Below are 57,671 nucleotides of genomic sequence, written 5' to 3'. Positions count from 1 at the left end.
GGAACTAGGCTTTAGTGTTTATTTATAGCTACGTAAAGTGTATTTATATGCTTATTGGTAACTTAATAGTATATGTATATTTGTATTGATAAAACAGTATATTTATATGTAGACGCAGGTGTAATTATAAATAATCAAATGATTTATAATCAATGATTTAAATAAAAAACGGATTAATTGAGTCGAAGTCGAAAGATGTTCTTTAAGTATGTAAAAATTGTACAATATATATATAGCGTAGGCGAAATGGGTTGAAAATTCCCCCACGATCTTTGTCGATATATTCCTTGAATCAGGCACGAAAAGACTACCCTTTTTGCCTTGCAGGTCGATTTTTACGAGGGGCGAAGCTCCCACTAATTGCGTGCCAAACTAAATGTATAGAAGTAAAAGTCTCGTGATTACGGTAGTAAATAACACGAATACACTAAATGTATTTTGATTTGGCAATTGTTTATTGGCCTAATTGTATGCCAACCCTGTTTGTATGGTCGTATAAATTCGCATCGAATTGAGCCCGTAACCCCTTGATAGGTATGCCTTAAAACGACTGAAGTGTTACGATTAATGATAGGATTTTATGCTGAACGCCGACCGGGATACGTGCACAACAGAGTTTACCATTCGTCGCATTTTCGAATGAGTTTGCTACGTCGATGGGAGGTAGTTTTCAGGAAGGTAAGTTTACGCTGATAGTCAGTTAATCTACTGCGGAAAGCTAGTCTTTTCTTAGGCGCTTATACACCCGAATGGCCACCATCAAAACGACAAGTAAAGCCAACAGTCCAAGCATACCCCAGAGCATATTCAGGGCATCTTTAAGGACGACCAGAAACACAATAGCGAACAAAAATAACGTGGCTACTTCGTTCCAGATACGGAGCTGGGTAGACGTATAACGAAACTCTCCCCGTTGCTCCTGCCGAAAAATGGCATGACACAAACCATGATATACGTATAAGCCTAAGACGAGTATCAGTTTGTAAATCAACCAGGTGGGCGTTGCTCCGTAGTTATACCAGGTATTTAGCCCCAGCAATAGCGTCATTACTGCCGAGGGCCAGGTAATGCCAAACCAGAGTCGGCGTTGCATGAGCAATAATTGTTTCTGCAGAACGCTGCGTCCCGGCTCCTCCTGCGATTCGGCTTCGGTGGCGTAGATGAATAGCCTGGGTATGTAAAACAAGCCCGCAAACCAGGTCACGACAAAAATAATGTGGAGGGCTTTACTGTAGAAAAACGTCATGATTCAGCGCAGAGAGGATATTGACGGGTAAAGATACAACCCAGAGCGTATCCTGATAAAAATCAGTTGACCATCCTATCATTATCAATTTCTGCCCGAGGGCACTCCGGTATCTTTATCGCTGAATTTGAAGGCAAACTGCCTGTATTTCTCCCCTCGCTTTTTTATGAGTACACCCATCCATAGCTTTCATATTCCGGTCATGGGCCTGGCTTATACCATCGATTCTCCGCTCAAAGTGGCGCGTTTTGGTATCAATTCCGTGCTGTCTATTGTGGAAGATCGGCTGATTGAGTCCATGCGGAATTACTATTATCAGCAGGTCAATGAACCCTACGTGCCGATAACGGCTAACGAAAAAGACTATCGCGCCCGGCGGATTACAGACTACCTCGACCTGATGAATCGAACGATTCAGGCGCAGATGGAAACGCTGAAAAATGCTGCTTTTGAAGCCGGTTCTGAGTTGGTTAAGTATTTTGAGATGCTACCCGACGATAGCACCTTGAAAGCTATTTATCAAAAGATGGTACAGTCGGACAATGCGTTGGAAAAGGCTAGTCTGCAACAAAGCCTGAGAAGCCATATTCAGCCTGGGAGTATTGATGTCAACATCATGACAAAAGTTGACAAAAACAACCTTGACCGGAATGGGCTGATACGTGAGAATGGCTCCGATGCCCTAACCGCCTTGCAGGGATACGCCAGGAGCACCCTTACAAACTCCTCGATTATTTTCTCGGCAGGACTAAATCCACGGCTGTTCAACTACCTGGAAAACTGTCCTGAATTCGACGCCAAAGGGTTGGGTGAGTTTGACAAGAAGATTGTGATTAAAGTGAGCGATTACCGCTCTGCGCTGATTCAGGGGAAATATCTGGCCAAGAAAGGCGTTTGGGTCAGTGAGTTTCGGGTCGAATCGGGACTCAATTGCGGTGGACACGCCTTTGCCACCGACGGGTATTTGATGGGGCCGATTCTGGAAGAGTTCAAACAGAAGAAAGCGGAATTGGTCGATTCACTTTTTGGTCTTTATATCAATGCGTTACAACAGAAAGGAAAGCAAGTTTTTGCCGAGCCGCACCCGATTAAACTGACGGTTCAGGGTGGTATTGGTACGCATGAGGAAGACCAGTTTCTGCATCAGTACTATGGAGCCGAAAGCACTGGCTGGGGTACCCCTTTTCTGCTGGTTCCCGAAGCGACAACGGTAGATGATGACACATTGGCGAAACTTCAAAAAGCAGGGCAGAACGACGTTGTTCTAAGTAAAGCTTCTCCGCTGGGCGTTCGTTTTTATTACCTGAAAGGAACCAGTTCAGAACTGGAAAGACTCCGCCGGATTAATCGAGGAATACCTGGAAGCCCCTGTACCGAAAAGCATTTGGTCACCAATACCGAATTTACTAAAGAGCCGATCTGTACGGCTTCACAGCAATACCAGAAGTTAAAGCTGGCGCAGCTCCAATTGCTCAATCTCTCCGTCGAGGAGTACACAAAACAGGTTGCTGAACTGCAAGGGAAAGAGTGTTTGTGCATTGGATTGAGTAACGCCATTTCGCATGTGTACAACGTGCCTTTCCTGAAAAAGCTTCATGCCGTAACCATCTGCCCCGGTCCAAACATTGCTTACTTTTCCAAGATCGTTTCTCTTCAGGAAATGACCGATCACATCTACGGTCGCGCCAATCTGCTCAGTGGGCCAATACGTCCACACATGTTCCTAAATGAACTTACACAGTACCTGAATTATCTGGAAGAACAACTGGCTGAGGCTGACCCTGCTGATGCCAAACGCCAGACCTATTTACGGAATTTCGGCCGGAATTTAGAGGAAGGAATCAACTATTACCGCCAATTAACACCGAGTCTGTTTAGCACACCTGCTGCAGAAAACGCGTTTTTAGTGGGTCTGGATCAGGCTCATGAACGTCTTCAACTAGTAGTGCAAGAGCCTTTGGCGGTGTAGGGGAGTTCGATTTTTATGAAAAACTTGGCTTTTTTTGTCATTCCGACGTCAGGAGGAATCTCAACGTTGCGTATTAGTCAAACTCGAGATTCCTCCTGACGTCGGAATGACAAAAAAAGGCATGGAACCTAACCATTCTGGCTCTCGAAAATCTGCTTAATGCGGTTAATCTCGTTTGTATAGATTGTCTTCTTACGGGTACCGAAATAGAGTGTATTTTCCATGACCTTCTTGCCTTCCCAAACCAGCTTCACTTTGCCTTGCTCAAGCTCATTCCGGCATAGAAAATCAGGAATGACCGAGAATCCTATTCCGTCGCTCAGGCAACGCACGATGGAGCAAATGTTCGGTACGATGTAGTTGGGCTTGAAGTCGGGGTGAGTGTTGAAATTCAGGTACCAGAATTTCTTCAAGTGCTCCATATCGGCGGCTGTACTGTACCAAATTTGCTGCTTTAACCACGCTTCAGCGTCGCTGCTTTTTCCTTCTGTCACAAGGTTGTTGAAGACATTGCTATCCGATTTAGCCCCACCAATAAGCACAATTCGCTCTTTCGAAAATGGCTGATACTCCAGGTTCGTCTGGGTGCCTTTTTGTGGGGTAATGATTAAGTCCAGAAGCCCCTTATCAAGATCCTGTTGCATTTGAACATACTCGCCAAACTTGATAATGACGTTGAACGGGAGTGTACTCATGTGTGGCTCCAGCGTAAACTGAAAGGTCTCAAAACACATCCCGATGCTGATGGTTGCCTTGTCGGTTTTCGAACTTTTGTTGAACTGCTGTTCGGCGGCTTCGAGTTTGCTGATTGGCTCCAGGATGTAATTGTACATCAACTTGCCCCGTTCGGTAGGTACCATTTTCCGGGCGGCCCGATCGAATAATTTATAACCCGTGTGCGCTTCCAGTGAATTCAGATGGAGACTAACGCCAGGCTGAGAAATGTATAACGTCTGAGCCGCTGCCGTTAGCGAGCCGGTTTCGTAGATGGCTTTAAACGTTCGAAACCATTCCAGATTAACAATCATAATCTATCAGTTTTATGATGCAAATCTACTAGTTAACTTATTTTTATGATAATATAGGCTGCGCTAATTTTGCATAACAATAAAAGACGAGATAGAACGCGGATTTTTATGATTAGCAAGATGATCTATGATTTATATAATTTCTGTTTATCTCTGATGGTCAGATTTAAATCATAAACCAATCATATTGGCCCTGAAAATCAGCGTTCTATTTAAATCGAACACATCCATGAAGAATATATTTGTTATCAACGGCGGGCAGAAATTCGCTCATTCGGGCGGTGCTTTTAATGAAACACTGACTAACTGGACACTTGATTTTTTACGGCAACACCCCGATGAGTTTGCCGTACAGGTAACCCACGTTAACGACGACTATGATCCAGCCGACGAAGTAGAAAAATACAAATGGGCCGATGTGATCATTTACCACACGCCTATCTGGTGGTTTCAATTACCACACCGATTGAAGGAATACATTGATCGGGTCTTCACCGCTGGCCATCAGCAGGGTATGTATACCAGCGATGGCCGTTCGCGGAAAAATCCAGCTATCAACTACGGCACAGGCGGCTCGTTGCACGGTCGACACTATATGCTGACGACAAGCTGGAATGCACCCGAAGAAGCCTTTACCTTACCAGGTGAGTTTTTCGGTCAAAAAAGCGTCGATGAAGGCGTGATGTTTGGATTTCACCGGATGATGGCCTTCACGGGCGTGCAGCCCCTGGAAAGCATTCACTTTCACGATGTCGAAAAGAACGTTAACATTAGCCGCGACAAAGATTTGTACAGGGCGCACTTGGAGAAAGTGTTTTTGGGTCAGGCTGTTGCGGATGTTCTCGTGGGGTCAGATTCTCAAATCTGACCCTAATGAGGTTTCTCAAAACCGAATTGTATGAACGAACCGTTCGGTTTTGAGAAACCTCACTAAGGCAGGTTTAAGAACCTGCCTTCACAGACACTCACTACTTTCGATCCTTACTTCAAATACCGTTCAGCAGGCGTTAACACCGCGTTCCTCGGAGAATCGACTCCCCGATAACTGTCAGGAGCGTTCGGATCACCGCTGGTGTATTTCGGTAGTTTGGGGTAGGGGAAGACGGGGCGTTGGAATCGGACGGCATTGGTGGAAACGCCACCTGTATAAGCTGTAGCAATTAGTTTATCGGGAGCAACACCCTGTTCGACCCAGTTGATGAGTGCCGTTAACATATCGTGGTTGCGATCCTGCGGAACGGTGAGTGCCAGATTTTGGCCGCAGTCGTTTAAGCCTGGCCCTCCGCTACAATGCGCCATGCCCGGTATCAGGTAGAACCGGAAGAAATCACCTGTTGGCTTCAGACCACCCTGCGCTTTGATAACCCGCTCGTAATAGCTGACAGCATCCTGATAGGGAACAAGCGGATCGGAGGTTCCGGAGTACATCAGAATTTTTCCGCCCTTCTTTTTCAGGGGAGCGAGATCGGGATTATTGGCGTTGAGGATCGGCGCTAATAAGGAATCCATCTTATCCTGATCACGATCAAAGTCGAACGTGGTGTAATCGAAATCGTTGCCGAACGCCCATTTGTATTGGTAGAATAAAGCGGGTGGGGACTGTTTCGGGTTTTGTTGATACTCGATGCCCGCACCTGAATTCTCGCTTCCGAGCGGAATGGGCGTGTAAATGCGTTCGCCGGTTCGGGGATTGACGGGGCCAGCGTATATTTTTTTTAGGGCGGCCAATTGAGGACCGGTGAGGCAGGTGCCATCATCAGTGCCGTCTGGACATTTGGGCAATGTTTCTGGGTCAAATTTACAGGCACTTGCGTCGGTCAGGAAGTTATCGTTCGGTGCACCACCATCTTTACCCGCGCAAGCTTTGACCACGGCGTTGGTTATGAATGCGATCTTCTCCTTCGGGAGAAATGCGCTGCCCGGTATCTGGTTGGTAACCTTGTAATTCCAGACAAAACCCGTGTGTAAATGGGTGCGGTTGTTCGCCGGAGCACCCGCCAGAATCCCATTGTAATCGTCGGGGTAACGTTGGGCTTCCATCAATGCCTGCTGACCACCCGTCGAACAGCCCGCGAAGTAGGCGTGGTGAAATGGTTTCTGGTAATAGGCTTGCGTGATGGCTTTCGCGGTTACCGTCATTTCATGGGTAGCCCGATGGCCGAAATCCACCCAGCGTTCGGGATGGCCGACAGCTTCGTTGGCGTTGGGTGAGGTTCCCATGTCGGTATTCGTCGTGGCAAATCCCCGCTTTAGTCCATTGACCAAAGCACCATACGAAACGCTTCCTGCACCTCCGCCCGTACCCGTTCCCAGAAAACGGCCATTCCAGTTCGTTTCGGGTAGCCAAACTTCTATGCGAATCATGGACTCAGGCGTGGGTTTCAATGTAGCTGCGACCCGACAAAAAGCGGGTAAGTCGGCTATAGGCTGACTACTTCCAGGTGGCGTAAATGATCCCGCAGGCACACAGTCGGCCAGTGTGATGGTTGCTTCCGGAAATGTTTTTTGGGCGAGTTGTCGACAAGGGCAATCGGAAGAGGGAGCGTTATTTTGGGCATTTAAAATGGTGACCGCCAACATGAAGAACAGCGTAAGGGTGGAAGTGTAGTTTTTATGAATCATGTTGAGTATTCGTGTTGATTTCTTTATTCTCACCGGGTTGAAATCCGGTGCAAAACATAGGATAAATGAACTGCACTGGGTTTTAACCCGGTGAGAATGAAAAAACTGATTACCTATTTCACCATTTTCTCATAGCGCTATAGCGCTCCTGCAGTTCATTCTTTAGGACTTTCCCGGCTACATTCTTCGGAAATTCATCAAGTAACATCATGGCTGAAATCTTCTGATAACGGGCTTCAATGTGTTGATTCGTCCAGTCTTTAAGCTCCCTAATAGAAACTTCTGCAACCAATCGGACGGCGGCAACGGGAGTTTCGCCCCAGTCGGGGTGAGGTACGCCAAATACGGCTACTTCGGCTACTGACGGATGGCGAATGATAATCTCTTCAATGTCTTTGGGGTACACATTCACACCACCCGAAATAATCAGGTCTTTCTTCCGGCCTGCCAGAAACAGATAGCCATCATTGTCAATGTAACCCAGGTCGCCGGTGTAAAGCCAGCCATTCCGAAGCGCATCGGCGGTTAACGCTGGTTTTTTGTAGTAACCCGAGGTTAGAAAAGGTGCCCGGCCAATGATTTCCCCGACTTCGCCCGTTGGTAGTTCCAGGCCCTCATCGTCGACAATTTTCATCTCCGAAAACCAGATCGGTCGCCCAACCGAACCCGTTTTCTCGGCCGAAACAGTCTTGTCCAAAACGGTCATGAAACCTTCTGTTAGGCCGTATAGCTCGTAGAACGTATTCGGAAATCGTCGGATCAACTCTTCTTTCTGCTCGCTCAGCAACGGCGCTCCCACCGACAAAATGTATTCGATGGCCGGCATTTTACTGATCGTAAATTCCGGGTAGCGCAAACAGGATGCAATTTGAGTTGGTACCAGAATCGTGTGCGTAACGCCCTCACTGGCCAGTGTTTGTAAGACGGGCTGTACCGAAAATTCTTTCATTAACACATAGGTGCAGCCGATGAACATGGCGGGCATAAACGTCAGCATGGCGCCGTTGAATACAATGGAGCCGGAGTGCATAATGACGCTTTCGGGCCGAATACGGTAGGCGTTGGCAAACAACGTTCCGTACATGGATCGGACGAAATGAGAATGCATGATGCCCTTGGGCAATCCAGTTGTGCCACTGCTGTACATAATGTTGTACAGATCGTCACCACTTAGGTCAAGCGTAGGCGGTTCCTCTGGCGAAGCGGCCTCCCCCAAAGCCGCATACGATTGCCAGTTGGATTGCTCGCCATCGGTTAACCAGTAGTTTGTAGCCGGAATAATCAGCTCATTGCGAACTTCATCCAGAAAAGAAGCATGGGCAGAGTCGGTCAGAACCAACCCCGAATCGGCATCATTGAGCAAGTTTATTAGACCTCGTCCACGCACCATCGGACTCATCGGTACCAGCACTGCGCCCAGCTTCGCTACCGCCCAAAACGCTTCGTACAACTCGCGGCTATTGGGCAGCACGGTGGCTACTTTGTCCCCTTTACCAATGCCAACTGCACGCAATGCATTGGCCATCCGGTTGACACTCCGGTTCAGTTCCGCAAACGTCAGGCGTGTATCGTCAAAGACGAACGCCAGATGGTTAGGCCGGAATTGAGCGTGCTGCGTCAGCCAGTGGTTGATGGTAAGGGGATACATATAGAACGCTGATTTTTATGATTACTATGGTTAAAAATGATCTTAATCCATCATATAGATCATAAAAATCAGCGTTCTATCGACTCAACTGGTTTCAACTTAGGCGCAAAGAAGTGGATACATAACCAGGCCAGTATATAGGCGCTGCCGCAGAGCAAAAACAGGTAGTTATAGCCGATGGTAATATCGCCCTGTGCTTTATACGTATCCAGCAACGCACCCACCACAATGGGGAAGGCGAGTCCACCCAGCGAACCAGCCATGCCACCTAGCCCAACAACCGAACTAACGGCATTCTTGGGAAACATATCCGACACGAGCGTAAACAGGTTGGCACTCCAGGCTTGGTGAGCAGCAACGGCCAGACTCAGCAACCCAACCACTTCCCAGATAGAGGTTGCGTAACGGGTCAGTACAATGGGCACAATGCAGAGCGCGTAGAGCAGCATGGCCGTTTTACGGGAGCGGTTGATCGTCCAGCCCCGGCGGATGAAATAACCGGATAAATACCCACCACCCACGCTACCCAGCGTAGCGGCTGTGTATACGAAAATGAGCGGTAAGCTGGGCTTTTTCAGGTCAAGATTAAATGAGGAGGCAAAATAAGAAGGTAGCCAGAACAGGAAAAACCACCAGACCGGGTCGGTGAATAGTTTGCCCAGCACGAAGGCCCAGGTTTGCCGATACTTAAGGAGATTCAGCCACGGAATCGATTCGCCGGTAGTGCTTTCGGCATCGCTGGTGATATAAACCAGTTCTTCTGAGGATAGCTTTTTATGCCGTTGCGGATTTTCGTAGCTCATCCACCAGAAAACAAGCCAGATGAACCCAACCAGTCCCGTCAGCACGAACGCCATTTGCCAGCCATAAGCCCCCAATACCCAGGGGACTAGAATAGGCGCAACCACTGCACCGATGTTTGTGCCGGAGTTAAAGATACCTGTTGCCAGTGCCCGTTCCTTTCGGGGAAACCACTCGGCTACGGTTTTAATGGCCGCCGGGAAGTTTCCGCCTTCGCCTAAACCCAGCAGAGCGCGGTAAACGCCAAAGCCGAACGTGCTGGTTGCCAACCCATGCATCATCGCGGCTATGCTCCACACCGAAACGGCAATCGCATAGCCCATTTTGGTGCCGATGGTATCGATCAATCGACCAAAGACAACATAGCTAAAGGCATAAGCGGCCTGAAACGCCATCACGATATGGCTGTAATCGGTTTCGGTCCAGTTGAAAACGGTTTCTAACGTGGGTTTGAGCAGGCTGATTACCTGTCGGTCCAGATAGTTTATAGTCGTAGCTACAAACAGAAGCACTACAATTCGCCAGCGGTAGGTGGTCATGATTAATAAGCGATGGTACGTTGAGTTTGGCTACTTTCCAGCGCTAGGTCGATGACACGGGCAAGTTGTTGAATATCGGCGGGGGTGATAGCGGGTTCGGCTCCGTTCACAATCGCATCGTAGAGGTTGTCGTAAAAAGGGGTGTAATTGCCGGGCTCACTTTCAATGACTTCGGCTTTCCCATCTCTGTAAAGCGTTCCCCAACGATCCTCTGGTTCAACCCCCCAATCGGGCCGATTTGGTAATTCGTTGAGCCGTTGGCGTTCCTCCTGCACATCTAAGCCGCCTTTGATAAACGAGCCTTTGGTGCCATGCAGACTAAATCGTAGCTGATTATGATACACCAGCAGATTGGATTCAAGCCGAACGATCTTATCGGGATAGCCCAGTTTTATGTCGAAATAGTCAGGCACATGGCTGTTCGGACGGAGGATTCGGATGCTAGCCTGTACGGTGTCGGGTTTGCCAAACAGGTTCAGCGCCTGATCGAGCAAGTGGGGCCCTAAGTTGTACAGATTGCCCCGCCCTGGACCGGCCTGTTCTTTCCAACTTTGGGAATTCGGTGGAACAGGCGAGTAGCGATCATACAGGCATTCATAATCAACGAGTTCCCCTAAGGCATCTTCGGCTAGTAAACGTTTGATCGTTAAAAAGTCAGAATCCCACCGCCGATTTTGGTAAGCGGTAGCGATTTTGCCCTTCTGTTTGGCTAACGCCAATAACTCAATGGCTTCGGCTTCCGAAAGCGCAAATGGTTTTTCAACCACGACGTTTTTGCCTTGTTCGAGTGCCTTTCGCGCATAGTCGACATGTGTTTCGTTGGGCGAACAAATGAAAACGAGATCGATAGCCGGATCGGCGAACAGCTCTTCCGGTGTAGCAACCCACTCAATCGACGGATCAAACTCACGAACCGCATCAGGACGGCTACTGGCGATTTTCTTTATATGAAACTTCGGATTGACAGACAGAAACGGCGTATGGAAATACCGCCCAGACAAGCCAAAACCAACCAAACCAACGTTAATTACGGAAGACATATTTGGGGTATTCGATTTACGGTTTGTGGTTTACGGTTGGCTGACGCAGGTCTTGCTGACGCGTCAGCCAACCGTAAACCACAAACCGTAAACCCAGATACCTACTCTAAAGCAAAAGCGACGTACTTATCTCCTGATTTTGTGTTCAATTTTCCGCCACCACAAGCAATGACCACATACTGTTTGCCTCCTACCGAATAGGTACTGGGCGATGCATATCCTGCGGCTGGCAGTTGAACCTGCCACAGAATTTTACCCGTTTTTTTGTCAAATGCCCGTAGCTGCTCGTCTTTACTGGCGGCAATAAACAACAGATTGCTGCCCGTTACAAGCGGTCCGCCATAGTTATCGGTTCCGGTTGGTGCAATACCTCTCGCGGTGAGTTCTTTATACTCACCCAACGGTACCTGCCAACGATGCTCGCCCGTATTAAGATCGATGGCTGTTAAAGTTCCCCAGGGCGGTGCGCTCACGGGATAACCCTTGCTGTCGTACCAGCGATTGTAGCCCGTATGCTGATAAGGCAGCCCCGCTTTCTGAGCGCTCACGGTTTGCGTCGTATTGCCTTTGTTAAACAGAAAATCGACGATAGCTTTGCGTTCGGCTTCGGGAAGATGTGAAAAAGAAGGCATCATCCCCCGACCTTTCAACAACACCTGATGAACGGCATCGGAGGACAGTCGTGCTTCCAGTCCCAATAACGAAGGATATGAACCATCGTGATTTCCCCGTCGGTCGGCACCGTGGCAAGCGGCACAACGCAAGCTGTACAATTGTGCCCCCGTTACCGACGCATTACCGGTAGGTTGCTCTTTCAGCACCAATGAGGAAAAGCAGGGATTTTGCTTGGCAGGTATATAGATCACTCCCTCTGGATCGACCGCCGAGCCGCCCCATTGCGCACCGCCATCGGTACCGGGGAAGAAGATGGTCATTGTTGACGTCAGTGGAATATATGGACTGCCCGTATGAGCTTTTCGCAATGTGGCTACGATTTCATCCCGGTTCGATGCCCAGGGGTTAATGTCTTTTTCGGTGAATGATTGCTTCGTAAACGGCGCGGGTTTCGTTGGGATAGGTTGCGTTCGGCTGGGGTATTCTCCCGAAACGGCAGCGGCTGGAAACGCTTTCTCGATGACCGGAAACAACGGCTTCCCCGTAACCCGATCAAAAACGAAAACGTGGCCCTGTTTGGTCGTTTGTGCGACGGCATCAATTTTTCGGGGCCGACCGTCGGTTCCGGCTTGAACAACGGTTAACAAACTTGGGGGTGCGGGTGGGTCACGATCCCAGATGTCGTGATGCACAAACTGAAAATGCCAGAGCCGTTTGCCTGTTGTTGCATCTAATGCCAGCAAACAATTGGCGTAAAGGTTATTGCCTTTTCGATTGCCGCCGTAAAAATCATAAGCTGCGGAACCCGTTGGGATGTACACAATACCTCGATCCCGGTCGATGGCCATACCCGCCCAGGCATTGGCACCGCCCAGTCGTTGGCGCGGATTGGCAGGTGCCCAAGTGTCGTAGCCAAATTCGCCGGGTTGCGGGATGGTGTGAAATGTCCAGACCTTTTGGCCCGTTCGAACATCATAAGCACGCACATCTCCCAGCAAGGCCGTTTCGCCCTCGGAGACGCGCACACCCACAATGACCAGGTTTTTGTAAATGGTGTTGGGCGTGTTGGGCTGAACGTAATTATCGGCACCGGGTCGTTCAATGCCTTCTTTCAGGTCAATACGTCCACGTTGGCCAAAGCTGTCAACGGGTTTACCCGTCTTTGCCTCGAAGGCGTAAAGCCATTTGCCTGCACCAAACAAAATGCGTTTATCCGAGCCATCCGCCCAGTACGTTACGCCCCGACTGGTGGTGCCGCCGTTGTCGGTCAATTTCGTTCGCCAGATTTCCTGACCCGTTGCGGCATTCAACGCAAATGTCTGTGTATTAGCTGAAACGCCGTACAAAACGCCATCAACAACAATAGGGTTGCATTGCATCTGGGTTCGGTTGCCCGTTGTATCGGCTCCGCCCGATGAATAGGTCCAGGCTACTTTTAGTTGTTGTACATTCTCCGGATTTATTTGTGTCAATGGCGAGAAATGGCTTCGGGCACCGTCGCCATTGTATTCGCTCCAGTTCGTGTCGGGTAAGACAGGAATGTGCCCAAACTGGAAGGCAATCAGGAGCAACGACGCTATGATCAGCAGGTATTTCATGACATGGGAAAGTACAGAATAGCAGCTTTTTTAATGTAAAGTCGGGATTAATTTTGGCCTATAGGGCCTTTACAGCCAAAGGCGTTGGTAGGTAGCGTCAACAGAATGGAATCCTGTGCCGTTAGGTACAAGACCTGTTGGCTACCAACGCTACGCTGTGTAGGCCCTATGGGCCAATCGCTGGAGGATTTGCTGTCGCCGTTCTCGTTAATTTACTGTTGATACTACATATCTGAATTTGTCCTGGGCTGCCAGCGATTGGTTGGTCAGGAGTATTCGGAAGATATCCTGCACCTGCCATTTCTGCCGGAATATTTTGTCGTCGGACTGATCTAGTGGCAACTTTTCAACCGAGACTTTCCATTTGGTGGCATCATACTCCAGACTCACTTTTTTGCCGCCAACCTGCTCGAAAATAAGTTTGCCGGGTTGACTGGTATTGACGGTGCAGATGGTCATGAACGTTTGCGAGAGGCTTTTTAAGGGCGCAGTCGCCGTGTACTCGTCCCCAATTTCAATCGTATTTTTGGGTGTGGTTTTTATTGTCCGCGTCCATTTTTTGAGAGTTGTCGTTGGCGGGTAGGCGGTTTCGATATCCATCCGTAAATCGGTTGTGTTGGCCGGATGCGTATAGACCACGTTCGTAGCTTCAAACTTCCGCCCGGCTGACTGTGGAATACCGTTGATGGTTGGCAGATTGTGGTAAGGCGAGGTGTTGTACCAGGAATTGTAGCGCTCGGCCGAGAACGTTTTGGCCGTGTACGTTCCAGAACCCGCATCAATAATGACGGGTGTACTATTCGCGTAGATAATGAAATCGCCAACATCGTTATGGTTGTGGCTTTCGTTGTTATGTCCCCCGTGCGAGGCTACATACAAACGGTCGTTGCTGGTGCGGGCACCCATCAGCTGAATATCAGCAAACCAGACGCTAGACAGATCAGGTGCTTTCAGATTGCTGGAGGATGTAACAACTTTTGCCATTTCGGGCAGACTCAACCAGTCAAACAGCGCCCGTTGTTTGGTATTGGTTTCGCCCGAAATCGGTTGGCTGGAACGTGAATAGAACCAGGTTGCCAGTTGCACCAGTTGCGGGTCATTGACCGCTTTTCCAATCCGATATAAAAAAGGGGCGTCGACCTGGATGGTGGGACTGGCGTCGGCGGTGTTGATGAAGTAGTTACCCGCGATGTGCGTCTTGTAAATGTAGGCCGCCATATTTCTGATCAGCGGTTCCTGATACACATTTACTTTGCCTTTTGTAGCCTGATTCAGGACTTCCAACGCATCGAATGTGCTTCCACCCGCCACAAACCAGTAAGATGGGCCTTCGTCGCAACCACCATCATCGCCCAGGCTGTTGAGGTAGTTATCGAGCAACAGCATGGAATAGTGCAAGTTTTTGACCCGACGTGCTTCATCTTTCTCCATCAGCAGATTGGTCAACTGCCAGTTCGAGATGATCCAGGGATTCCAGTTGTTAACGGGCTTATCATCCACATTGCCCAGGTAGCCATATCGGGCGGTTTCCATAGGCTTCAGCACCCGGCGATTCAGTTCATACTGGATTCGGGGACGCAACAATTTGGACTTACTCTCAAGCACAGGGCCAACCAGATAATCGGTCAGCGATAGCATAACGGCCGTTTCCGCTGAAACCAGATCGACGGTGGGTTCTTCGACGTCGGGCAATCCTAACCTGGCTTTCTGCAAATACAGATGCACCGGAATACCCCAATAAGTTTCTTCGCAGGTTGACCAGACGCCATTCATGATGTCTTCAGCAAAACGCCCTTTTCCCTCAATGGCTTCAGCCCATACCAGACTCATTAAATGTGCCCGCCGTTTAGCCTGAAAATTAGAGTACTCCGTACGGTCGCCGGTACGCGTGGAGGTGAGCAGGAGTGAGGCCGAAATTGCGGGCCAGTCTTTCCCCAACCAGTTTTCACCTTTCTTAATAAGCTGTTGCCGAAGTGAGTCCGGTAAGCGGGTCTGCCACTCAGCCGCTGTCTGTGGAAACGGCTTCCAGTCTGCCCGAGGAATCAACGAACTGGCTACATCCGCTTCCGAAAAACGACTGAGAATATGGCGTTCTTTCCGCTGGGCGTGAGTGATGGATGAAGCGAAAAGGAGTATCAGAATGATATGTATGCGGGAGCTTATCATTGAGTTAATGGAGTTTGGTGGTGTCAGCTACTTATAGCTGACACTCTGAGGTTTCTTAAAACCTATAGGTGCTCACGAGGTTTTGACCGGGCTGGCGTTCCAGAAACCTCACGTGTCGGTTATAAGTAACCGACAACACGTCTGGCCGACCAGTCCAGACCAACATAGAAATGGGTAGAGTCTTTCAATTACCCTACCCATTATCTGACTACCAACCTGGATTATTCTTGCCGAGATTCGGGTTGAGGCCAAGCTCGTTTACGGGCAGCGGCCACAAATAATCCCGACTTATGTTAAAGGTGCGTTTGGCGGCTGCTTCGTACAGTACATAGCCATCCTGAAGAGCTGGAGCCGCTGTGCCTGTTGCGTATTCTTTCGGAAAATACTTCGGTCCAATCAGAGCTTGGGGTAATGCTGTTTCGGCGGTCTTCCACCGGATCAAATCCCAATAACGGAAACCTTCGTAGGCAAGTTCTACGGTACGTTCCCGGCGAAGTTCCGTCTTCATGTCCAGCCCATTAGCGCTGGCAAATGCATTGGTTAAAGGCGGTAGCAACGTGGACTGGTTGTTGGTCGCCCGGTTCCGGAGTGCGTTGACCGTTTTATTCAAATCAGCATCACTGATACTGCCGTTTAGCTCAAACGTGGCTTCGGCGTAGTTCAATAAGACTTCACCATACCGGAGTACCATAAAATCGACATAACTATTGCCGGCTACCCAATCGGCTGCGATGTAATATTTCTTGATCCGATAGGCTGTCGTCGGGATAAAATAAGGTGTAAACGAAGATCCATAATAATCGCCTTTCCGGAAGATTGTCATACCCAGACGAGGATCGCGGTTACGGTATTCGGTTAACGTACTAGTCTGGATGGCGGTCGAATCGAACGCTGATTTTCCGGCGGGAAGCCCATCCTTAAACAACACCATATCCATATAAGCACGGGTAGCTACAAGCGCACCTTGCTCGATTACACCCCGGCCGTAGGAGTGAGGTGAAATGCTATTGGTGATATTCTGCCCATATAATCGGGCTAATATTACCTCTTTATTGGCTGTGTAGGTCTCCCCAGCGTACTGGAACAGATAGAAGAAACTACTGTCTTTTCGAGGAGCATACGAAAACAGCGAATGTTTGCCCTCGGTAATCACGGTATTGCTGGCATCCAGTGCTATCTGAAGGTGCTTTGCAGGCGTACCCATATTGGTATACTTCTGGCGAGTGCCCTCAAATAAGCCAACCCTCGATTTGAAGGCCAGCGCAGCACTTCGGGTAATACGCCCATACTCATTGCCACTGGTTGTTGTGAGCAAATCGGGCTGCGGACAGTATTTTGCCGAGAAGTCCAAATCGGCATACACACTGTCAATTATGGTTTCCCGCGCTGTACGCGTGCCGAATAACTGAGGATCATCGGTGGTTAACGTTTTTACGAGGAGCGGCACATCACCAAACCGTTTCGTTAACTCGAAGTAAGCAAACGCCCGGAAGAAACGAGCCTCTCCCCGATACCGGTTAATCGCAGAAGCATCGCCGGTAACGCCCGCTGCCTTCTCGATAATGTTATTGGCCGCCCGGATCAATCGGTAATAATAAGTCCATTCCGTCGACATGGCTGGAGCCGTCGACCGGGACCCATCACTGATTTCGTTCAGAGTGCCCGATGCAACCGAGCCAATATCAGAATAAACATCCTGAACAGGATAAGGTGGAATGGGGGTTGCTCCCGATGCCGCTGCATCTGTAACCGCAGCCAGCGCAGGCAAAAAGGTGTATAGATAGTTACAGCCGAGGGCAAGGTCATTCGGGGTTTTCCAGAAATTTTGATCGGTAACGGAAGTTTGGGCAATCTGATCAAGTTCGTTCTTGCAACCCCAAATGCTTACCGATAGCAGGAATATTCCCAACAAAACCGAATTTTTTTTACGGCGAATCATGGTAAAGGTCAGTTAAGGAATTTTATTGGAATGTTATGTTAAGGCCAAATGAGTACGAGCGGAACAGCGGGTACTGAAAGCTGGCATTCGAGGGGTTTTCGGCATCGTAATACTTATACCACATCTTGTTCTTCTCCCAGATGTCCTGTCCAGAGAAAAAAATACGGGCCTTCGCAATGTTCACTTTCTGAGTTAGTTGCGCTGGAATCGTATAGCCTATCTGTAGGTTTTTCAGGCGTATATAGGCCGCATTCTGCACCCAATGATCCGATACGTTCGTATTCCAGGTGGCACCAACGTAGGGGCGTGGGAAGCGGGCGTTCGGGTTGTCGGGCGTCCAGTAATCTTCATGAATGGCCCAGGGCATCCGCCAGCTATCCGTAAAGGGAATCAGGGCTTTGGCAAACAGGAGCATCTTGCGCTCCCCAACACCCTGAAACAAGGCCGATACATCGAAGCCTTTCCAGGTGGCGCTGAAATTGGCTCCGAAAATATAGCGGGGACTCGTGTTGCCCAGATTGATCAGATCACCATGATCGTCGGCCCGACCTAAACCGGCATTGACTTTCCCATCGCCATTAACATCCTGGAGTTTAATGTCGCCAACGCCCGTTTTGGTATTCTGAAACGCGTGCGATTGTAGATCTTCATTACTGGTAAAATAACCCTGGTCTTTGTAGCCATAAATGGTGTTAAGTGGTAAGCCTGGTAGGTAGGGATTTAGGCCTTCCAGATAGGCGAAGGGCCCGTCGTAGCGTGTTACCTTGTTGGTATTGTCGCTGACGTTCAGGTTGATAGCATAGTTGCCATTTTTGAAGGTGTCCCGCCAGCCCAGCGATGCATCCCAGCCTTTCACCTGAAGCGCTGCCGCATTGGTCGAGCTTGGAGTTACGCCCAGTGTAGCGGGCAAATTCAGTCGGATAAATACGTTGTTGTTGTTACGGACGTAGTAATCGAAGCTACCAGTCAGGCGATTTTTGAATAGGCCGAAATCCAGACCAATGTCGGTGGTTTCGATGATCTCCCAGCCTTTACCGAGCGATGGTAAGGTTGACTGATAGAGGTAAGGCGTATTGGCATTGTTGAATGGATAATTATTTCCGCTTAGTAAAATAGCTTGATAATCATAGTTATACAGATTTGGGTTGGTGGATTGAGCGCCCCCTAATTGGCCCCAGGAACCCCGTAGTTTGAATTCGGTGAAAATGGGGAGGGAATTCGTAAACCATGACTCGGTACTCAAACGCCAGGCCGCCGATGCCGATGGGAACAACGCACTCTGGTAGCCGGGAGCCAGACGAGAACTGGCATCATTCCGCAGGTTGGCTTCCAGAAAATACTTACCGGCATAGTTATAGGTCAGCCGTCCGAAATACGAAACCCAGGTGTTGACTTGGATATTATCGCTTACATTAGCGGGCGATGCCGTAGCCAGCGTGGAATAGTTTAAGGTTGGTAAGTCATTGGATAGCAACGCGGTTTGCTTAGCCAATATATAGTTGTAATTATAGCTCTTGAATTCAAAACCACCGAGCAGATGGAAGTTGTGCTTATCGCCGATTTTCCAATCATAATCGCCCAATGCCTGTACATTTTGTGCAACAGTGGTAGCCCGAGTTTTTTGCAACGAGTTGGTTGTATTGATACTGCCACCCGACACTGGATCTGGTGAGGTCAGGACATAACGGGGCACTGTTCGAAGAAAAAGATCCGAGTTTAACTGCTGAACACGAGGACTATACACTAAGCGCAGGCCAAGCCCTTTGGCCAGATTATCGGCTCGTAGTGTAAAAACACCTTCAATGGTATGCTGCATTGATTTATTATAACCCCCATCTTTCAGGACAGGATAAGCAGCAGAAGTTGTTCCTACGTACGCATATTTGGTATCGTCGCTACCGGGTAGAAAAATAGGGTTTCTGGAGGCACGGACCTGGTACAGATTGTACATCAGTCCACCATCGCCAGCAGCATTAATGGAAGGGGCCTGAACCCTGGCCTGCGTATAGGCAACCCGCGAATCAATACTTAATTTATTACTCAGTTTGGTATTCAGATTTAAACGGGCATTGTAGCGTTGGGCAGCATCGGGGCCAACGTTAAAAACACCTTTCTGATCAAAATAACCCAGCGAAAACAGGTATTGCGTTTTATCGTTTCCCCCGCTTATGCTGACGTTATGGTTCTGAACCGGGCTTACTTTACGAGTCAGAATGTCGAGCTGGTTGGTGTCGAAATAATAGTCGTAACCCCCCGACGAATTCTTGACAACGTTGGTGTCCGGGTCCATTAGCCAGCGAATCTGCTGGTCCGAATAGGCGTAGCTGCCGTTCGTGTTGAACTGGGCCACGTTATTCAACTGAGCCTGCTCCCAGGAGTGCAACAGTTTTGGCTGATTATAAGGCTTATTGAACGTAAACAGACCTGTATAGTCGATCCGCATTTTCTGGGCTGATCCTTTTTTAGTCGTGACCAGAATAACACCACCGCCCGCTTTAGCGCCGTAAATAGCAGCCGCAGCGGCATCTTTCAAAACCGATATATTGGCAATATCATTAGGGTTGATTAATGAAAGATCGCCCTCTACACCATCCACAATTACCAGCGGACTGTTACCCGCATCACCATTGATGGAGGTAGCCCCGCGTATTTGAGCTGCCCAACCTTCCTGACCGGGTTGACCGCTGGTACGAGTAATAATCAGACCGGGAGCGGTTCCCTGTAAGGCTGAAACGGCGTTGGTAACAGGCCGATTTTCAAGGACTTTGGCTTCGATAGTCGATACCGCTCCCGTAATATTTTCTCGTTTTTGAGTGCCGTAACCAACTACCACCACTTCGTTGATGGAGTTGGCTGTGGGTTGTAACTGAAGGCTGATGGCTGTCTGGTTACCAAGCGTTACTTCCTGGGTTTCGTAGCCGATAAACGAGAAAACCAGCGTGCCTTTGGCCTGAGCGTCGGGTACATTCAGTTTATACATCCCATTGCCGTCAGTTGCTGTACCAATGGTAGTCCCTTTTACAACAACGCTTACACCGGGAAGCCCATCGCCGGTTTCGCTCGTGATGCGTCCTGTAATCGGGCGTAGGGCGGGCATGGTTGTGGATACAGGTACCACAGAACGGATCTGGGTAATATCATTGACTGGCTGTAAAGCTACCGATTCGGCAGAGGGGCTGCTGGGTAAGCTCGTGTTTTCTGAACGCGCATTATCCAGGTTTTTGACAGGCGTAATCAGATACGATTTGCCCCGTTTGCGGTACGTTAACCGAAAGGGTCTTAACAGATTATCAAGCCGTTGCTCCAGTTTCCCATTTTGGCGAACGGCATCCATTGATACCGTTAGTCCTTCAATCGTCGATTCTTCATAGAGGATATTGACGCCGAAGGCAAGCCCCCATTCGTTCAGGACGTCTTTAAGAACACGAACTGCCGTAGCCGGACGCGTGGGTTGCTGGTTTAGTGAACGGGCCGATGCCAGGTACTGGGCCTGGATTGGTAAGCCACCGCTGGTCAATAGGAGTACCAGTACAACTACGGGGAAGTAGCTGAGTAATGGTCGCATCATGTGAGTAAGAGGGTTTAGGAATTACAATTAGTTAGTTATCGGATTGATTGGTATAGGGCTGAATGGCAAGGCCTTCTGGAGTTTGGGTAACTTTTAGGTGTAAGAAATCGGCGAGGTCTTCGATCAGTTCATTTGGCTTTTCAGCCGCAAACACGCCGGAGATTTGGCGCTGAGCCAGGGTAGAATCGGTAATATGAACAGTTAAACCAAAGTTGTCGTAAAGAAGCTGGCTAATTTCAGATAAGCTTGTTTGGTCGAAGGTAAAACTGTGTTGTTTCCAACTGGAAAACGTAGCGGGTTGCTCCGTTTTTTTGCGTTGTAGCTGACCCGATTCGCCGAGAGATACCCAGTCTCCGGGCTTCATAAGTACCTGTTTTCCTGCCTGATAGGTCACTTTTACCTTCCCTTGACTAAGAACCACTTTTCGGCGCTGGTCGCGGGCGTAAAGGACAAATTCAGTGCCCAGTACTTCTACCGCAAAGTCGCTGCTGGTTCTGACAACAAACCGCTGATGATTGGCCAGGTGCGTTACCTTAAACTCGGCCTCACCATCGAGTTTCACCTCCCGGCCACGCTGACCAAAACCCCAGCGTGGTACCCGCAGCGTAGAATTGGCATTGAGGGCCACGCGAGTTCCATCACTCAATTGGAACGATTTCGTTTCGCCATAAGCGGTGCGATAGGTTTCGTATCGAATCAAATTCCGGCTCAAATACCCGCCAATCGACAGGGCTAACAGGATCGAGGCTGCCCAGAACCAGACCGTCCGGCTGTTCCAGGATTCACCGCTTGATACAGCAACAAATGGGCTCGGTTCTGGTGCGGTCTCAATTTGCTGCATAGCGGCCCGAAATCGATCTAAGGCAGGCTGCACATCGACATGGTATTGTGGATGCTGACTTTCCCACTCATTGAGGTACTGGTAATACAGTGCCCTGTTGTCGGACTCCTTTAGCCAGTCGGCAATCCACTGCTTTTGTGGGGCTGTACTTTTTCCGGCAAAGAAGTCAAAAAGAAGTTGTTTGGGTGGTGATTCTGGCATGGCTTTCAACGGTCATTTTCAGTACGACAGATTCGAACAGGTTGACCCCATATCGGGATTAAAGAAAAGAAATGAGGCTGAGTAGAATGAGCCATTCGCTAGTTAGGTGAGTACGCAGGCGGGTCAGTGCCCGGCTGATAAGATGTTCAACCGCTTTCTGGCTAATATGCAGCTCGGTAGCTATATCGATATAGCGTTTCCCTTCGTATCGATTGAGCATAAATGCCCGACGGCATTGGGGTGGAAGTGCCTGAATTTCAGCATCGAGTCGATGGGTCAATTCCTGAAAATGAATGATAGCTTCGGGCGTATCGCTATCGATCAGGTCTTCGTCGGTGTCCGGATCGAATGTTTGGGTACGATTCAATTCCTGACGGAGGTAGTTGTAGGATTTATTACGTACCGCCCGGTAGAAGTAAGCACTGTAGCAAACCGTAATTTGCTGGTAGGTAGCGTTTTTCCAAAAGGTTAAAAATACGTCGGACACGAGGTCTTCCGCTACCTCTTTCGATAGCACAAATCGAACGGCATAGCTACACAAATTCTGATAGTAGCGATGATAGAGCAATTCGCAGCCCAGTTTCGGGTCTTGCTCAAAACCACGCCGAATAAGCAGTTCCGGGTCGTCTGTCGATAGCGGCACGGAGTTCGCTTCTTCTGGCATAGCAAACGGAAACGCTTTGGGAGCGTCAGAAAACGGGGATAAGTTTTCCATCAGCTACAAGGTCTGTGTTATAGTACAACCTTATGACAAAATTGGACTGGCATACCCCATGCGACCAAGAAATTATTTTTATAATTCTGTTAGTGCGGACTACTATCCCTTATTTATAGGCGTATGTGAATAGGGAATTGCGCATTAGGGCAAAAAAAAAACATGCCTTGGGAGCATGTTTTTTACAGTGTATATATTGATATATCTTTCGATTAAGCAATTTCTACGTTTACGGCGTTTAAGCCTTTCTTTCCACTCTCGACATTGAATTTCACTTTGTCGTTCTCCCGGATTTGATCAGTCAGACCTGAAGCATGGACAAAGATGTCTTCACCGCCGTCATCGGGGTTAATGAACCCAAATCCTTTGGTCTCATTAAAAAATTTTACAGTTCCTGTTTGCATTTTATTTGAATTTAGGATAAAGGTCGGCAGAATAAACTATAATTCCTACTGTAATAATAGATTTTTTAAGTTATACTGGCATGGTACTGGATCAAAGCCCAGAGTTGACTGGATAAGGTAAATAAATTGCCTTGTGCACAAACCTTCCTTAATGTGCATGCTTGATGAGATACAGTATACGACTGGATAGGAAACAGGCTATAAATCTAAGTTCAATTGTTCGCGCGGCTCGGCGTTACCAGGCGGTGTATTAAACTTATTCCCCTTTTTTAAAACTGACCGCCGAACCCATCTATATTCGACCCGGATTTTAATGTTAATTGTTGTACCGTCCCAAGTGCTTTTAATTGGGGCGTTTTATAGGGTCGTTTCGTTTTTTTTACTGATGCTTGTGAGTTTTCCATAAGTTACTAAGGAAATAGTTTTATGAATGATGGTAGTTAACGTAAAATGGTAGTTGTTTGATAAGAGGCCTACTCTATCTCTACCGCTAAATGATTGAAGTGCTGATAGTGTATAGGCCTTAAAGTGTTTGAAGCAGGAATAGTAAATATAATCTGATAAGTACCTTAACGGATTATTTGGGTGACGAAATGGTAGTTTGGTACACGTAGAGCTTTTTAGCTATTGAAAAGGATTTCGATAAGCCAGTTGCCACAAGGGTTTACTACAAATTGGTAGCCCCTATCTGATTGGTGAGGGGCTGAGATATGCCATATCTTGGAGATATGTATAGGAAGGGTAAGGAAACTACGGGAAACTATAGATCTAGACTCAACTGTCCATTGGGCACGCTAGCTATCGTTTGTAAGCTTGATAACGAGACACCTAGTAGCCGAACGCCTTTAGTCACCGGAAATAGAGAAGCCAGTAAGTCGATACTGATTTTGGTGAATGTTGCCTGATCGGCGATACTACTAAAGGCGGTCCGACTGCGGGTAATCTGCTGGAAATCGGCATACTTCACCTTTAGGGTAACTGTTCGACCTAACACGCCGGTTCGTTCGCAATACTTCCAGACGCTGGCAATCAATGGCGTTAATTCGGCCTCCAGTTCGGCGTTCTCAGTTAGGTCCTGTTCGAAGGTAGTTTCTGATCCAACCGATTTTCGTTCCCGGTCCGGCGTTACTGGGCGGTTGTCGATAGCTTGGGCAATGTTGTAATAGTGGTGCCCCACTTTGCCAAAGTGTTCCAGTAGAAACGCTTCCGATTTCTGGCGCAAATCCAGACCCGTGAAGATGCCCAACTGGTTCATTTTCTCGGCTGTTACACGCCCAATTCCATGAAATTGTCCTACCCTCAATTTCTCTACAAAGGCTAATCCCTGATGTGGTTTAATGACAAATAAACCATCGGGTTTTCGATAATCGGAGGCCAGTTTTGCCAGAAATTTATTGTACGAAACGCCCGCTGACGCTGTCAGGCCGGTTTCCTCTTTGATCTGTTCTTTTATGGTTTTGGCCACTTGTGTGGCTGTCGTTGAGTTGGTTAGACTATCGGTCACATCCAGATAGGCTTCATCCAACGAAAGCGGCTCAATGAGGTGTGTAAATCGGGCAAAAATGCCACGTATCTGGCTGGAAACCGATTTGTACACATCGAAGCGGGGTTTTACAAAAATCAGCTCCGGGCATTTGCGAATGGCGATTGAGGAAGCCATCGCCGAACGAACGCCAAACTGACGGGCTTCGTAACTGGCAGCCGCAACCACGCCCCTTTGTCGGGAACCACCCACAGCCAGGGGCTTGCCCCGAAGATCGGGGTTATCACGCTGTTCAACCGACGCGTAGAAAGCGTCCATGTCAACGTGAATAATTTTTCGGATAGTAGGCTGTTCCATCAATGCAAGCTACGGTAGAGCCAACCGGAGAAACCAGGCGTTTGTTGGCGAGACTAACTATTTCTGTATAAATCTGCCAGTGCGCCAACTGTTTCCCACGAAAAAGGCAGCCAACGATCCCGAATGCTATCGAAGACCTCGGTGGCTGGTTCGCAGGCAAATAATTTGTAATCGAACTTGGGGTAATTGCTGACCAGATAACCGGGGTAATAATAGGCTTTTTGGTGCAATTGGGCGTGCTTCATTTTCTGGAGTATAAGAAATTTTCCCAGACTGTGTTTGCGATAATCCGGATGGTAAAAATTCATAATGCCCGCAATGCTGTGGATGCCATTGTCGAAAACCCCGGCTGCGATCAACTTGGTGCCGTCTCGCACTTCAATGACATAGGTATCAAACACGCTATCGATTACTCCGTTTAGCAGGCAGGATTCAACCGATTCGGGAGCGTCGAAATTGATAGAAGCCCTATACAATGCATACAGATCTTCCAGTTCATCCGAAAGGACAAACGGCTTAACGGCAACGGAGAATTTCTCATTACTGCGTAAAAGCCGGAGTTGTTTAGTTCCATAGGTAACGTCGGCCAGTACAATGCGTAGCCAGTGTACCGCGCAAAGCGAATCATCGAACAACACAAATCGGCAGGTAAAAATGTCCTGCTGCATTCGGAAATACCCTTTGCTCAGGCACAAATCCAGCTTATATCCTTTCATGATTAGGTGGGTGTGATAGCGCGAACGTCTATGGCCTGTTACGTTCGTGCTGATTATTGTCGTAATGTCGGTTACTTACCCGTCGTTATCTCATCATAGGCGGCTTGTAGACTTCTGATGATGCCGTCGCCCTGCCATTCGGTTACGCCCGGAATAACGGTTGCTTTCAGAATTTCCTCTTTGGGTTTGCCTGATTTCACTTCGCTGCCTACAAATACCAGTAGCTTTTCGAGATAGTCTTTGAACGCCTTAATGTCTTCTTTGTTCCCCGTAATTTTTTCGGGATCGAAGGCGTGGCCAAATACGAAGATGGTCTGATTATCGAAAGTCGTCAAGGTTTTGTCGAGGATGGTAATCCAGTTTTTGATGCTGGCCCCGGCACTTTTATCAATAAACGGATACCGACGATTCGACATCAGATCGCCCATGTGCAGGACGTTGGCATTTTCGAAGTGAATTAGCCCATCGCCATCTGTATGGCCCGGCCCGAAATAATACGCCCGAATGCGCTCGCTGCCCACTTTGGTTTTCCAGCCATCTTTGAACGTGGTATCGGGATAGAGCTGCTTATCTTCCGTTTTTGCTTTTTCGGCAACAGCTTTCTGATTTTTCAATGAATTCTCGTGAGCAACCACATGACCAACCATGTCTTTAAAGGCAATATTTCCGGACGTATGATCGCCGTGATGGTGCGTATTGATCAGTAACGGGAATGCTTTATCGTCCGTTTTTTTGAGGGCGTCAATCAAATGTTGCGCCTGTTCAGGAAATTCTGAATCGACAACTACCCAGCCTTCTTTGGTTCGGAGGTAGGCAATCGTGCCGCCTTTTTCGGTGAAGACGCCCACATTGTCACGAACCATCTTCATTTTGAACGGATCATCGGCTAATCGATTGGCAAACAAGGCCTGATGAAACAACGATACACTGCCTAAGGTCAGCGCAGTGTGTTGAACGAAACGTCGACGATTCATGGGATTTTTAATGCTGGTTTAGCGGTTTTCGGGGCAATACTGAACTGATGTGAAAGATACTCAAAAAGCCAATACGAGGAAGCAGTTGCGATGTGGTGTCGGTTACTTCTAACCGACAGTGATAGGTTTCTCAAAACCTATTTGCGCTACGAGTAGGTTTTAAGAAACCTCTCGTGTCAGCTATAAGTAGCTGACACCACATCTCTACAATCGCACCAATGCATACAGTTATCCTCTAACTTAGCTACTGGGAAATCAAATTTCCATACTCCTCTCACTACTTTATGCTCGATCAAATCATTGACGCACGTCAGGCGTCCCTGGGCAATGGATTTGCTGTTCGGCGCATCTTGCCGTACCGACTTCGGCGTATGCTTGGGCCATTCATTTTTATGGATCATGCAGGCCCAGTCAGTTTTACCGCCGACCAGGTACCTAACATGGATGTGTTGCCTCATCCACACATTGGTTTGTCTACGGTCAGTTATCTGTTCGATGGGCAGGTGACACATCGGGATAGTCTGGGTGTGCAGCAGATCATAAAACCGGGTGAAGTTAACTGGATGACCGCCGGGAAAGGCATCGCCCACTCCGAGCGATTTGAGGACCCGGCTACCTTGGTCGGTGGTTCACTGGAAATGATTCAGACCTGGGTAGCCTTACCGGAAGCCGATGAAGAACAGGCGCCAACTTTCGAGAATTACGCATCGGCCGAACTCCCCATTTTTACCGACACAGGAGTCTGGTTACGGTTAATTGCCGGAGATGTGTTTGGTCTTCGGAATAATGTAAAAGTGCATTCGCCTTTGTTTTATGCACACGTAGTTCTGCAGTCTGGCGCTCGGTTTGGGTTGCCACAGGGCTATAGCGAACGGGGTGTTTATGTGGCTAAAGGAAGCGTAGAGGTAGGTGGACGCACGTATGGAGTCGGGCAACTATTGGCATTTACACCGGGTAATGATCCGGTATTGATTGCCCGCGAAACCTGTACACTCATGCTACTCGGTGGCGAACCTTTGGGGCAGCGTTTTATCTGGTGGAACTTTGTTTCGTCGCGCCCTGAGCGGATTGAGCAGGCTAAAGCCGACTGGCTGGCGGGTCGTATTACCCTGCCTCCAAATGACAATGCCGAATTTGTTCCTTTACCCAACGACAAATCAAAGCCAGCCGGAACCCCACCACCCCAGCCACTTTCCTGAAAAGAAACGTACTCAGGCCTTTCGCAGAAAGCCGTGCCACGGTTATTTCTTAACACCAGATAAACCGTGGCAAGGCTTTCTGCGAAAGGCTTGATACTTTTTGCGATTGGTTTGGGTATAAATAAGGCAAAAACATCACTATTCAGTAGAGTAATCCCAGCATGGATCTTTTCGGTTGGTAAATACCTCATTTCCTAAAACCAGACGGCCCTAACGGTCGCATAACTCAACAAAAGAATGGCTAAATCTCGGTGGTACCGACTCTTGCCGATTGCCTTTATTACCTACAGTTTGGCCTATTTAGACCGGGCTAATTTTGGATTTGGAGCCGCTAGCGGCATGGCTGCCGATCTGCACATTACGCCTTCCATGTCGTCGTTGTTAGGCTCCCTGTTCTTTCTGGGTTACTTTTTCTTCCAGGTTCCGGGGGCGGTTTACGCCGAAAATAGGAGCGCCAAAAAGTTGATTTTCTGGTCGTTGATTCTGTGGGGTGGGCTGGCTATGGCAACGGGTATCATCAGCAATTTGAATGCGTTGATTGCCATTCGCTTTATGCTGGGTGTAGTAGAGAGTGCGGTGATGCCCTCCATGCTGCTTTTCCTGAGTCGCTGGTTCACCAAAGCCGAACGGTCGCAGGCCAATACGTTTTTAATTCTGGGTAATCCGGCCACTATTCTCTGGATGTCGGTGCTGTCCGGTTATTTAATTCAATCGGTTGGCTGGCGGTGGATGTTTATTCTGGAAGGGCTTCCGGCCATTATCTGGGCTTTTTTCTGGTGGAGACTCGTTAACGATAAGCCGCAGGATGCCAACTGGCTAACTGAACCCGAAAAGCAAGAACTGGCTGCTCAGTTACAACTAGAACAACAGGGCATTAAACCCGTAAAAAACTATGCCGAAGCCTTCAAATCGAAGGTGGTTATTTTGCTGAGTTTGCAGTATGCCTTGTGGAGTATTGGCGTATACGGGTTTGTGATGTGGCTGCCGTCTATCCTGAATGCGGCCCCTAACATGACGATTGTTAAAACGGGTTGGCTGTCTTCGGTGCCCTATGTACTGGCTATTATAGGTATGTTGAGTGCCTCCTATTTTTCGGATAAAACCCAGAATCGAAAAGCGTTTGTCTGGCCTTTCCTATTAATTGGTGCCCTGGCTTTCTACGGGTCATACCTGCTGGGAGCCGACCATTTCTGGCTGTCATTTACATTGCTTATCGTTGCTGGCGGGGCTATGTATGCACCCTATGGCCCGTTCTTCGCCATCATTCCAGAAATACTTCCCAAAAACGTAGCGGGTGGGGCTATGGCGCTCATTAACAGCCTAGGAGCGCTGGGTTCATTTATTGGCTCCTACATTGTTGGCTATTTGAATGGGGCAACTGGCGGCTTCGGCGCTTCGTACATTTTCATGGCTGGCTCACTGTTGCTGTCGGCACTGATAACATTGGTGGCGGTGAAAAAGCCAGTTTCAAACGGGTAGTGTACCGCAACATGGTAGATAGAGAGATAGCTACTGAACAAGTTCAGCCATATATAGTGCTAGTTGGAAAGTTATTTATGGTCTTTTAGGTGGGATATTAAAGCGCTGTTCTTTTTAAGGTCGGCGTTTTTTTTGTTACCAATACTGAAAATGGTAACTTAGGGCAATAAGGCTTATATAAACATTATCAATCAACCTGAATGGATTTCTTTATGAAGAAAGCTGGTCTACTTATCATCTTAGGCGGTTTACTGGTTTCCTGCGCCCAAGATGTTGGACCAGATGTAACGGATTTAGTTGTAGGGGCTTATCAACTGGTTGACTATCAGTCACCAACGGTCGTTGACCTGATTCCAAATGGCACGTTAAATGCTAGTCAGCAGGATAATCAACACGTACTTATTACGATTAATGGTACGGTAGGTAAAACGAAAATTGCTTATTCCCTTGCTAATGTTCTGGTGGTCAGCGTTGATCGAACGACCACTAATCTGACGATAAAAGGTAAACCCCTGGGGCAGGTAGTCGACAATGGAGTTAGTCGCTATATCTCCTTGACACCCGCTGCTAAAGTGACACTAGGGGCTATGATGTTTTAGATAACTACCTCGTAAGACTAGTTTGACCCTACTAAATGAAAAATGCCGTTTCTGCAGTAGAAACGGCATTTTCGTAGCCTCGACGGGAATCGAACCCGTATCAAGCGTTTAGGAAACGCTTATTCTATCCGTTGAACTACAAGGCCAAAAATTAAACCTATAAAGTCATAGAGACCTTATAGGTTTGTTACGTGCAAAGTTGTCAAAAATCTATCAGCCTGCCAAACCATCGCCATATTCGGCTGATTCAGTGAGGGGTACGTGGAGCCAGTTTGGATAAATCTGGTAATGCCGTTCCTTCACCAGATCGTAAAGCAATTCGCGGAGCTCGCCTACATTCTCGCCAGTTTCTGCCGAAATGAAAGCAACGTAGTCGGCTTTCTGCGTCAGATAGGTTTTCTTAAGGTACTCTAAGGCCGTTTTCCGACGGACGCTAACCGGAATAATAACTTCCTCATGGGAGTCGCTAAATTCATCGTCATCGGTATTTAACGATTCTGTCCATTCGTCTTTGGGAACAAAACGGTCCATTTTGTTAAAAACGAGCACCATCGGTTTATCGGCCGCTTTGATCTCCGCCAATGTAGTGTTAACGACTTCAATCTGCTCCTCAAAATTCGGGTGCGATACATCCACTACATGGACCAGAATATCGGCTTCTCGTACTTCGTCGAGCGTCGATTTAAACGACTCGATGAGCATCGTTGGCAGTTTCCGGATAAACCCGACCGTGTCGGTCAACAGGAACGGAATATTGCCAAGGGTCACCTTTCGCACAGTCGAATCTACGGTTGCGAATAGCTTGTTTTCGGCGAATACGTCAGTTTTGGCCATCGTCCGCATCAGCGTCGATTTGCCCACGTTGGTGTAACCTACTAAAGCTACTCGCACTAATCGGTCGCGCTCTTTCCGGCGTGTCTGGCTCTGTTTGTCAATCTTAGCGAGTTTCTCTTTGAGAAACGAAATTCGGTCTTTCACGATCCGACGGTCGGTCTCAAGCTCTTTCTCCCCCGGTCCACGCATACCAACGCCCCCTTTCTGACTCGTTAAGTGGCTCCACATACGGGTCAGTCGAGGATACATATACTGGTATTGCGCCAGCTCAACCTGTACCCGCGATTGGGCGGTTTGTGCGCGCATGGAGAAAATATTCAGGATGAGCAAGCTGCGGTCAAGCACCTTAATATCCTTAAATTCAGCTTCCAGATTTCGAACCTGTGATGGCGTCAGATCGTCGTCGAAAATGACAGAATCGACTGGGTTATCGAGAATAAACGTTTTAATTTCTTCCAGTTTCCCTTTACCAACAAAGGTGCGATTGTCTGGGTGTTCGAGTTTCTGCGTGAACGATTTAATCGTGGTTACACCCGACGTTTCGGCCAGAAACGCTAATTCATCAAGATATTCTTTGGTTTGGTCGGCAGTTTGCTTTTGCGTAATCAGCGCGACCAACACAGCGGTTTCGGGTGGTTTTGTGTTGTCGATCATGTAAGATTTCTAGTGGTAATTAGGTTGTTATAGCATATGACGAAGTACTAAAACTACGTGTAATAAGCTATAAGCCTGTAAATTATAACGGGTCCTATACGGTAAAAGTTTCGGCAGTGAATAAGCTGAAACGGATACAAGACAGGTTTATTTTTCGACAGGATTTACAGGATGAACAGGATTTCATCTCCGGGCTAAAAAATCCTGTTCGTCCTATAAATCCTGTCAAAAAAAACTATACCTGAACGGTTTTCCAGCGCCCTCGCCGGAAGATCCAGATAGCAATTCCGGCCAGTAGCGTTTCGCTGATTGCCACCGACCAGAATACGCCCGGAGGTCCCCAGTTGAGTAGATGAGCCAGCGTATACGCCAGTGGTATCTCAACTACCCAAAAACAGACAATGTTAATGAGCGTCGGCGTTTTGGTATCGCCTGCTCCATTGAGTGCCTGACTAAGCACCATTCCATAGGCCATAAACAGATAGCCCAGGCAAAAAATACGAAGACATTCGACCGCAATTTCGACGACACGGGCTTTATCATCGAACAACGAGACGATTGGCGCGGCTCCCAGAAAGAAACCTATACCAACGGCGGCTAAAAAGAGCATGTTGCAGAAAGCCGCTCGCCAGGCAGACGTTTCGGCCCGTTCGGGTTGACCGGCCCCTAAATTCTGCCCAACCAAGGTGGCGGCTGCATTGGCCATACCCCACGAAGGCAGAATGGTGAACACAATTATGCGGATGGCAATGGTATAACCCGCTACAACATCGCTGCCAAAGGTGGACAGAATCCGTGTCAGGAAGATCCAACTGGCCGAACCGACCAGAAACTGGCTGGTGCCGCCAATGGCTAAACTGAGCAGATTGCGAATAATTCCCGCATCAGGCGACACGTCAGACCGAAGTACTTGTATGACGCCTTTTACTCGTGTCAGCGCATAAAGCTGGTATAACACGCCCATCGACCGGCCAATGGTTGTGGCTACTGCCGACCCCATCACACCCAGCGCCGGAATAGGGCCAAATCCGAAAATAAATACCGGACACAAGATGATATTAACCCCATTAGCCAGCCACAACGAGCGCATCGCAACGGATGCATCGCCTGAGCCACGTAAACTGCCGCTTAGTGTGTACAGCAACATGATGGCCGGGGAACTGGCAAAAATCATTCGCGTGAAACCAGCCCCATTCGCGATCAGTTTTTCATCGCCACCCATCGCACGAAGAATATCTTCGGCAAAGACAAAACCAGCTACGCCCATCAACAGGCCCAATCCCACAGATACCAGGATTACCTGTCCGACGGCATTGGCTGCACCACGGTGATTATCTTCACCAACCCGACGCGATACCAGGGCCGTAGCGGCTGTGCTCAACCCAATGGCAATGGAATACACAATGGTTAATACCGACTCGGTGAGCCCGACGGTAGCAATAGCTTCGGTGCCGATCTTGGCCACGAAAAATACGTCGACAACCGCGAACAGCGATTCCATCACCATCTCCAGAATCATCGGAACCGACAGCAGAAAAATAGCCCGGTTAATACTACCAGAAGTAAAATTGGTTTCTGTACCACGCAATGCGGCCAGGAATAACCGAAAAAATTTGGTCATTGGAACAAAGAAATATGCCGGAGCCTATTGGCTACTGTCAGCGTATGAATGATCTGTAAATGAGAATGGCCACTTAGACAAAAGCGGTGGCGGTAATCGGAAGAAGAATAAAAAACCGCGTAGGTTTTTAAGCGAGGAACTTCATGGGCGTTGACAAACCGACGTTTCGGTTGCAGTTAAGGCTGCAAATGTACAATTTTCTTCTTCGAAAAACCAAATTTGATTGATTGTGTGATTATTCTTTGTGTTTTGGAATGTGATGTCAGGTTCTAAACCTGACAAATGAGGTTTCTCAAAACCTACTTTTTTGTACCGCTAGGTTTTGAGAAACCTCGCTATGTCGGTTATTAGTAACCGACACCACAATAACGGGTGTACCGGAGAAATAGCAATTGTTAAAATCCCCAAAACTATACAGTGTGCACACAGTTAAAGAAGTATGCACACGGCACCATTCTCTCTCAACGATCTGGCTGATTTTCTGCATACCGAATTAGCTGCTGAACGCTATGCCGATGCCGAGCGGGGTGGTATTTATTACCCGTCTAACCGGCTAATCAAACGAATTGGCCTGGCTTTAGATCCTTTTCCTAAGCTGGCAGACTGGGTCAGCGAAAAGCAAATCGATACCTTATGGCTGCATCGTCCCTGGCAGATCAATCTGGAGAATTTGCCCGCTGATATCGGGATTATGACGCACCATTTGCCATTTGATGAAACCCTGACGATGGGCTATAATCCTCAGTTGGCAAAGGCGTTGGGAGCCATTGGTGAATTGGAGCCGCTTGGCTATAAACAGGATATGCGTGAACCCGGTAAGCCTTTGCCACAACGACCAATCGGAATGCTCATGGAGATCGCTCCGCAAGAGTTTGACCAGTTTCTGGCAAGCATCAAAACTATATTCGGGGGCTATGATCGCGCTGAAGCTGGTCACGGGCCGGGGGCCTGGCAGTCCACGAGTTATCGAATTGCGGTAGTAGGCGCTATGACCGACGCGCTCGTGCGGGAAGCCGCCAGCAAAGGGGCTAATCTCTACATAACCGGAACGTATCGCAAACCGGGCCAACAGGCTATCGATGCAACAGGGAGTGCTTTCATTGCTGTAGGGCATCGCCGGAGCGAGGTCTGGGGTCTACAGGCGCTAGCCGATTTATTGCACGAACGGTATGGTGTTGACTGTATCGTTCACGAGCCGACGATAGTCAGTAAGTTATAAGCAAGTCATTAAGCTATTAAACAATTTCTCTCGGATCGTCGGCGATGCGTGTATTGTCGTAAAACGTATCCATCAAAGCCATGTCCTCATCTGAAATAACGAAATTCCAAACATCGAAATTCTCCTGAATCCGGTTGCGCTTTACTGATTTGGGAATGGTAACGACATTATGTTGCAACGACCATCGGATTAATAATTGATAAGTGCTCTTGCCATATTTTTCAGCCAGGGCAAGCAGTTTAGGATCGTTACTTTTCTCACCACGGACTAAAGGAGCGTAGCCTTCGACTTGAATATTCTTCTCCCGGCAGTAATTCAATACGTCGGGCAAGTAGCTATAGGGGCTTAGCTCAAATTGATTTACAGCCGGTATAATGCGAGCTTCGGTCAGGAGTTCGTCCAGATGAGCAGGGTAATGATTTGAGACGCCAATGGCACGGGCGCGACCGTCGGAATAGATTTTTTCGAGGGCTCGCCAGGTTTCGTGTCGATATTGTTTTATAGGCCAGTGGATCAGGTATAAATCAACCACATCGAGCCCGAGCCGTTCCAGGCTTCGGTTAAACGCTCGTAATGTTTTTGTATAACCCTGGTCTTCGTTCCAGACTTTGGTCGTAATGAAAATATCACTTCGAGGAATTCCACTAGCCCGGATGGCATTGGCTACTTCGCGCTCGTTTCCATAGGCAGATGCGGTATCGATTAGGCGGCAACCTGCTTCCAGTGCCCATTCAATAGCCTGCTGTACTTCATTAGCCTGACTTGGCGCATAAACACCAAGTCCTAGTAAAGGCATTTCGATACCATTATTAAGTGTGGTAGAGGGTATAGTCATTCGGTAAAGACAAGTTTCATATAGTAAATCAAAATCGGAGCAAGATGTTTTAAAATACTAACAACAAAGTGCGTGAGGCTGGGTTGGTTGTTCTGCTGTATGTTTACGGGCAGATAGGTTTCTTACTGGGTTTATCGAATGATGCGACTACTTTACCTGATTACGAATCTGATTTTATTGACTATTCTGGCAGGACGCGCTCAATCGGTTCCTACCCCTGGCGCGATTCGCTATTCGATGGAATTAGGCGGAATGGCAACATCGGACACACAAAATCCATTCTGGTTGCGGGCTAATCAGTATAACACGGTTCCGCTGCGAGGGTCGTTCGGAACGGCTCGGTTGGGCATACAACGCGATTACAAACCACGACCCGATTCAACGGTAAAGCGTAAGTCTCGTTTCGACTGGGGCTTTGGTATATATGCCGTTGCCAATATCGGCCCTACGCCAACGACCGATAATCCGGCTGTTCTATTGCCTGATGCGTATGTGAAAATCCGCTTTGGGGTACTGGAGCTTTACGGGGGCAACCGACGCGAAGTCGCTGGGTTAGGGGATACGTTGTTGACCTCTGGTTTTGTTGCCTGGTCGGGTAATGCGATGCCGTTCCCGAAAATTCAATTACACACCCCCGATTTTGTACCGCTCGGCTTTACGAAAAAACTGCTGTCATTTCGAGGTGGATATGCGCACGGGTGGTTTGTCGACTCATATATTCAGGGAAGTTATCTGCATCAGAAATACCTATATGGCAGGATTGGTAAGCCAAACTGGCGCTTCCAATTTTATGGCGGCCTGAACCATCAGGTGCAATGGGGAGGGCATGCAGATTATCTGATTGGAACTCCATTAGCCGTAGATGGGCACTTGTCAACATCGTTTCAGGATTATTTGTCATTAGTGATTGGGCGCTACCCCGATGCGCTGGAAAATGACCGATTTACGGGCTTTGATGGTACAAATCGGTTAGGTAATCATGTCGGTAGTTACGATGTAGCTTTTGAATGGAAAGGAGACAGGGCTAACTGGCTGCTCTACCACCAGCACATGTACGACGATGCATCGGGGCTTGCTTTACAAAATGTGCCAGATGGGTTAACGGGCTTACGTTTCCTGAATCATTCGCAACAAAATACACGCTTTCGATTTCAACGAATTGTGCTCGAGTGGTTAACGACGACCGATCAAAGTGGCCCAACCTTCGATCCGACTGCTCGCTATCAGGGGGCTGACAACTACTTTAATCATAGTCAGTACATTCAGGGATGGTCGTACCGGGGGCGCACTCTGGGCACTCCGTTTATTATGCCCAGAGGAGACTTAGCGCCATCGGTCGGCAATGAGTATGGCGGCAATGGCTTTTATCCAAATAATCGGGTAGTGGCGTGGTATCTGGGAACCATAAGTACGTTTCGGCGTGGGCCAACTCTAACCACACGTATATCGTATAGTCGAAATTTTGGGTCGTATAAACAGCCTTATCCACAAGCATTTCATCAGTTATCCACATTAGCAACGGCTCAGTGGCCTATCCGTAAATGGTCGGGTCTGATGCTAACAACCACACTTTCACTCGATCAGGGCGAGTTGATGCCCAATTCGTTTGGGAGTTATTTGAGTTTGAAAAAGAGCTGGTAGTTAAGTGATTAATGAAATTTTCATTGGCCATTAAAAAATATTTTAATCTCTTTTTAATATCTATAAATCCGTTTGGTGCGTATTGCCGTATAGTCAAGTGTTGTTACTTTTCTGATTTACTCTGAACGACTTTTCTATGACTATGCTTTACGCGAAATCCTTCAGCCGTGCTGTTGGCATGCTGGCAATCGGTTCTTTATTGACTTTAGCTGCCTGCCAGGATCACCGGCTGCCACCCAGTCCAAATACTCTGCCTGATGCTACTATTTATGCGTTAAATGACGCCAATCAACTGTTGCGGTTGAATGTCCAGAATTCAAGCGCACCACTGTCGACATTGGTGATTACCGGCGTGAATTTTGCCGGTGGGGAACGCATCATGTCGATTGATTTTCGGCCGGCTACCGGACAGCTCTACGGAGTTAGTAATCAAAGTCGTGTGTTTGTCATTAATCCAACAACGGCCGTGGCTCGTCCGTTGACAACTGCTCCATTTAGTCCCGCTGTTTCTGGCTCTGTAGTTGGAATCGATTTTAACCCAACCGTCGACCGAATTCGACTGGTTACCAACACCGGTCAGGATTTACGTCTGCATCCCGAAACAGGCCTTGTGGTTGCTACCGATGGGGCAATTAATGGCGTAATGGGAGCTATGATTTCGGAAGTGGCTTACACGAATAACAACGCAGGGGTAACGACGACGACGCTATATGATATTGATCCCGCTACAGATCGGCTCTATATTCAAAATCCACCCAACAACGGAACATTGACGGACGTTGGACCACTTGGTTTAGACATATCAGGGTCTGCGGGTTTCGACATTTCGCCGAACGATAATACCCAAGGCCTGGTTGCTGTTCAATTTAATGGATCGTCGGAGTTGGACCAAATTAACCTGGCGACGGGACGTTTGCAGAAATTAGGTGGCCTCCCCGGTACGATCATTGGTCTGGCTATCCCAACGAACCCGGTTGCGTATGCTGTCGATGGTTCTAATAATCTGCTCATTTTCAACCCAACGAACCTAACAACGACGACTATTAAAACGATTGTAGGCTTACAATCCGGCGAATCAATTCTGGGTATCGATACTCGTCCAGTAAATGGTCAATTATTTGCCTTGGGTAGTTCAAGCCGCTTGTATTCGATTGCGGTTACGAACACCGCTAGCTGGAGTGCAGTGCAGGTGGGAAGCGCAGGTGCCTTTACCTTGTCGGGCACGGATTTTGGGTTCGACTTTAACCCAACCGTCGACCGAATTCGGGTTGTCAGTAACACGGGTCAAAACTTACGCCTAAATCCCGATAATGGAGCCTTAGCTGCTACTGATCTGGCACTGACTTTCGCACCCTCGCCAGGAACACCGAGCGTATCAGCGGCTGCTTACACGAACAACTTCGCGGGAGCAACTACTACTACGTTGTATGATATCGATGTTCGTCCGGGAAGTGCTGTTTTATTTACACAGAACCCACCTAATAACGGCGTGTTAGTTTCTGTTGGCTCATTGGGTGTTGAGGTCGAAAGCGCCAATGGTTTCGATATTGGTGGTGCAACGGGTACAGCCTACGCCTTATTACGGGCTAGTGGTACCACAAAACTATACACCATTAATCTGACAACTGGTGCCGCCACGGCTGGGGCTACGCTACCCGGAAATCCAACCGTTCGCGGGTTTACCGTTGGTTTAGGATTTTAGTTTACTTGTTTTTAAAGCATAACGGCCTGCCTTGTTCATGAACAGGGCAGGCCGTTATGCTTTAAGCTATGTATCGGTCAGAAAACATACGTGGACTAATAATTTCGGTATTTCCAACTCGCTTCAAGATTTGAAGATGTTTCGCGTCGCCTGTTATTAGAAAATGGGCTTCAATAAATAAGGCTGCCCGAAGCACATTGTTGTCATTGGGGTCGCTAGAGTTGACTGGCATGTCATTGGTGGGCGTTATGACAATGTGCCTTTCACGAACAGTTTCAATGATTCGTTTTCTTCGTTCTGGGGAGTAGCCAAATTTTCGCTCCATTTTTTCGTCAAACTCACTCAATATCCACTCGGATGTATAAAGTTCAAAGTGCAGGGCACAGTGGTCATAAACGTCTTCGGCAAAGCCTGAAAATACTAGTGCCGAAATAAGAACATTCGTATCAAAGACTATTCGAATAGAGGGTGTGAGATTGTCAGTCATATACTCCTGAATCAGATAATGTACAAAACTACATGTCTGACGCTTGTGACCAACTTTTTGGAAAAAGTATAAAAGTGAAGATCGACGCTAGGAGATTTCCCTATAGATATCTTCTTCCGAAAAGAATCCAGCCGCTTCTGCCGTTCCTTTTAGTTCCCGACGAATCTTATTCATTTTCTCAATGTGCAAGTAGTTTTTCACGATTCGACTAATCATCTGGCCTGAAGGCAGATTAACTGTTTCAGATGCTTCTTCTAAATCCCGAAGTACTTTATCTTCTAACTCAACAGCTACAATTGTCATAGCTTTATTGCTTTTAGGTACAACGTAAATATCTGTTTTATAAACGCAAATCGCAACAAAACAGTTGTGCCACCTCTAGATAGGGGTGGCACAACAAACAATGAAAGCAATATTCCGTAACTACCGGCTGAGATACAGATTTCGTTCCGAATAAACCTTCTGGAAGTAATCGTCCGTGAGGTCATCGATGAAATAGATTCCCTCTCCGGTAGATTTCATTTCGGGGCCGAGCTCCTTGTTCACGTTCGGGAATTTGCTGAACGAGAACACCGGAATTTTGATGGCGTACCCTTTTTTAACCGGCTTGAAGTCGAAATCTTTCACCTTTTTGTCGCCCAGCATCACCTTAGTGGCGTAGTTAACATAAGGTTCCTGGTAGGCTTTACAAATGAAAGGCACCGTGCGGCTGGCGCGAGGGTTGGCTTCAATAATATACACCACCTCATCCTTAATGGCGAACTGAATATTGATCAGGCCAACGGTCTTAAGGGCCACCGCGATTTTCTTCGTGTGTTCCTCAATTTGCCGAAGCACGTTCTCGCTTAAATCGAACGTGGGAAGCACAGCATACGAATCGCCTGAGTGAATACCAGCTGGTTCGATGTGTTCCATGATCCCAATGATATACACATCTTCGCCATCGCAAATAGCATCCGCTTCGGCTTCAATCGCATGTTCGAGGAAGTGATCCAACAGGATGTTATTGTCTGGAATGTCCTGCATAATTTTCATGACATGCTGCTCCAGTTCACTTTCGTTGATAACGATTTTCATGCTTTGACCGCCTAGTACATAACTTGGTCGTACCAGAAGCGGGAAGCCCAAACTACGCGATAATTCCAGTGCAGCTTCTGATTCCCGTACCGTTCCGAATTTTGGATATGGAATATCCAGCTTTTGGAGCATCTCTGAGAAGTGGCCACGATCTTCAGCCAGGTCAAGTGCCTCCCAGCTCGTACCGATGATTTTGATACCGTAACGGGTCAGTTTTTCGGCCATTTTCAGCGCCGTTTGCCCACCCAGCTGCACAATGACACCTTCGGGCTGTTCGTGCATAATGATAGCGTGGACGTGCTCCCAGAAAACAGGCTCGAAATAGAGTTTGTCAGCAATATCCGGATCAGTCGAAACGGTTTCAGGGTTACAGTTGATCATGATCGTTTCGTAACCCGCTTCTTTAGCGGCCAACACACCGTGTACGCAGGAATAATCGAATTCGATGCCCTGACCAATCCGGTTTGGTCCTGAACCCAGTACCACTATTTTCTTCCGGTTGCTTCGAATCGACTCGTTACCCGGCAGGTCCGAAACAGGCTCTGGTCGGTCGGTAGTGATAGGCAACTGGTTATTAAATGTTGAGTAATAGTAAGGCGTTTTAGCCTCAAACTCAGCCGCGCAGGTGTCAACACACTTAAATACCCGGCGGATATTATGGGTCTGACGGTAATCGTAAATCTTACTTTCCCGAACCTGCAATAGATGCGCTAACTGACGGTCGGCGTACCCTTTTTGTTTTGCTGTACGGAGCAATTCAGGTGGCAGATCGTCCAGATCGTATTGTTGAATTTCACGCTCCAGTTCAATTAGTTCTTCAATCTGATGCAGGAACCAGGGATCAATTTTCGTCAATTGCTGAATCGTACGGAACGACATCCCAGCTTTAAAGGCATCGTAAATATGGAACAGTCGATTCCAGCTTGGGTGTTGCAAGCTCTCCGTCAAGGCTGCACGATCGGTGAGTTCGCGACCATCGGCGCCAAGCCCGTTTCGACGAATTTCGAGCGATTGACAGGCTTTTTGCAAGGCTTCCTGGAAGTTCCGTCCAATACCCATCGCTTCGCCCACCGATTTCATTTGCAGACCTAACGAGCGGTCGGCGCCTGGGAATTTGTCGAAATTCCAGCGAGGTACTTTTACGATAACGTAATCGATGGCTGGTTCGAAAAAGGCCGAGGTCGTGCCCGTGATAGGGTTGATCAACTCATCGAGGTTATAGCCAACAGCCATTTTAGCCGCAATCTTGGCAATCGGGTAGCCCGTTGCTTTTGACGCCAGCGCAGACGACCGGCTTACCCGAGGGTTAACTTCAATAACAATGATGTCGTCGGTTTGTGGGTTAACCGAAAACTGGATATTACACCCTCCGGCAAACTGCCCGATGCCACTCATTACCCGGATGGATAGATCGCGCATTTTTTGGTAGAGTGTATCGGGTAGGGTCATGGCCGGGGCAACCGTGATGCTGTCGCCGGTATGAATACCCATCGGGTCAAAGTTTTCGATGGAGCAGATAATGATGAAGTTACCGTTGTTATCTCGCAGCAGCTCCAATTCATACTCTTTCCAACCCATTACGCTTTGTTCAACCAACACCTCATGAACAGGTGATGCGTGCAAGCCAGCGGTGAGCGCCTTGTCGAAATCTTCGGGTTTATTAACGAAACCACCGCCCGTACCACCGAGCGTAAAGGAGGGTCGAATAACCAGCGGAAAGCCAATTTCCTGGGCAATTTCTTTGCCTTCCAGAAACGAGCGGGCTGTACGCCCTTTGCAGACTCCCGCGCCAAGTTGGAGCATGAGCAACCGGAATTTCTCCCGATCTTCGGTTGTCTCGATAGCTTTAATATCGACCCCGATAATTTTAACGTCATATTTCTGCCAGATGCCTGCTTTATCACAGTCAATAGCCAGATTTAAGGCAGTTTGCCCGCCCATTGTTGGCAGGACAGCGTCGATAGGACGTCCCATTTCCTGATGCTTTTTCAGGATTTCGACGATCGACTTTTTCTCTAACGGCAAAAGATAGACATGATCGGCGTTGATTGGGTCGGTCATGATCGTGGCCGGATTGGAATTAATCAACGACACTTCTATCCCTTCATCCCGAATAGAACGAGCGGCCTGTGAGCCAGCATAATCGAACTCACATGCCTGGCCAATAACGATGGGGCCTGAGCCAATAATAAGAACCGAGCGAATGTTGGAATTTTTTGGCATTTTCAGCAGGACAATGACCGCATGAACGGACCTGAATTGATTTAGTAAGTTGAGCTAGATGCCTGACGATTACCAGGCGATTCAGGGTCTGGTCAAAAATCCTGCAAAATTAGGGCTTTAAAGGGGAATGGAAAAGGAGAATTTTAGAATATACTATAATAGTGACTTTTAGGCTCCTGACAGGCCACTTTTTTACGATAGACTTATCGAATAATTCGTGTTTTGGCGAAAATTAGTGCCATTTTTAAGTTTATTTTCTAATCTAACTTTAAGTAAGACCGGTCGGTAACAGAAGCAATCTTTAATAGATGTTACCGGATGTATACTATTTTTGGTTAATTTGATATATTAATACTCTACGTTTATGGTTCGTCCTTATCTACTGCTTATCTGTGTTCTGCTGAGTAGTTTGGCTGTCACCTGCGTTCGTGATTATCCATCTGCAGATCCTAACAAAGCGCCCGTTGTACAGAACCCACCATCGGGCGGATTACCGGGTCAAACACAAACGTCTCCTCAAAAACGGCTATATCTGGATAACGATAAGATCCGGTTAGGTATTGACCTTAATGCGGGAGGGGCCATTACGTATTTATCGGAAGCTGGTAGTAGCGTTAACATGGTCAACAATAATGACCTGGGTCGGCAGATACAGACGTCAATGTATGCTGGACCTTATCCGTATAGCGTAAATGGAAAAGACCCGGTTTATCAATGGCGAAATCTTGGTTGGAATCCTGTGCAGACGGGTGATTATTATAACAATCCCGCTCAGGTAGTTAGCTATCAACAAGGGCAAAATACGCTGTATGTCAAGACAATCCCGCTGATATGGCCCTTGCTAAATGAACCAGCCGATTGTTATTACGAACACTGGATTGAACTTAAAGACAATACAATTCATGTGCGGTGCCGGCTTGTTGTTAATCGGGCCGATACCACTCAGTACGAAGCCCGAACCCAGGAAGCGCCTTGCGTATACCTCAACGGGCCTTACTACCGAATGATTACCTATGGTGGGATGAAGCCTTTTACAAATGATGCTGTCTCTGAATTTACGACTCAGGAGATGACGAATCGATTTGGTAGCGAAAACTGGATTGCGCTGTTGAACGCCGAAGGGCGGGGCGTTGGTATATACAAGTACAACGATGTACGCTTTGCGTCGGCTGGCTTTGGTGTAACTAGAGTGGGCGGAGAATATGATGTACCTGCTGGTTATATAAACAGCCAGCCCCATTTGGTTATTGATCATAATGGGCAATATGAATTTGAGTACACCTTGGTGGTTGGTAACTTAGATGATATCCGGCAGTTTGCATATGCCCAGCCTCGACCACCTGGGGGGCCTACCTATAAATTTGTGAATGACCGGCAAGGCTGGTACTTTAAGCGCACTCGCGACAAGGGCTACCCAATTCAGAATGAATTGAACGTTCGATGGTACCGGGATGATCCGGCCGTCCCCAGCTTTCGGGTTATGAGTCCAATGTCATTCTGGCAAGCGGCAAATGTTCCGAAACTTTATATACAAGCAGCTTTTCAGACCAAAGCAACGAGAGCCCGACTTGTGTGGCGAAAGCCCGACGAAAATGATTTTATGGATATGCCTGGCCGATATGCTGATTTCCCAATTATTGGTGATGGTCAGTTTCGTACCTATGAAATTAATACGAGCCAGTTGTCGGGTTGGGATGGCGCTATCACCCAGATAGGCCTGACAAGCCCCCCAGATCAGCTCCAATTTGAAACTGGGTCGAATTTGCGATTACGTAGTGTTACATCGACCAATTAGTACTTGGTTAAATAGATTTTCTGGATTCTATAGTTTCTTTTGATTTTATTGTACCTATAGAGTCAACAAGAACATTTAGAATCTATAGAAACTAAAATAGGTAGGTGCCTTTACCTCATCGAACCCCATAGTTTTACTTATTTGTGAACAATAGCGCGCACACTCGGTTGTAATTTGAGTTTACAACTCATATAATTCAACTGTTATGATTACGAATAAGGAAATTGTTGACGATCTCAACGAGCTGGTTAAAATCAACAACGATCGCATTCAAGGGTATGAAAAGGCGATTGAAGACAATGAAGACGCCCAACTGGACGATTTGTTTCGGCATTATGTTATTCAGAGCCAAAACTTCCGTAGCCAACTAGCTGATCATATTGTACGGATTGATGGATCGGCTGTATCGGATGCAACCTCAACCGATGTAACCAGCAAAATTCACCGCGCGTGGATTGATATTAAAACCGCATTGACAGGTAAAGATCGCGAAAGCGTGTTGAGCTCGGTTGAGTTTGGCGAAAATGCGGCCATTGAAGCGTATCAGGACGCGATCGACAAAGATCATATCCCAGCCTATATTAAAGAAGACCTGCAAAAGCAGCTAAGCGAACTGCAGATCGCGCATGATAAAATTAGTTCACTGGAAAAAGTGTCCTAGTTAGTTAGTAGCGGTGCAACAAAAAAGGGATGATCTCAGATCATCCCTTTTTTGTTGAGATTACGATTTATGGATTACAGCATCCTAGAACCATAAACTGAATACCGTAAACCTTAGTTAGGTAATGGCATATCCTGCAAATCTTCGTCGGTAAGTTTGATGGTAGCCGCCTGTATGTTTTCTTCCAAGTGCTTAACAGAAGATGTTCCGGCAATCGGAAGCATGGCAGGCGAAGCGGCTAATAACCAGGCTAGGGCAATCTGATAATCGGTTGCACCGTGGCGAGCGGCTACTTTCTTGATGGCGTTGTCGGCGGCTACGTTCCCTGCGTTGAGGGGAAACCACGGAATAAAGGCGATATTGTTCTGTTCGCTGTATTTCAGCACATCATTCCAGCGTTGTTCGCCAAAGTTGTACATGTTTTGTACCGATACGACTTCGAAGTATTTTTTCGCTTCTTCAATCTGGTCGATACTCACTTCCGATAAACCAATGTGTTTGATCTTACCTTGTTCCTGGGCTTCCTGCAAAAAACTCAAAAACTCGTCGGAGGGTACTTTGGAATCGAAGCGGTGCAATTGATACAAATCGATTCGATCGACTTTTAGACGTTTTAAGCTTCCTTCCAGGGCTTCCTGAAGGTGTTTTCGGCTTCCGTCTACTGGCCATTGATTGGGGCCTGTACGCAGTAATCCCCCTTTGGTGGCAATCACTAAGCCGTCGGGGTAGGGGTGGAGCGCTTCGGCAATAAGTTCTTCCGAAACATAAGGCCCGTAGCTATCAGCCGTATCGATAAAATTAATGCCTAGATCCAGGCACCGTTTTAAAACGCGAATGGCTTCGTCATGATCTTTGGGTGGCCCCCAAATTCCATTTCCCGTAATACGCATGGCTCCGTAAGCCATACGGTTAACTGTTAAATCGTTCCCGATGGTAATTGTACCAGCCTGTGCGGCCACGTTTGACCCGGCTGATTGTTCACTTGCTTGCATAGGTATTTACTTGATTCAGGTTCCGGGACGTACCAGTTCGTGGTGTCCTGTAGGCTATAAACCAATAGAAATCCGTTTTGTGTCGGCAAGTGTAAAAAGTTTTAGAGTTTACCGCTTCTCAATTCCGTCTAGTACCCGTCGGATAACGTTGGCCCGCTGCATGAAGTCTTATTCGGCATCAAAAAAACGTTCCGATAGATTACGTGAGCTATGCTGAATTGTAATAATGTCAATCTGATTTGGACTGACAATTTTATAAACGATCCGATAGGATTTATGAATCAATTCACGCAGGTAAGGAAGATCAAATTCAGGGACTTTACGCCCCATTTCTGGCTGCTGGCGAAGTAGTCCTGTTTTGTCGATGATCGCATCCTGCAAATGACTGGCATAGCCAGGCGAATAATGAGCATGGTATTCGCCAATGGCATCAAGATCAGCAACTGCTCGATTCGTAAAGGTTATGTTGACCATTTTCTCAAACGTTGACGTACTTCGTCAAGAGGTACAGTTTCCCCACGTTCAGATTGTAGCAACCCTTCCTGTACGTTTTGAACGAATAACAGACGTTCGATCAATTCTTCTACCGGAAATTCGTCCGGCATTTTCTCTAATGACTCCTGAACAATTGTCTTTGTCATGGTATTTTTTTTACCAAATATACTCATTTACCGTTTCTCAATTCCGTCTAGTACCCGTCGGATGACGTTGGCCCGCTGCATGAAGTCCAGTGACGTTTGAAGGTCCTGGGTGTCGATTACGGTCTTAAACTGCTGTAAAAAATCGATGTAAGCGGCTAGTGCATCCGATACGTTCGTGCGATTCTGGTCGAAGATGGGGGCCCACATCTGTGGTGAACTTTTCGCTAAACGAACTGTCGAGCTGAAACCCGTACTGGCCATGTCGAAAATGGCTTGTTCGTCTTTCTCTTTTTCCAGCACAGTTAGGCCAAGTGCAAAGGCGCTGATATGGCTTAGGTGTGAGACATAAGCCAGGTGCAGATCGTGCTCCTTTGGCGTCATATAAAACAATTTCATGCCTATATCCCGGAATAGACTCTCAACAAGCGTCAGGCTGTCGGCGTTACTTTTCTCCCGGTCGCAGATGATAAGGTTTTTGCCGGGGAGCAGTTCCTTGAACGCAGCGCCTGGTCCTGAGTTTTCGGTACCGGCCATAGGGTGTACGGCCACAAACTGTGCTCGTTTTTCGTGGGCGTCGGCTATGGTACAAATTAACTCTTTGGTAGAACCTAAGTCGATGATGGTAGCACCCGTTGGCAGATGATCGAGCACTGTCGGCAACAGATCGATGATCGTGTTAACGGGCGTGGCCATCACAACGAGTGTGCTTTGGGCTACCGCTTCGGCCAGCGGCAGAACTTCGTCGACAATACCTTTTGCCAACGCCAACTGACCATTTACGGGCGACGCGTCGACGCCAATAAAATGCATTTTTGGGTATTTCTCACGTATCGCCAGGGCGAATGAGCCACCTAATAAACCTATGCCAATAATGGAAACAGTCATCTGAACCGGGATTTTTATGATTTAACTGACTGACTTTGATTCGTTAATTATACTGATGGCTAGTGATTTGCAATTATTATCTTGCCAAGTGACTACCATCAGAAGTATGATTAAAGCAGAATACAAATACTCAGAGTTGACGAGTAAAGTAATTGGGTGTGCATTTGAAGTACATAAGATACTGGGGAGCGGATTTCAAGAAGTTATTTATCAACGAGCATTAGCAATAGAATTAGAGGAATGTAGTATTGGTTTCGCTCGTGAATACGATATGCCGATTTTCTTCAAAGGAAGGCATATCGGCTCTCGTAGGGTTGATTTTCTGATTGAAAACGTGGTCTCTGTTGAATTAAAAGCAATTACTACTCTCAATGACGATCATTTGGCTCAGGCTATTAACTATTTGGAAGCTTATAATCTTGAGGTAGGTATGCTCATTAATTTTGGCTGTTCAAGTCTACAGTTTAAACGACTTTTAAATAAAAAATTCAGGCCTTGATACTAACCTTTTATGGTCTCTGCTGAAAATCATAGCCAATCAGTTCAATCAAAAAAATTCCGGTTCAAAATCCGTTCAGTTGCGGTTCGGATACGGTCTTCGGGCACGCATAACGATACTCGCACGTATCGATTTCCTTTAGGCCCAAAAATGAAGCCGGGCGCAATGAAAACGTGCTTTTTTGTCAGCAGATCGTTGACTAGGGTTTCGGCTGATTCAACCGAATCGGGTAGTTTGGCCCAGATAAATAGACCTTCCTGATCGGTAGAATAGCTACAATCAAGCGCATCCAGAAGGGCATGAACGGCATCCAGGCGACCCTGATAGACAGCGTTACGCTCCCAGTGCCAGTCGTCAGAGTTGCCCAATGCTTCGGTCGCAGCGTCCATGAGCGGCTTAAACTGGCCCGAGTCAACATTACTTTTTATCGTTAACACAGCATCGACATACGCTTTGGCTCCCGCCATCCAGCCAATACGCCAGCCTGCCATGTTGTGCGATTTGCTCAATGAGTTCAACTCCACAGCCACCTCTTTCGCTCCATCGACCGACAATAGGCTAATCGGTGGTTTTTTATTCAGAATCAGGCTATAGGGGTTGTCGTGGCATAACAATACTCGGTTGTCATGCGCAAACCGTACCGCACGCTCAAACAACGCGTGAGTAGCGGGAGCACCCGTGGGCATGTGCGGGTAATTGAGCCAAATGATTTTAGTTTTTTCGGAAGCAGGCAATGCGGCTAATAAATCGGTCATGGCTTCCCAATCGGGTTGCCAGCCAGCATGTTCCAGCAGTGGATATTCATGAACCTTGGCCCCAACCATCTGACTGACGGCCCGATAGGCCGGATAACCCAGCTCTGGAACCAGTACGCCATCGCCTTCATTCAGGTAGGTGAGGGAAATATGTGTGATGCCTTCTTTAGAACCGATTAACGGTAAAATTTCCGTTTCGGGGTCAAGGGCAACACCGTATGTATGACTATAGAATTGGGCAATAGCCTGTCGTAGGGCGGGCGTACCTTTATAGTTTTGATAGCCGTGCGAAGTAGGCTGTTGTGCCGACTGAATAAGCGCATCGATTGTATTGGCCGAAGGCATCATATCAGGATTGCCAATGCCAAGGTTAATCACATCATGACCAGTCGCCTGTATCCGACGGACTTCGGCCAACTTCACTGAAAAATAATACTCCTGCGTTTGATCAGCGCGGAGAGCAAGAGGGATAATCACTTTTCTGAACCGGGATTTTTATGATTGATTTGACTGACTATGATTGTGTAAAAGCTACCAAGTTGATAGTACAATCAATCAGCAAAGATACTTATCGTTGGAGTAATCCTATAAAATCATAGTCAGTCAGTTAAATCAAACAAATCCCGGTTCAGATATTTCAGCAACGGGGCCAAATGCAGGGCCTGCATCATCTCGCCGTTATTGATAATCTCCATCGCCCGTTCCCGCGAAACAACGTGCACCGTAATCTCTTCGGTGTTTTCGAGGTGTTGTGCCTGCTTTATCTCAACGTCTATTGCCAGAAACGCATGAGTCAAGTTGGCATGAGTACCAGGGTTAGCAGAGAGCGTCATCAAGTGGTGCCATTGACCACCACCAAACCCGGTTTCTTCGAGTAACTCGCGCTGAGCGGCTACAATTGGCTCTTCGCCGGGATCAATAACGCCCGCACAAAGCTCGTAGTGAACACCCGCAATGCCGTGTCTATATTGCCGAATGAGTACGAGTTGCTTGTCTTTTGTAACAGCAACTACATTGATCCAATCCGGATATTCGAAAACGAAATAGTTGGGAATTGAACCACCATTTTTCATCCGAATGGCGTCTTTACGAACCGTAAACCACGGCAACTGATGAATGTATTCTGAGGTTTCGACCTGCCAGGGCTGGGGATCTTTGTCTGGATTCATAGCGGCAAAGGTAGGCACAGCCTGTGGACTAATTGAAGGCTTTTTCGGATGAATCATATTAACCGGCCCTTCCGATTCGTTGTAGATGGGATTTTGTCTCCGCAATTTCCGTTCGTCCAACTCACGACCTGATGAAAAATGCCATTGCCCTTTTTGTTACTGCGTTATGCCTTTTTCTTTCATCCTGCCATCGCCCCGTTGCGTATTTTCAGCGCTCCTCGCATCCGGCAGCAGCCCGATTAGCCGTTGATAAGTTTAAAGAGCGAACGAGCGAACGTGTGGAAGAGCGTTATACCGTAGAGCCAGCTCTGGATTCAGTGGCAGAAGGCAACCTGCCGATTACAGCTTTGCCGCTGATAGCTGACCCTGTTGTGGCCAATCGAAGTCATCAACCTGTTCAGACAACCAACAATCGTATTGAGCATCGTATGCATCGGGTTCAATCGATGCTGGCTACGTCAACTGAATCGACCGATAAACAACCCGATCCCCGACCCAAGAAAAAACTCAAACTAGGGAATCAAATCCGGCAGAGTCTGGGCATGCGATTACGTCCCGAACTGAACTGGTGGCAGCGAATTAGCTGGAAGTTGAAAGCATCCGTTTTGATTATTCTGGTGGCCGTTGTGTTCGCCATTCTGCACATCACGATACTAGCCATCATTTTCGGCATCCTGGGCGCTTTCCTAATGATTAGTGGCCTGAAACGATCGTTTAAAGTTAGGCGGCCGTGGTTTTAAATATGGCACGCTGATGACGCTGATCTTACAGATTTAAATAGATTTTTATCATTCTTGCCGTGATGTCGGTTACTAATAACCGACATTTTAGGTTTCTCAAAACCTACTGTTTGCACGGATAGGTTTTGAGAAACCTCCCTGTGTCAGATATAAGTATCTGACACCACTTACAGATCAGAAAAATCAGCGTCATCCGCCGGTGCGGTTCTATAACCTTAAGGCAGTTTTTGAACGGCTTTGTAAATCAAGTTGATGTATTTCTCCCGATCAATGTCATACACAAACTCGGTATTCGGGGTGTGTTTCAACACATTGAAGAAGTCGACGACAGTAGTGCCCAGCGTCAGTTTACCCGTAACTTCAACATCCACATAACAGGATTTTGACGTAAACATCGTTGGGTCAATAAGCCAGGCGATGGCGCAGGGATCATGCAGGGCCGCTCCTCCTTCCAGCTCCGGGCGTTCGCTTCGATAATAGATGGAGAAGAAATCCATCAGTTCGGCAACCACTTTACCCGATTGATTGCCGATCGAACGGAATCGTTCAATGTCTTCCTGAAAAACGAGTGCTTTGTGGGTAACATCCAGACCACACATCGTAATCGGAACGCCCGAGTTAAACACGACCGAAGCTGCTTCGGGGTCAACGTAAATATTGAATTCGGCGGTGGGCGTCATATTACCCCGAAAACCACCACCACCCATCAGCGAGATTCGGGCAATCTTCGATTTTAGGTGTGGGTATGCCAGCAGAAAAGTAGCGATGTTGGTTAGTGGCCCGGTTGGAACGAGGGTTATGGGTTCGTCACTATTAGTCAGAATAGCTGCTATGGCCTCTACAGCTGGTATAGACTCCGGTTTTAGCGTCGGTTCAGGCAGAATTGGCCCATCCATACCTAATTCACCATGTACGTGGTCGGCAATGATAAGATTGCGAAAAAGCGGTTTATCGCAACCTTTGTAGATAGGTATGTCAACGCCAAGCAATTCCTTGAGCTTTAGCGCATTGGTTAGTGTTTTTTGTTGTGTCTGATTGCCCGCCGAAGTTGTAATTGCTTTAATATCAAATAAGCCGCTACCGATGGCCAGCATGAGCATAACGGCATCGTCGTGGCCGGGGTCGCAGTCGATAAGTATGGGTAATTTCTTCATTGTCTGTTGATCGTCTTAGTTGCCCAACTACCTGTAAAAATCATAGCCGATTCGTGGTCTAATTGGGGCGCCCAATATACGACCAATTATGCAAGTGTATAGAGATAGGACCTAAAGTTGCGTAATGGTCAATTTGTTCTCCTGAAACTGTGATCTATATTAGCTAATCGTTTCTGCTTTACTCTTCTTCGATGAGACACTTTACAACAACTATTGCCTTTAGTTTATTGATCTCCCTGTCTGGTGTAAATCGGGTAGTAGCCCAATCCAATGCCATTCCAGCCGACGCTCAACAAGTTACAAAAACCGTTCGCCCCGACGCTATTCGAAGACATATGAGCGTCCTGGCCAACGATTCATTAAAAGGCCGAAAACCGGGTACAAGAGGGTTTGCTATGGCGGCCGATTATGTGGTTGGGCAATTCAAGGCATTGGGGCTGCAACCAGCCGGGGAGAACAACACGTTTCGGCAGAATGTACCCCTGCGTCGGTGGCAGGTAAACGAAAAAAACAGCTTACTAGCCTTACTGCCGAATGGCAAGGAAGTACCCCTCGTTTATGGAAAACAGTTTATTCTGAACCCGAGTCCCGATAATCCCATTGGCGATATAACTGCTCCGGTGGTCTTTGTTGGCTATGGCGTGACTGCGCCTGAACTCGGTTACGATGACTACACAGGCATTGATGTAAAGGGAAAGATTGTGGCGTTTCTGAATGGAGCACCCGCTACATTCCCGTCAAATCAACGAGCCTATAACTCATCGTCCAAGGCCGAAAATGCCGTAGCACATGGGGCCATCGGGACAATCGCTTTCAGCTTACCTGCCGATTTACGCAGTCGTATCGAAACCGCAGCACCCCGCGCTCGCCAGGGAATAACGCGCTGGGTGGGTAAAGATGGAAAACCTAAAAATACGTTTCCGGCGTTGAAAGGTGCTGCCTCCGTTAGCGATTCGCTGGCCCGGCTATTGTTTGCCAATGCGCCAACGTCCTTTAGCGAAGCAATGGGACAGGCTATGAAAAACAAACCACAGGCATTCCCGCTCAATATGTCGGTGCACATAAAAACGCAGACCGACGTTGTCGAAGATATTGCCGGATTTAACGTGGTTGCTGTATTGCCCGGTTCAGACCCCGCACTGAAAAATGAATACATTGTACAAGTGGCTCACCTCGATCACCTGGGTGTTGGCAAACCTGTAAAGGGTGATTCGATCTTCAACGGTGCCCACGATAATGCCTCGGGTGTAGCCATTATGCTCGAAACCGCGCGATTGTATGCGTCCTTACCCAAAGCGCCCCGACGGTCGATTTTGTTTGTGGGTGTAACGGGCGAAGAAATGGGACTGTTAGGGTCTGATTATTTTGCCAATAACCCGACTGTACCGAAAGACAAAATTGTGGCGAATTTGACGTTAGACATGCCGTTCTTTTTTCATCCACTACTCGATATTGTGCCGTATGGCGCTGAGCATTCGAGTTTGACTAAAGAGGTCAAACAGGCCGCTGACTTTCTAGGCGTCGCGATTAGTCCTGACCCAATTCCTGAACAGACGGTGTTTATGCGAAGTGATCATTTCAGTTTTGTGCGGCAGGGGATTCCGGCCTTGTTCATCAAAAGTGGTTCGCAGACGGGCAATCCCAATCTGGATGGTACTAAACTGAATCTCGAGTGGCGGGCAACCATTTACCACACGCCACAGGACGACATGAATCAGCCTTTTGATTTCAATTCTGCAGCTAAACACGCCCAATTGCAATTCCTGGTCGGTTACCTGACCGCACAGGATAACCAACGCCCAACCTGGAATAAAGGCGACTTTTTCGGAACGAAGTTTGGGAAGGGGAATATTGGACAATGAATTTAGACTATTAATTACTGGCGGATAATCATCGTTACACAAAAATGTCGCTCCGAAATTCGGAGCGACATTTTTGTGTAACGATATCGCCTTTGTGGGATTCTTGCTTAATACTTATTAACAATCGAATCAGGCAGCATTTTTACGTCAATACCAAAGGCTTTAAGCAGATTAGCCCGGTTGTTCTGTCCGTCTACATACGCTGGGTTTACTACCATCGACCGGTTGTAGTAATAGGAGGCCAGCTCCAGCTTCTGCCGGTTGTTTTGCGTCTGACCTTCGCCTTGATAAATCACCCCAAGATTGTTATAAGCCGGAGCATAGGCATTGGCCGCCCGGATCGTTTGCTTGTAGTAATACTTGGCTGAATCGACGTTAGGCGTAATTTTCTGAAACACGTAGGCCATCGAGAAGTAAGCTTCACCGAAATTAGGATAAATTCGGGTTGACTCCTGCAAGTGATCCAGCGCCCATCGGCCGTGTTTGTTGGCATGGGCAATATTCGTGTCGATCAATATCTGTGCTTTCTTAACCTGCTCGAGAGACGGCTTGGGCTTAATCGCGTTTGTAGCGTTCGCAATCGAATCAGCTTTAGCCCGATCTTTCAGACCTTTCTCAATCCACTCATTTGCCACGTGCCGTTGTACCTGACAGCTATTGGGCGCATAGGGTAAGGCCGAGTTAAAGAGGATGAAATTATTCTCCCAATCGCGGTTGCGCTCAACCGTTTTGAAGGAGTATAAGCCCGCTACAACCGCCATTAAACCAAGCAAAGGAGCGTATCGAACCAGTACGGGTTTGGGTGAGTCTTCCGATTGACGAACCAATAATTTCTGCAAGGCCCAGATTAATACAAAGCCAAAGCCCATCACAGCGGCATATGAAAAACGTTCGGCGAAAATACCACCCCGAAGCCAGATGAAGCCCAGACCTGGAGCCATCGTTACGAAGAACCAGAATATGCCAAATCCCCAGAGGGTACGCTTCATGAATCCTTTCCAGGCTAACCAGATCAAACCCAGGAACGTAAAGAAACCAGCCCATGTCAGGATATCGCCTTTACCGCCCGATGGAATGACATTGTATGAGTAATCATACACCAGCGGATGAGGTAAAAAGATTAGTCGCAGGTAATACTCCAGAAACTTAAACATAGTCGACTTTTGGGTCTTCTCAATCGCGTACGGATAGTTAGCCCAGTCGACCGGAGGAGTACCACTAAGTGTACCAATCATTTTCTGTTTTTGGTAGAAAAACAGCGCCGTAACAATCAGGAATGGCCACAAACTAATGAGCGATTGCCAGACATTACGACGGGCGAACCAATATTGCATAGCCGGAATGAGAGCCAGACTTACAATAGAAGACTCTTTCGACAGAAAGGCAAAATAGAGTGATGCGCAGGCAAGACCCATCCAACTTCCTGATAAGGCTCCCATAATCAAGACACCCAATACACCTCCAGCCGTACTGCCGAGTGTGTTGACCATTAAGCTGCTTCCAATAACCCAGCCACCAACAATCGAGAAGAGGCCTAGTATACCGCCCAATGGCCAGTCGGAAACTGGCCCCTTGAACCAATAAGGTGAGTCAGCCTCTAAATGCTTCCAATACGAAAGCAGCATGAGTGCAATAAAGAGGAAACTCAGAATTTCATCACGACCTTTTATGTTAGCAACAATCTCGGTATGAAGCGGATGGGCGATAAAGACTAAGCCAATCAAAAAGGCGGTAATGGTTTGCTTAGACAGCCATTTTTGTAATAACACGCCAACAACCAAACCGGTTACTCCGTAGAGACCAGCGTTAATCATGTGGCTGATGTTTGGATTATCTTTAAAATACTCCTGTTCCATCGCAAACGTAATGAGCGATAGCGGACGATAGTAGCCTAATGAAATATTACTGAAATGCCAGAATTCGGTACGGAGTAAGTCGGGAATACCGGCAAGCCCCTTTTTCACGAATAGATTCTGCCCAACAGCGGCAATATCGTCGAGCGCATACTGGTGCCCAAATGTGTTGATGTACAGTGCAAACCCTAGTAGCGCTAATACAACCGGTGGCCACCATTCAATAGGTCGTCGTTCGATAGGTAAATCATCCGTAACAACTGGTTTTGCCGGGGTTGATCGAACAGGCGGGCGTTGTGCGGTTTCAACGGGTCGGGTTGCATTGGTACGCGCAGCACCCTGGGTCGGAGTTGGTGTAGGTTTAGGCGCTACGGAGCGAGGATTCTCGTAGCCAGAAGGTTGCTTTTTTTTAGCCATAACAGCAGATGCTCGTCTATTTTAGGTCACTTAAATTCTCTCGTTAGATTTACTAAAGGGCTACGTCGAGAATCACTACATTTATGGATTGATCGTAAAGTTCCGTAAGAATGTCAGCAAAATCAATTCAACTTCATCATCCGTTCAAAACTATTATTTTGGCGGTCAGTCTGAGCGTCCTTCTGAACGGGTGCGCTACTGTACGACCGACTGCTCCAGCAACAACATTTCCTTCACAGAGTCTTAATCGCGCTGATAATCTTGCGCTCGGCAACCCGAGTGGCGCATCGATCAGTGATCCGGATAATTACCCCATTACGCGTCCTCAGTATACACTGTCTTACAATCGTAGCCGAGGCATTGCCAACTGGGTGAGCTGGCACCTAAGTCCTTCCTGGAAAGGCGATGCCAAACGAACAACCGAGTTCAAGCCTGATCAAACGTTACCAACGGGCTGGTATGCTGCTCGACCAAACGATTATACGAATACGGGCTTTGACCGAGGGCACCTCTGTCCATCCGACGATCGGGATTCAAGCCCCGAAGATAATGCCGCCACATTCATCCTATCCAACATCGTGCCACAAGCGCCACGACACAATCGGGAGGTCTGGAAAAGTTTAGAAGATTACGAACGCCAACTGATGAGCAACGGTAATGATGTCTATATTATTGCTGGTGTAAGTGGTACCGGAGGGACTGGGCAAAACGGCTACGCAACCACAATTGCTAATGGTAAACTGACCGTTCCAGCTACGCTCTGGAAAATACTCGTTGTTGTGCCTAGTGGTAGTGATAATGGATTTCAGCTTACTTCCAATACGCGCATTATTGCCGTCAATATACCTAATAATCAGACCGCTGCCGACAAGCCCTGGCGAGCTTACCTAACCAGTGTCGATGAGCTGGAAAAACTAACGGGCTACGACTTCTTATCGAATGTACCTGCCGACGTTCAGCAGGTTATTGAAAAGCAAATCGATGGCGGCAATAGTTAGAGTTAATACAGAAGCACAAAGGGCGCAGAGTATTTATTGACTACTCTGCGCCCTTTGTGCTTCTGTGGTTATATCATTGATTTATGCAGCCACCGCCGACACCTGAGGCATGTCTGTGACTACAGTCTTCAACGGAATTCGCTTTGTGCGTCGTCGTAACAGTGCGATGGCTTCCTCATCATCAGCAAAAGCCCCGTTAATATTGACCATGTTTCGGGCCAGCACATCATAGCGCTTAAACATGAGCAGGAAAAATACTTGTCCGAAATCAATTCCATCGAAAACAACAGCCTGATTCTGTGCGTATTTGTCAATGGTTTTCATGAAAAATGTGGGATGCTCAGTCCAGTGCATGGCTGGCCGAACGTGGTGGCTAATGTGATAACCGTCATTCCAGCATTTTTTGTTATAGCGCACATTGATGCAGGTTATACTGTTTTTGTAAGCATTACCTGGATCATCAAAATCAACAAAACAATGTTGAGTCCAGTTACCTAACATCGCAATAAATCGATAGATAACAAGTGGCAGCAAAAATACCAGGACCGTAGCACGCCAGTTTACAAAGCATAGCCCAATACAAACAACTGCAAACACGATTTCACCTGTTAACGCACGCGTCGCTAGTTTAGGGCGATTTTTCTGCCGGAGGTAGTCCAGCAAATTACGTACACCAACCACAAAAAAACGCCCGAAATAAGCCAGGAAGCTTCGGAAGCTATCGCGTTGGAAGGTCATGGTACTACTATCATCCTCTTCGAGATTATTCTCAGGATGGTGCATGCCAATATGATGGCTATAATAAGTTTCGGGGGTATGACCAAAGAAAGGCGCCAGTATCCAGGGCAGAAATTTATTCATCCAGTCATACTCGGTCTTAAAAAACTGACGGTGGCTTGTACAGTGAAGCATCAAACCAAAGGGACCTTTGACGCCCAGATTGCTAAAAAATAAATGAAGAACAGCGACCGTCCACCAGGCCCAACCTGTCACAAAGGGCATAAACAGCAAAACGCTTAAGGGAACCAGCGTCAGACAAATGCGAAGAGTAAGATAAATAAAGGGTAGGTCTCGTTCGTCTTTAATAAACTGGAGGAAAAAACGATCCAGCCTATTGTAATTGCCACCTTTGAACGTAGGGTCGTGGATAGTGCTCAATAATTTCATGCAACAGGTACGGCGGTTTAAGGGATAATAGGATACAAAAATT

Annotated in this window: 45 protein-coding genes and 1 tRNA gene; 14 read left to right on the top strand and 32 right to left on the bottom strand. The window is 47.6% G+C overall.

Features of this window, described 5'->3' with window-relative positions; all coding sequences use genetic code 11:
* Nucleotides 1–718: 718 nt before the first annotated feature.
* Entirely contained in the window at nucleotides 719–1,246 is a 528-nt protein-coding gene (locus H3H32_RS26010; RefSeq protein ID WP_182458671.1) for a CopD family protein, read from the bottom strand.
* A 166-nt stretch (nucleotides 1,247–1,412) separates the two neighbouring features.
* On the opposite strand from H3H32_RS26010, the gene H3H32_RS26005 reads away from it, so the two are divergent.
* Nucleotides 1,413–3,215, top strand: a complete 1,803-nt coding sequence (locus H3H32_RS26005) for a hypothetical protein (RefSeq protein WP_182458670.1) — start codon at nucleotides 1,413–1,415, stop codon at nucleotides 3,213–3,215.
* 128 nt (nucleotides 3,216–3,343) lie between these two features.
* Here H3H32_RS26005 and H3H32_RS26000 read toward each other — a convergent pair whose 3' ends face one another.
* Nucleotides 3,344–4,243, bottom strand: a complete 900-nt coding sequence (locus tag H3H32_RS26000; RefSeq protein WP_182458669.1) for a LysR family transcriptional regulator — start codon at nucleotides 4,241–4,243, stop codon at nucleotides 3,344–3,346.
* A 229-nt stretch (nucleotides 4,244–4,472) separates the two neighbouring features.
* Here H3H32_RS26000 and H3H32_RS25995 point away from each other — a divergent pair, with 229 nt between their 5' ends.
* Nucleotides 4,473–5,111, top strand: coding sequence for an NAD(P)H-dependent oxidoreductase (locus H3H32_RS25995; RefSeq protein ID WP_182458668.1), 639 nt, complete (start codon nucleotides 4,473–4,475; stop codon nucleotides 5,109–5,111).
* 113 nt (nucleotides 5,112–5,224) lie between these two features.
* Here the strand turns inward: H3H32_RS25995 and H3H32_RS25990 are convergent, their stop codons facing one another.
* From H3H32_RS25990 to H3H32_RS25925, 14 genes are all read right to left on the bottom strand, one after another.
* Nucleotides 5,225–6,865, bottom strand: coding sequence for a tannase/feruloyl esterase family alpha/beta hydrolase (locus tag H3H32_RS25990; protein WP_240543494.1), 1,641 nt, complete (start codon nucleotides 6,863–6,865; stop codon nucleotides 5,225–5,227).
* Nucleotides 6,866–6,983: 118 nt separating this feature from the next.
* Nucleotides 6,984–8,513, bottom strand: a complete 1,530-nt coding sequence (locus H3H32_RS25985) for a class I adenylate-forming enzyme family protein (protein ID WP_182458667.1) — start codon at nucleotides 8,511–8,513, stop codon at nucleotides 6,984–6,986.
* Nucleotides 8,514–8,581: 68 nt separating this feature from the next.
* Nucleotides 8,582–9,853, bottom strand: coding sequence for an MFS transporter (locus H3H32_RS25980; RefSeq protein WP_182458666.1), 1,272 nt, complete (start codon nucleotides 9,851–9,853; stop codon nucleotides 8,582–8,584).
* Nucleotides 9,854–9,855: 2 nt separating this feature from the next.
* Nucleotides 9,856–10,893, bottom strand: coding sequence for a Gfo/Idh/MocA family oxidoreductase (locus H3H32_RS25975; protein ID WP_182458665.1), 1,038 nt, complete (start codon nucleotides 10,891–10,893; stop codon nucleotides 9,856–9,858).
* Nucleotides 10,894–10,994: 101 nt separating this feature from the next.
* A complete protein-coding gene (locus tag H3H32_RS25970; RefSeq protein ID WP_182458664.1) occupies nucleotides 10,995–13,106 on the bottom strand; it encodes an outer membrane protein assembly factor BamB family protein in 2,112 nt (703 codons plus the stop codon).
* A 207-nt stretch (nucleotides 13,107–13,313) separates the two neighbouring features.
* A complete protein-coding gene (locus tag H3H32_RS25965; RefSeq protein WP_182458663.1) occupies nucleotides 13,314–15,272 on the bottom strand; it encodes a heparinase II/III domain-containing protein in 1,959 nt (652 codons plus the stop codon).
* A gap of 208 nt (nucleotides 15,273–15,480) precedes the next feature.
* The gene (locus tag H3H32_RS25960; RefSeq protein ID WP_182458662.1) at nucleotides 15,481–17,211 is read right to left on the bottom strand and encodes a RagB/SusD family nutrient uptake outer membrane protein; all 1,731 of its coding nucleotides are present in this window, start codon (nucleotides 17,209–17,211) and stop codon (nucleotides 15,481–15,483) included.
* A gap of 22 nt (nucleotides 17,212–17,233) precedes the next feature.
* Nucleotides 17,234–20,779 (bottom strand): SusC/RagA family TonB-linked outer membrane protein, encoded by a 3,546-nt coding sequence (locus H3H32_RS25955; RefSeq protein WP_182458661.1) that lies wholly within the window; start codon nucleotides 20,777–20,779, stop codon nucleotides 17,234–17,236.
* 31 nt (nucleotides 20,780–20,810) lie between these two features.
* Nucleotides 20,811–21,821 carry a FecR family protein gene (locus tag H3H32_RS25950; RefSeq protein WP_182458660.1) on the bottom strand — a complete coding sequence of 337 codons (1,011 nt, stop codon included), beginning with the start codon at nucleotides 21,819–21,821 and terminating at the stop codon, nucleotides 20,811–20,813.
* Between the two features lie 58 nt (nucleotides 21,822–21,879).
* Nucleotides 21,880–22,536, bottom strand: coding sequence for an RNA polymerase sigma-70 factor (locus H3H32_RS25945; RefSeq protein WP_182458659.1), 657 nt, complete (start codon nucleotides 22,534–22,536; stop codon nucleotides 21,880–21,882).
* Nucleotides 22,537–22,748: 212 nt separating this feature from the next.
* Nucleotides 22,749–22,940 (bottom strand): cold-shock protein, encoded by a 192-nt coding sequence (locus H3H32_RS25940; protein WP_182458658.1) that lies wholly within the window; start codon nucleotides 22,938–22,940, stop codon nucleotides 22,749–22,751.
* A gap of 760 nt (nucleotides 22,941–23,700) precedes the next feature.
* Nucleotides 23,701–24,780: a DNA polymerase IV gene (dinB, locus tag H3H32_RS25935; RefSeq protein WP_182458657.1), complete on the bottom strand. Its 1,080-nt coding sequence runs from the start codon at nucleotides 24,778–24,780 to the stop codon at nucleotides 23,701–23,703.
* A 53-nt stretch (nucleotides 24,781–24,833) separates the two neighbouring features.
* Nucleotides 24,834–25,496 (bottom strand): GNAT family protein, encoded by a 663-nt coding sequence (locus tag H3H32_RS25930; RefSeq protein WP_182458656.1) that lies wholly within the window; start codon nucleotides 25,494–25,496, stop codon nucleotides 24,834–24,836.
* Nucleotides 25,497–25,567: 71 nt separating this feature from the next.
* Complete coding sequence (locus tag H3H32_RS25925) at nucleotides 25,568–26,470, bottom strand: MBL fold metallo-hydrolase (RefSeq protein ID WP_182458655.1); 903 nt, start codon at nucleotides 26,468–26,470, stop codon at nucleotides 25,568–25,570.
* Nucleotides 26,471–26,754: 284 nt separating this feature from the next.
* Between H3H32_RS25925 and H3H32_RS25920 the strand changes: the two genes are divergently transcribed.
* The 3 genes from H3H32_RS25920 (at nucleotide 26,755) to H3H32_RS25910 (ending at nucleotide 29,747) form a co-directional block, all read left to right on the top strand.
* On the top strand, nucleotides 26,755–27,669 hold the full coding sequence (locus tag H3H32_RS25920) for a pirin family protein (protein WP_182458654.1): 915 nt from the start codon (nucleotides 26,755–26,757) through the stop codon (nucleotides 27,667–27,669).
* 237 nt (nucleotides 27,670–27,906) lie between these two features.
* Nucleotides 27,907–29,148 (top strand): MFS transporter, encoded by a 1,242-nt coding sequence (locus H3H32_RS25915; RefSeq protein ID WP_182458653.1) that lies wholly within the window; start codon nucleotides 27,907–27,909, stop codon nucleotides 29,146–29,148.
* 200 nt (nucleotides 29,149–29,348) lie between these two features.
* Entirely contained in the window at nucleotides 29,349–29,747 is a 399-nt protein-coding gene (locus H3H32_RS25910) for a hypothetical protein (RefSeq protein WP_182458652.1), read from the top strand.
* A gap of 74 nt (nucleotides 29,748–29,821) precedes the next feature.
* Here the strand turns inward: H3H32_RS25910 and H3H32_RS25905 are convergent.
* The 3 genes from H3H32_RS25905 to H3H32_RS25895 form a co-directional block, all read right to left on the bottom strand.
* A tRNA-Arg gene (locus H3H32_RS25905) sits at nucleotides 29,822–29,893 on the bottom strand.
* A gap of 67 nt (nucleotides 29,894–29,960) precedes the next feature.
* Nucleotides 29,961–31,235 carry a GTPase HflX gene (gene hflX / locus H3H32_RS25900; protein ID WP_182458651.1) on the bottom strand — a complete coding sequence of 425 codons (1,275 nt, stop codon included), beginning with the start codon at nucleotides 31,233–31,235 and terminating at the stop codon, nucleotides 29,961–29,963.
* 235 nt (nucleotides 31,236–31,470) lie between these two features.
* Nucleotides 31,471–32,856 (bottom strand): MATE family efflux transporter, encoded by a 1,386-nt coding sequence (locus tag H3H32_RS25895; protein WP_182458650.1) that lies wholly within the window; start codon nucleotides 32,854–32,856, stop codon nucleotides 31,471–31,473.
* Between the two features lie 439 nt (nucleotides 32,857–33,295).
* Between H3H32_RS25895 and H3H32_RS25890 the strand changes: the two genes are divergently transcribed.
* Nucleotides 33,296–34,075, top strand: coding sequence for a Nif3-like dinuclear metal center hexameric protein (locus H3H32_RS25890; protein ID WP_182458649.1), 780 nt, complete (start codon nucleotides 33,296–33,298; stop codon nucleotides 34,073–34,075).
* A gap of 16 nt (nucleotides 34,076–34,091) precedes the next feature.
* On the opposite strand, the gene H3H32_RS25885 is transcribed toward H3H32_RS25890, so the two are convergent.
* A complete protein-coding gene (locus tag H3H32_RS25885) occupies nucleotides 34,092–34,910 on the bottom strand; it encodes an aldo/keto reductase (RefSeq protein WP_182458648.1) in 819 nt (272 codons plus the stop codon).
* Between the two features lie 138 nt (nucleotides 34,911–35,048).
* Between H3H32_RS25885 and H3H32_RS25880 the strand changes: the two genes are divergently transcribed.
* Both H3H32_RS25880 and H3H32_RS25875 read left to right on the top strand, forming a co-directional pair.
* Nucleotides 35,049–36,551 carry a capsule assembly Wzi family protein gene (locus tag H3H32_RS25880; protein WP_240543493.1) on the top strand — a complete coding sequence of 501 codons (1,503 nt, stop codon included), beginning with the start codon at nucleotides 35,049–35,051 and terminating at the stop codon, nucleotides 36,549–36,551.
* Between the two features lie 136 nt (nucleotides 36,552–36,687).
* Nucleotides 36,688–38,253, top strand: a complete 1,566-nt coding sequence (locus tag H3H32_RS25875; RefSeq protein WP_220472562.1) for a DUF4394 domain-containing protein — start codon at nucleotides 36,688–36,690, stop codon at nucleotides 38,251–38,253.
* Between the two features lie 61 nt (nucleotides 38,254–38,314).
* Here H3H32_RS25875 and H3H32_RS25870 read toward each other — a convergent pair whose 3' ends face one another.
* The 3 genes from H3H32_RS25870 to carB form a co-directional block, all read right to left on the bottom strand.
* On the bottom strand, nucleotides 38,315–38,740 hold the full coding sequence (locus tag H3H32_RS25870; RefSeq protein ID WP_182458647.1) for a putative toxin-antitoxin system toxin component, PIN family: 426 nt from the start codon (nucleotides 38,738–38,740) through the stop codon (nucleotides 38,315–38,317).
* An 87-nt stretch (nucleotides 38,741–38,827) separates the two neighbouring features.
* Nucleotides 38,828–39,043 carry a hypothetical protein gene (locus H3H32_RS25865; RefSeq protein WP_182458646.1) on the bottom strand — a complete coding sequence of 72 codons (216 nt, stop codon included), beginning with the start codon at nucleotides 39,041–39,043 and terminating at the stop codon, nucleotides 38,828–38,830.
* Between the two features lie 120 nt (nucleotides 39,044–39,163).
* Nucleotides 39,164–42,040 carry a carbamoyl-phosphate synthase large subunit gene (gene carB / locus H3H32_RS25860; RefSeq protein WP_182458645.1) on the bottom strand — a complete coding sequence of 959 codons (2,877 nt, stop codon included), beginning with the start codon at nucleotides 42,038–42,040 and terminating at the stop codon, nucleotides 39,164–39,166.
* A gap of 364 nt (nucleotides 42,041–42,404) precedes the next feature.
* Between carB and H3H32_RS25855 the strand changes: the two genes are divergently transcribed.
* Together H3H32_RS25855 and H3H32_RS25850 are read left to right on the top strand one after the other, a co-directional pair.
* Complete coding sequence (locus H3H32_RS25855; protein WP_182458644.1) at nucleotides 42,405–43,835, top strand: hypothetical protein; 1,431 nt, start codon at nucleotides 42,405–42,407, stop codon at nucleotides 43,833–43,835.
* Nucleotides 43,836–44,040: 205 nt separating this feature from the next.
* Nucleotides 44,041–44,496 (top strand): ferritin-like domain-containing protein, encoded by a 456-nt coding sequence (locus H3H32_RS25850; protein ID WP_182458643.1) that lies wholly within the window; start codon nucleotides 44,041–44,043, stop codon nucleotides 44,494–44,496.
* 113 nt (nucleotides 44,497–44,609) lie between these two features.
* Here H3H32_RS25850 and H3H32_RS25845 read toward each other — a convergent pair whose 3' ends face one another.
* The 4 genes from H3H32_RS25845 to H3H32_RS25830 form a co-directional block, all read right to left on the bottom strand.
* A complete protein-coding gene (locus tag H3H32_RS25845) occupies nucleotides 44,610–45,488 on the bottom strand; it encodes an aldo/keto reductase (protein ID WP_182458642.1) in 879 nt (292 codons plus the stop codon).
* A gap of 168 nt (nucleotides 45,489–45,656) precedes the next feature.
* The gene (locus tag H3H32_RS25840) at nucleotides 45,657–45,962 is read right to left on the bottom strand and encodes a type II toxin-antitoxin system RelE/ParE family toxin (RefSeq protein ID WP_182458641.1); all 306 of its coding nucleotides are present in this window, start codon (nucleotides 45,960–45,962) and stop codon (nucleotides 45,657–45,659) included.
* The gene (locus tag H3H32_RS25835; RefSeq protein WP_182458640.1) at nucleotides 45,950–46,129 is read right to left on the bottom strand and encodes a hypothetical protein; all 180 of its coding nucleotides are present in this window, start codon (nucleotides 46,127–46,129) and stop codon (nucleotides 45,950–45,952) included. The genes H3H32_RS25840 and H3H32_RS25835 overlap by 13 nt, the downstream gene beginning before the upstream one ends.
* 27 nt (nucleotides 46,130–46,156) lie before the next feature.
* A complete protein-coding gene (locus H3H32_RS25830) occupies nucleotides 46,157–47,014 on the bottom strand; it encodes a prephenate dehydrogenase (protein WP_182458639.1) in 858 nt (285 codons plus the stop codon).
* 106 nt (nucleotides 47,015–47,120) lie between these two features.
* Between H3H32_RS25830 and H3H32_RS25825 the strand changes: the two genes are divergently transcribed.
* Nucleotides 47,121–47,513 carry a GxxExxY protein gene (locus H3H32_RS25825; RefSeq protein ID WP_182458638.1) on the top strand — a complete coding sequence of 131 codons (393 nt, stop codon included), beginning with the start codon at nucleotides 47,121–47,123 and terminating at the stop codon, nucleotides 47,511–47,513.
* 44 nt (nucleotides 47,514–47,557) lie between these two features.
* Here the strand turns inward: H3H32_RS25825 and H3H32_RS25820 are convergent, their stop codons facing one another.
* Together H3H32_RS25820 and H3H32_RS25815 are read right to left on the bottom strand one after the other, a co-directional pair.
* Nucleotides 47,558–48,745, bottom strand: a complete 1,188-nt coding sequence (locus H3H32_RS25820) for a pyridoxal phosphate-dependent aminotransferase (protein ID WP_182458637.1) — start codon at nucleotides 48,743–48,745, stop codon at nucleotides 47,558–47,560.
* A gap of 122 nt (nucleotides 48,746–48,867) precedes the next feature.
* Nucleotides 48,868–49,437, bottom strand: a complete 570-nt coding sequence (locus H3H32_RS25815; protein WP_182464480.1) for an NUDIX hydrolase — start codon at nucleotides 49,435–49,437, stop codon at nucleotides 48,868–48,870.
* Between the two features lie 131 nt (nucleotides 49,438–49,568).
* On the opposite strand from H3H32_RS25815, the gene H3H32_RS25810 reads away from it, so the two are divergent.
* Nucleotides 49,569–50,177: a hypothetical protein gene (locus H3H32_RS25810; protein WP_182458636.1), complete on the top strand. Its 609-nt coding sequence runs from the start codon at nucleotides 49,569–49,571 to the stop codon at nucleotides 50,175–50,177.
* A gap of 215 nt (nucleotides 50,178–50,392) precedes the next feature.
* Here the strand turns inward: H3H32_RS25810 and H3H32_RS25805 are convergent, their stop codons facing one another.
* On the bottom strand, nucleotides 50,393–51,331 hold the full coding sequence (locus tag H3H32_RS25805) for a nucleoside hydrolase (protein ID WP_182458635.1): 939 nt from the start codon (nucleotides 51,329–51,331) through the stop codon (nucleotides 50,393–50,395).
* 191 nt (nucleotides 51,332–51,522) lie between these two features.
* Between H3H32_RS25805 and H3H32_RS25800 the strand changes: the two genes are divergently transcribed.
* Nucleotides 51,523–53,193 carry a M28 family metallopeptidase gene (locus H3H32_RS25800; protein WP_182458634.1) on the top strand — a complete coding sequence of 557 codons (1,671 nt, stop codon included), beginning with the start codon at nucleotides 51,523–51,525 and terminating at the stop codon, nucleotides 53,191–53,193.
* A 107-nt stretch (nucleotides 53,194–53,300) separates the two neighbouring features.
* Here the strand turns inward: H3H32_RS25800 and H3H32_RS25795 are convergent, their stop codons facing one another.
* Nucleotides 53,301–55,463, bottom strand: a complete 2,163-nt coding sequence (locus H3H32_RS25795; protein WP_182458633.1) for a tetratricopeptide repeat protein — start codon at nucleotides 55,461–55,463, stop codon at nucleotides 53,301–53,303.
* A gap of 110 nt (nucleotides 55,464–55,573) precedes the next feature.
* Between H3H32_RS25795 and H3H32_RS25790 the strand changes: the two genes are divergently transcribed.
* Nucleotides 55,574–56,461 carry a DNA/RNA non-specific endonuclease gene (locus H3H32_RS25790; protein WP_182458632.1) on the top strand — a complete coding sequence of 296 codons (888 nt, stop codon included), beginning with the start codon at nucleotides 55,574–55,576 and terminating at the stop codon, nucleotides 56,459–56,461.
* Nucleotides 56,462–56,542: 81 nt separating this feature from the next.
* Here the strand turns inward: H3H32_RS25790 and H3H32_RS25785 are convergent, their stop codons facing one another.
* Nucleotides 56,543–57,628: a fatty acid desaturase family protein gene (locus H3H32_RS25785; RefSeq protein WP_182458631.1), complete on the bottom strand. Its 1,086-nt coding sequence runs from the start codon at nucleotides 57,626–57,628 to the stop codon at nucleotides 56,543–56,545.
* Nucleotides 57,629–57,671: the final 43 nt, after the last annotated feature.

Origin of the sequence: Spirosoma foliorum, from assembly GCF_014117325.1 — a bacterium.
GTDB classification, from domain to species: Bacteria; Bacteroidota; Bacteroidia; order Cytophagales; family Spirosomataceae; genus Spirosoma; species Spirosoma foliorum.
This window is presented reverse-complemented; position numbering and strand designations above follow the sequence as displayed.

Excerpts from the sequence above, each read along its gene's own strand:
- H3H32_RS25785 (WP_182458631.1), bottom strand. The coding sequence starts at position 57,628 with ATGAAATTATTGAGCACTATCCACGACCCTACGTTCAAAGGTGGCAAT.
- H3H32_RS26000 (WP_182458669.1), bottom strand. The coding sequence starts at position 4,243 with ATGATTGTTAATCTGGAATGGTTTCGAACGTTTAAAGCCATCTACGAA.
- H3H32_RS25955 (WP_182458661.1), bottom strand. The coding sequence starts at position 20,779 with ATGATGCGACCATTACTCAGCTACTTCCCCGTAGTTGTACTGGTACTC.
- H3H32_RS25815 (WP_182464480.1), bottom strand. The coding sequence starts at position 49,437 with ATGAATCCAGACAAAGATCCCCAGCCCTGGCAGGTCGAAACCTCAGAA.
- H3H32_RS25980 (WP_182458666.1), bottom strand. The coding sequence starts at position 9,853 with ATGACCACCTACCGCTGGCGAATTGTAGTGCTTCTGTTTGTAGCTACG.
- H3H32_RS25840 (WP_182458641.1), bottom strand. The coding sequence starts at position 45,962 with ATGGTCAACATAACCTTTACGAATCGAGCAGTTGCTGATCTTGATGCC.
- H3H32_RS25870 (WP_182458647.1), bottom strand. The coding sequence starts at position 38,740 with ATGACTGACAATCTCACACCCTCTATTCGAATAGTCTTTGATACGAAT.
- H3H32_RS25915 (WP_182458653.1), top strand. The coding sequence starts at position 27,907 with ATGGCTAAATCTCGGTGGTACCGACTCTTGCCGATTGCCTTTATTACC.
- H3H32_RS25920 (WP_182458654.1), top strand. The coding sequence starts at position 26,755 with ATGCTCGATCAAATCATTGACGCACGTCAGGCGTCCCTGGGCAATGGA.
- H3H32_RS25970 (WP_182458664.1), bottom strand. The coding sequence starts at position 13,106 with ATGAAATACCTGCTGATCATAGCGTCGTTGCTCCTGATTGCCTTCCAG.
- H3H32_RS25995 (WP_182458668.1), top strand. The coding sequence starts at position 4,473 with ATGAAGAATATATTTGTTATCAACGGCGGGCAGAAATTCGCTCATTCG.
- H3H32_RS25985 (WP_182458667.1), bottom strand. The coding sequence starts at position 8,513 with ATGTATCCCCTTACCATCAACCACTGGCTGACGCAGCACGCTCAATTC.
- H3H32_RS26005 (WP_182458670.1), top strand. The coding sequence starts at position 1,413 with ATGAGTACACCCATCCATAGCTTTCATATTCCGGTCATGGGCCTGGCT.
- hflX (WP_182458651.1), bottom strand. The coding sequence starts at position 31,235 with ATGATCGACAACACAAAACCACCCGAAACCGCTGTGTTGGTCGCGCTG.
- H3H32_RS25990 (WP_240543494.1), bottom strand. The coding sequence starts at position 6,865 with ATGATTCATAAAAACTACACTTCCACCCTTACGCTGTTCTTCATGTTG.
- H3H32_RS25885 (WP_182458648.1), bottom strand. The coding sequence starts at position 34,910 with ATGACTATACCCTCTACCACACTTAATAATGGTATCGAAATGCCTTTA.
- H3H32_RS25910 (WP_182458652.1), top strand. The coding sequence starts at position 29,349 with ATGGATTTCTTTATGAAGAAAGCTGGTCTACTTATCATCTTAGGCGGT.
- H3H32_RS25825 (WP_182458638.1), top strand. The coding sequence starts at position 47,121 with ATGATTAAAGCAGAATACAAATACTCAGAGTTGACGAGTAAAGTAATT.
- H3H32_RS25895 (WP_182458650.1), bottom strand. The coding sequence starts at position 32,856 with ATGACCAAATTTTTTCGGTTATTCCTGGCCGCATTGCGTGGTACAGAA.
- H3H32_RS25925 (WP_182458655.1), bottom strand. The coding sequence starts at position 26,470 with ATGAATCGTCGACGTTTCGTTCAACACACTGCGCTGACCTTAGGCAGT.
- H3H32_RS25940 (WP_182458658.1), bottom strand. The coding sequence starts at position 22,940 with ATGCAAACAGGAACTGTAAAATTTTTTAATGAGACCAAAGGATTTGGG.
- H3H32_RS25950 (WP_182458660.1), bottom strand. The coding sequence starts at position 21,821 with ATGCCAGAATCACCACCCAAACAACTTCTTTTTGACTTCTTTGCCGGA.
- H3H32_RS25880 (WP_240543493.1), top strand. The coding sequence starts at position 35,049 with ATGATGCGACTACTTTACCTGATTACGAATCTGATTTTATTGACTATT.
- H3H32_RS25855 (WP_182458644.1), top strand. The coding sequence starts at position 42,405 with ATGGTTCGTCCTTATCTACTGCTTATCTGTGTTCTGCTGAGTAGTTTG.
- H3H32_RS25890 (WP_182458649.1), top strand. The coding sequence starts at position 33,296 with ATGCACACGGCACCATTCTCTCTCAACGATCTGGCTGATTTTCTGCAT.
- H3H32_RS25850 (WP_182458643.1), top strand. The coding sequence starts at position 44,041 with ATGATTACGAATAAGGAAATTGTTGACGATCTCAACGAGCTGGTTAAA.
- H3H32_RS25800 (WP_182458634.1), top strand. The coding sequence starts at position 51,523 with ATGAGACACTTTACAACAACTATTGCCTTTAGTTTATTGATCTCCCTG.
- H3H32_RS25975 (WP_182458665.1), bottom strand. The coding sequence starts at position 10,893 with ATGTCTTCCGTAATTAACGTTGGTTTGGTTGGTTTTGGCTTGTCTGGG.
- H3H32_RS25830 (WP_182458639.1), bottom strand. The coding sequence starts at position 47,014 with ATGACTGTTTCCATTATTGGCATAGGTTTATTAGGTGGCTCATTCGCC.
- H3H32_RS25835 (WP_182458640.1), bottom strand. The coding sequence starts at position 46,129 with ATGACAAAGACAATTGTTCAGGAGTCATTAGAGAAAATGCCGGACGAA.
- H3H32_RS25845 (WP_182458642.1), bottom strand. The coding sequence starts at position 45,488 with ATGCAAGCAAGTGAACAATCAGCCGGGTCAAACGTGGCCGCACAGGCT.
- H3H32_RS25790 (WP_182458632.1), top strand. The coding sequence starts at position 55,574 with ATGTCAGCAAAATCAATTCAACTTCATCATCCGTTCAAAACTATTATT.
- H3H32_RS25965 (WP_182458663.1), bottom strand. The coding sequence starts at position 15,272 with ATGATAAGCTCCCGCATACATATCATTCTGATACTCCTTTTCGCTTCA.
- H3H32_RS25795 (WP_182458633.1), bottom strand. The coding sequence starts at position 55,463 with ATGGCTAAAAAAAAGCAACCTTCTGGCTACGAGAATCCTCGCTCCGTA.
- H3H32_RS25930 (WP_182458656.1), bottom strand. The coding sequence starts at position 25,496 with ATGAAAGGATATAAGCTGGATTTGTGCCTGAGCAAAGGGTATTTCCGA.
- H3H32_RS25865 (WP_182458646.1), bottom strand. The coding sequence starts at position 39,043 with ATGACAATTGTAGCTGTTGAGTTAGAAGATAAAGTACTTCGGGATTTA.
- dinB (WP_182458657.1), bottom strand. The coding sequence starts at position 24,780 with ATGGAACAGCCTACTATCCGAAAAATTATTCACGTTGACATGGACGCT.
- H3H32_RS26010 (WP_182458671.1), bottom strand. The coding sequence starts at position 1,246 with ATGACGTTTTTCTACAGTAAAGCCCTCCACATTATTTTTGTCGTGACC.
- H3H32_RS25945 (WP_182458659.1), bottom strand. The coding sequence starts at position 22,536 with ATGGAAAACTTATCCCCGTTTTCTGACGCTCCCAAAGCGTTTCCGTTT.
- H3H32_RS25810 (WP_182458636.1), top strand. The coding sequence starts at position 49,569 with ATGAAAAATGCCATTGCCCTTTTTGTTACTGCGTTATGCCTTTTTCTT.
- carB (WP_182458645.1), bottom strand. The coding sequence starts at position 42,040 with ATGCCAAAAAATTCCAACATTCGCTCGGTTCTTATTATTGGCTCAGGC.
- H3H32_RS25960 (WP_182458662.1), bottom strand. The coding sequence starts at position 17,211 with ATGATTCGCCGTAAAAAAAATTCGGTTTTGTTGGGAATATTCCTGCTA.
- H3H32_RS25875 (WP_220472562.1), top strand. The coding sequence starts at position 36,688 with ATGACTATGCTTTACGCGAAATCCTTCAGCCGTGCTGTTGGCATGCTG.
- H3H32_RS25805 (WP_182458635.1), bottom strand. The coding sequence starts at position 51,331 with ATGAAGAAATTACCCATACTTATCGACTGCGACCCCGGCCACGACGAT.